The organism is Candidatus Krumholzibacteriia bacterium (assembly GCA_035649275.1).
Taxonomy (GTDB): domain Bacteria; phylum Krumholzibacteriota; class Krumholzibacteriia.
The window spans coordinates 1-48,790 of record DASRJW010000083.1 but is presented as its reverse complement, the minus strand read 5'-3'; the positions used below and the strand labels follow the sequence as shown (position 1 = coordinate 48,790).

Annotated in this window: 27 protein-coding genes; 11 read left to right on the top strand and 16 right to left on the bottom strand. The window is 67.3% G+C overall.

Annotation, left to right across the window (positions count from 1 at the left end; translation table 11 throughout):
- A partial coding sequence (locus VFE28_08300) for an ABC transporter permease (GenBank protein ID HZM15987.1) occupies positions 1–636 on the top strand: 636 nt, incomplete at its 5' end.
- 7 nt (positions 637–643) lie between these two features.
- A complete protein-coding gene (locus VFE28_08295; protein ID HZM15986.1) occupies positions 644–1,714 on the top strand; it encodes an ABC transporter ATP-binding protein in 1,071 nt (356 codons plus the stop codon).
- Between the two features lie 61 nt (positions 1,715–1,775).
- Here VFE28_08295 and VFE28_08290 read toward each other — a convergent pair whose 3' ends face one another.
- The 8 genes from VFE28_08290 to VFE28_08255 form a co-directional block, all read right to left on the bottom strand.
- Positions 1,776–2,576: a hypothetical protein gene (locus VFE28_08290; GenBank protein ID HZM15985.1), complete on the bottom strand. Its 801-nt coding sequence runs from the start codon at positions 2,574–2,576 to the stop codon at positions 1,776–1,778.
- Positions 2,577–2,958: 382 nt separating this feature from the next.
- Positions 2,959–5,304 carry a T9SS type A sorting domain-containing protein gene (locus VFE28_08285; GenBank protein HZM15984.1) on the bottom strand — a complete coding sequence of 782 codons (2,346 nt, stop codon included), beginning with the start codon at positions 5,302–5,304 and terminating at the stop codon, positions 2,959–2,961.
- Between the two features lie 188 nt (positions 5,305–5,492).
- Entirely contained in the window at positions 5,493–7,070 is a 1,578-nt protein-coding gene (locus VFE28_08280; protein ID HZM15983.1) for a glucoamylase family protein, read from the bottom strand.
- Between the two features lie 18 nt (positions 7,071–7,088).
- Complete coding sequence (locus tag VFE28_08275; GenBank protein ID HZM15982.1) at positions 7,089–8,087, bottom strand: PorV/PorQ family protein; 999 nt, start codon at positions 8,085–8,087, stop codon at positions 7,089–7,091.
- Between the two features lie 68 nt (positions 8,088–8,155).
- On the bottom strand, positions 8,156–11,332 hold the full coding sequence (locus VFE28_08270; GenBank protein ID HZM15981.1) for a hypothetical protein: 3,177 nt from the start codon (positions 11,330–11,332) through the stop codon (positions 8,156–8,158).
- Between the two features lie 152 nt (positions 11,333–11,484).
- Positions 11,485–14,199 (bottom strand): TonB-dependent receptor, encoded by a 2,715-nt coding sequence (locus tag VFE28_08265; protein ID HZM15980.1) that lies wholly within the window; start codon positions 14,197–14,199, stop codon positions 11,485–11,487.
- A 48-nt stretch (positions 14,200–14,247) separates the two neighbouring features.
- Positions 14,248–16,149, bottom strand: coding sequence for a hypothetical protein (locus VFE28_08260; GenBank protein ID HZM15979.1), 1,902 nt, complete (start codon positions 16,147–16,149; stop codon positions 14,248–14,250).
- A 70-nt stretch (positions 16,150–16,219) separates the two neighbouring features.
- Positions 16,220–17,380, bottom strand: a complete 1,161-nt coding sequence (locus tag VFE28_08255) for a LacI family DNA-binding transcriptional regulator (GenBank protein HZM15978.1) — start codon at positions 17,378–17,380, stop codon at positions 16,220–16,222.
- A 363-nt stretch (positions 17,381–17,743) separates the two neighbouring features.
- Here VFE28_08255 and VFE28_08250 point away from each other — a divergent pair, with 363 nt between their 5' ends.
- The 3 genes from VFE28_08250 to VFE28_08240 all read left to right on the top strand — a co-directional run bounded on the left by VFE28_08250 (position 17,744) and on the right by VFE28_08240 (position 24,742).
- The gene (locus tag VFE28_08250; GenBank protein ID HZM15977.1) at positions 17,744–21,607 is read left to right on the top strand and encodes a glycosyl transferase; all 3,864 of its coding nucleotides are present in this window, start codon (positions 17,744–17,746) and stop codon (positions 21,605–21,607) included.
- The gene (locus VFE28_08245; protein HZM15976.1) at positions 21,604–22,968 is read left to right on the top strand and encodes a GH1 family beta-glucosidase; all 1,365 of its coding nucleotides are present in this window, start codon (positions 21,604–21,606) and stop codon (positions 22,966–22,968) included. The genes VFE28_08250 and VFE28_08245 overlap by 4 nt, the downstream gene beginning before the upstream one ends.
- A 541-nt stretch (positions 22,969–23,509) precedes the next feature.
- A complete protein-coding gene (locus VFE28_08240; protein HZM15975.1) occupies positions 23,510–24,742 on the top strand; it encodes a carboxypeptidase-like regulatory domain-containing protein in 1,233 nt (410 codons plus the stop codon).
- Positions 24,743–24,806: 64 nt separating this feature from the next.
- Here VFE28_08240 and VFE28_08235 read toward each other — a convergent pair whose 3' ends face one another.
- The 5 genes from VFE28_08235 to VFE28_08215 all read right to left on the bottom strand — a co-directional run bounded on the left by VFE28_08235 (position 24,807) and on the right by VFE28_08215 (position 32,571).
- Entirely contained in the window at positions 24,807–28,019 is a 3,213-nt protein-coding gene (locus tag VFE28_08235) for a discoidin domain-containing protein (GenBank protein HZM15974.1), read from the bottom strand.
- Between the two features lie 64 nt (positions 28,020–28,083).
- Positions 28,084–28,908, bottom strand: coding sequence for a carbohydrate ABC transporter permease (locus VFE28_08230; GenBank protein ID HZM15973.1), 825 nt, complete (start codon positions 28,906–28,908; stop codon positions 28,084–28,086).
- Complete coding sequence (locus tag VFE28_08225; protein HZM15972.1) at positions 28,905–29,783, bottom strand: sugar ABC transporter permease; 879 nt, start codon at positions 29,781–29,783, stop codon at positions 28,905–28,907. Before VFE28_08225 ends, VFE28_08230 begins: the two co-directional genes overlap by 4 nt.
- 8 nt (positions 29,784–29,791) lie before the next feature.
- Positions 29,792–31,105, bottom strand: a complete 1,314-nt coding sequence (locus tag VFE28_08220; protein ID HZM15971.1) for a sugar ABC transporter substrate-binding protein — start codon at positions 31,103–31,105, stop codon at positions 29,792–29,794.
- Positions 31,102–32,571 carry a glucoamylase family protein gene (locus tag VFE28_08215; GenBank protein ID HZM15970.1) on the bottom strand — a complete coding sequence of 490 codons (1,470 nt, stop codon included), beginning with the start codon at positions 32,569–32,571 and terminating at the stop codon, positions 31,102–31,104. The genes VFE28_08220 and VFE28_08215 overlap by 4 nt, the downstream gene beginning before the upstream one ends.
- A 244-nt stretch (positions 32,572–32,815) precedes the next feature.
- On the opposite strand from VFE28_08215, the gene VFE28_08210 reads away from it, so the two are divergent.
- The 4 genes from VFE28_08210 (at position 32,816) to ettA (ending at position 38,926) form a co-directional block, all read left to right on the top strand.
- Positions 32,816–33,928: an ABC transporter ATP-binding protein gene (locus VFE28_08210; protein HZM15969.1), complete on the top strand. Its 1,113-nt coding sequence runs from the start codon at positions 32,816–32,818 to the stop codon at positions 33,926–33,928.
- A 63-nt stretch (positions 33,929–33,991) separates the two neighbouring features.
- Positions 33,992–34,570 carry a Fe-Mn family superoxide dismutase gene (locus VFE28_08205; GenBank protein HZM15968.1) on the top strand — a complete coding sequence of 193 codons (579 nt, stop codon included), beginning with the start codon at positions 33,992–33,994 and terminating at the stop codon, positions 34,568–34,570.
- Positions 34,571–34,653: 83 nt separating this feature from the next.
- A complete protein-coding gene (locus tag VFE28_08200; protein ID HZM15967.1) occupies positions 34,654–37,125 on the top strand; it encodes a mechanosensitive ion channel domain-containing protein in 2,472 nt (823 codons plus the stop codon).
- A 121-nt stretch (positions 37,126–37,246) separates the two neighbouring features.
- On the top strand, positions 37,247–38,926 hold the full coding sequence (gene ettA, locus VFE28_08195; GenBank protein HZM15966.1) for an energy-dependent translational throttle protein EttA: 1,680 nt from the start codon (positions 37,247–37,249) through the stop codon (positions 38,924–38,926).
- A gap of 31 nt (positions 38,927–38,957) precedes the next feature.
- On the opposite strand, the gene VFE28_08190 is transcribed toward ettA, so the two are convergent.
- Positions 38,958–39,692, bottom strand: a complete 735-nt coding sequence (locus tag VFE28_08190; GenBank protein ID HZM15965.1) for an endonuclease V — start codon at positions 39,690–39,692, stop codon at positions 38,958–38,960.
- 489 nt (positions 39,693–40,181) lie between these two features.
- Between VFE28_08190 and VFE28_08185 the strand changes: the two genes are divergently transcribed.
- Entirely contained in the window at positions 40,182–43,895 is a 3,714-nt protein-coding gene (locus tag VFE28_08185) for an Ig-like domain-containing protein (protein HZM15964.1), read from the top strand.
- Positions 43,896–44,058: 163 nt separating this feature from the next.
- Complete coding sequence (locus VFE28_08180; GenBank protein ID HZM15963.1) at positions 44,059–45,723, top strand: GWxTD domain-containing protein; 1,665 nt, start codon at positions 44,059–44,061, stop codon at positions 45,721–45,723.
- Positions 45,724–45,802: 79 nt separating this feature from the next.
- On the opposite strand, the gene VFE28_08175 is transcribed toward VFE28_08180, so the two are convergent.
- Positions 45,803–46,828: a patatin-like phospholipase family protein gene (locus tag VFE28_08175; GenBank protein ID HZM15962.1), complete on the bottom strand. Its 1,026-nt coding sequence runs from the start codon at positions 46,826–46,828 to the stop codon at positions 45,803–45,805.
- 404 nt (positions 46,829–47,232) lie between these two features.
- Positions 47,233–48,396 (bottom strand): OmpA family protein, encoded by a 1,164-nt coding sequence (locus tag VFE28_08170; GenBank protein ID HZM15961.1) that lies wholly within the window; start codon positions 48,394–48,396, stop codon positions 47,233–47,235.
- Positions 48,397–48,790: the final 394 nt, after the last annotated feature.

Below are 48,790 nucleotides of genomic sequence, written 5' to 3'. Positions count from 1 at the left end.
CTCACGCTCCAGACCACGCTCATCGCCACGGCCTTCACCGTTCTCACCGGTACTCCCTTGGCCCTTCTCCTGGCCCGCCACCGCTTCCGGGGCCGCGAGGTCCTCGACACTCTCGTGGATCTGCCGATCACGGTGCCACCTGTCGTGGGGGGCGTGGCCCTCCTCTTCGCCTTCGGCCGTCGCGGGCTGCTCGGGCGCAGCCTCGAGGTGTTCGGCTTGCAACTTCCCTTCAGCACCGCCGCAGTCATCATGGCGCAGGTCTTCATCGCCAGCCCCTTCTTCGTCAAGGCGGCGCGCGCGGGCTTCGAGGGCGTTCCGGTGCGTCTCGAAGCCGCCGCCCGCACCCTCGGGGCCAGCCCCTGGCATGTCTTCTGGACCGTGACGCTGCCGCTGGCTCGACCCGCCCTGGTCGCCGGCACCGTTCTCTGCTGGGCGCGGGCGCTCTCGGAGTTCGGGGCCACCATGATGTTCGCTGGCAACTTCCCGGGACGCACGCAGACGCTGGCGCTCGCGGTCATGTCGGCGATGGAAAGTGATCTCGAAACCGCTCTGGCGGTCTCGACGCTGGCGATCTTCCTCGGCCTCGGGGCTCTCATCCTCGCCAAGAACTGGGCACGGCGTGCGCTTCGCAACTGAAGATTCCATGGTAGTGCAGGGTCTCAGAGCTCGGCTCGCCGCCCGTCTCGGCTCCTTTTCGCTCGATGTCGAACTCGAGGTCGGAGGGAACGAGACCCTCGTTCTCCTGGGGCCGAACGGTTCCGGCAAGTCCACCTGCCTCGATCTCATCGCCGGACTGCGGAGTCCGGAGCGCGGCCGCATCGTGCTCCACGAGACGGTCCTCTTCGACACGGACACTGGCGTGAACCTCCCGCCAGAGGATCGTCGTGTCGGACTGGTGTTCCAAGACTATGCGTTGTTCTCGCACCAATCCGTGCGTCGCAACGTGGAGTATGGGCCGCGGGCCCGGCAGCTCCCGCGGGCAGAACGGGAGCAAGTCATCGCCTCTTGCCTCGCCCGTCTCGACCTCACCGCGATCGCGGACCAACCGGTGCTCGAGCTCTCGGGCGGCCAGCGGCAACGCGTCGCGCTCGCCCGCGCCTTGGCGTCGGAGGCCCGACTCCTGTTGCTGGATGAACCCTTTGCGTCCCTCGACGCGACGACCCGGGCCACTGTCCGCGCCGAGCTGCGCCGGTTCTTGCGGGACGCGGCGCTGCCGGCGCTCGTCGTCACCCACGATCCGCTCGATGCTTTCGTGGTCGGCGACCGGCTCGCGGTCATCGAAGGCGGCCGTCTCGTCCAAGTGGGGACGGGCGAGGAGCTCCTGGCGCATCCGCGCACGCCTTTCGTCGCCGATCTCGTCGGTCTCAACGTCTACGAGGCGGAGCTCGCTCCCGGTGCGGGCCTCAAGGAAGCGCGGGCAGGAACCGTGGCCTTCCATGTGCTCGCCGATGCGCTGTCCGGCGCCGTCCATCTCGCCTTCGCGCCGTCCGACGTCGCCCTCGCCAGCGTACCTCCGGTGGGCTCGTTCCAGAACGCCTTCGCGGTGCGGGTCCAGGAGAGCGCGAGTCTCCCCGATCGCCTGCGCGTGACCCTCGACGCCGGCGTACCGATGGTGGCGGACATCACTCGCGAAGCGGCCAGCGGATTGCAACTGGCTCCGGGGGCGTCGCTTTGGGCGATGGTCAAGGCCACCTCGATTCGCGTCTATCCATGACAACGGCCTCCCCCCGCGCGAGCGGAGGAAGGCCGTTGCGGCGTGGAGCGTGTCCGCACGCTCAATCGCGATAGAGGTTCTTCAGCGTGCTCCAGGTTTGCGATTGCACGCCCACGGTCAGCGACTCGTACTCGAAGCTGCACCACTGGGCCTCGACCTGACCGCTGGCACCGGAGGCACCGACGAAGAACTGGAAGTGACCGCCGACACGCGCCTCGTTCAGGATCCCCCAGAGGCCATAGGGCGGGTCCTCGTTCGGGTTCCCCATGTCGAACGACTTGACGCCGCTCGAGTACTGCACGTTGTCGTAGGTCACCTTGTACTCGATCGTGCCCGGATCCTGCTCGCTCAGCCCGTGGGCCCGGTAGACGATCTCCAGGTGGATGGGCGTCCCCTTGGTGTAGTGGAGGCCGTGGGACGCGGTGAAGGAATAGAAGGGCAGCCGGCCCCCGAAGCAAGCGATCTCGCCGTCCGTGGTGCGGACGTTGAATCTGCCGTCAGCCTGACCCCACCAGGGCGCGATCTGCAACCCAGCCTCGGCATCCCCCGTACCGTTGAGGCTGAGATCGGCGGCGAAACGGAAGGAGTCCCCGTTGTGGAACACCAAGGGATCCGCCCCATTGTCGGAAAAACGCCAGGCGTGCAGGTTGGCGAAGCCGATGCAGCCGGCGTTGCGGTCCTCGATGGTGATGCAGGTCGGGTAGTCGTTGGTGATGGTGAGGGTCGAGCCCGGGCAATCGTTGAAGATGCGGGACACGACCACGGCGCTGTTCGGGTCCGGCGCTGCGGCCGCCAGACTCGCGAGGCTCGCGAGCAGCAGCAGCGCGAGGCCGATGAGTTCGATTCTCGTGGACCGCCTCATGGCGTGGTCCTCCTCGGGAAATCCGTCGAAATGAGTGACCCAGGACCAGGGGCTGCAATCCTGGTGCGAAGATGGACTGGCGCCGCGGCGCGGCGCGCCTCGATAACGAGGTTCGACTCCCTACCTCCTCTGCTGCCCGACGCAAGGGGCGGGCGCGGTCGAGCCGGCACCGTGTCGGCGTCACAGCAAAGCCAGCTCCTGGGGGGCGTGCTGACATTGTACCCAATGCTCACCTGGCGAGGGGGCTCCGGTGCTTCGCGGTCGCCGTGACACTGGCGGCGAGGGGCAATTGCGCGCCAGTTCCCAATGCACGAAAGAAATCCGGGGTCCGGCGCACCGGACCCCGGAGTTTGGGCCGCGATCGCTGCGACGCGAGACGCGGCTACTGCAAGACGGTCGCCTGCGCCGTCTCGGTGCGCTCGCCCTGGGTGAGCCGCACGAGGTAGACGCCGGCCGGCAACTTCCTCTCCTGACCGAACGTCATGCTGTGCAGACCGGGACCGAGCTGGCCCACTTGTGCGGCAGCCACCTGCCGGCCCCTCACGTCGTAGACCTCGAGCTTCGCCGCAGCGGAGCTCGGCAAGCTGAAGTTGACCGAGAAGCCGAGCCGCGCCGGGTTGGGGGCGATGCCGCGGAGCGCAAAGCCGTAGCCCCGCGTCCCGCTATCCGTCGTCCCCGCGATGCTGAAGAGATTGGTGCTGCCGAGCTCAGCCTCCAGCGTCGGCCCGGAAGCGTCCTCCACCCCCAACGAGACCACCGCGAGCAGCGCCTGTTCCGTCGCCACCGACGGCACGGTCCAGAGCAAACTGCCCGGGTTGTCCAGGTTTTCCGCCTCGACGCTCCAGGTCGCGCCGCCATCGAAGGAAGCGAGCAGGTCCACGATGTGGAAACGGCGCTCCACTTCCCAGACCACCTCCACCTGGGTGCCGGGGGTTAGGACGCTCCCGGCCGCCGGCGAAGGCAAGTGACCGGTCTTGACCTTGATCATGTCGGTGGCCTCGAAGCACTCTCCACCCACCAAGCCACTGACGGTGATCGGAACGGAGTTGCCCACTTCCAGGAGAGCGGTGACCTCGGCGCGATCGAACTTCACCATGAGGTCGGGGATCCCGTCCGCATCGAAGTCGCCGACCGAAGTCGGGGCCCCCGCCGCCACCGGCACCGTGCCGTTGAGCAGGATCGAGCCCAGATCGTAGTCGCCCGCGGGCTCGAGGTAGCCGGTGACCCAGCGACCCCCGGAGCTCTTGTTCAGCACCTGCGGATTGAAGGTGAGCTCGACCGCCGCAGTGCAAGTGGAGTAGGTCACATTGCCCCACGTGGCGGTGAGCAGGGCCCCGGTGTTCGCCCGCGGCTGGAAGTAACCTCCCACACGCCCGTCGTTGAGCATCCCCCAAATGCCATTCGGGGTGCACTCATCGGGGTTCTGCTCGCCGAAGGGCAGCACCGGGCTGTCGTAGGTGTTGCCGTCGTAGATCGCCCGGTACTGGATCGTGGCCGGGTCGGTCGACACCAGCTCGTTGGCGCGGTAGGTCACCTCGAAGCGGATCGTCGTGCCTTTGACATAGGTGATCCCATGGTTGACGGTGAAGCTGTAGAAGGGAAGCGCCCCGCCGAAGCAGGCGATCTCCCCCGTGGTGGCGTTGGCCATGATGCGCCCGTCCACGAACTTCCCGTACCACGGTGAGACGCGCAGGCCGCCCTCGCCTTCACCGGGCCCGCTGATGGTGAAGTCCGCCCCGTAGGCGAAGTTCGAGTTGTTGTTGAACACGGCAGCCGTCGTGCCGCCGTCGTCCGAGAAGCTCCAGCTGTGGAGGTTGGCGAAGCCCAGGCACGCCGGATGCATGGTGTCGCTGATCTCGATCAGGGACGGGAAGCTGTTGGTCGTGGCCAAGGTCGAGAGCGCGCAGTCGTTGAAGGTGCGGGTCTCGATCGTGGCAGCGTTCGCCACCGGTGTGCCGACCGGGGTCAGCTCCTGGAAGGTGATGTTTCCCCAGGTGCCGGTGAGCAAGGCACCGGTGTTCGCCCGGGCCTGGAAGTAGCCGCCGACCCGCCCATCGTTCAGCATCCCCCACAGGCCGTTCGGGTTGCACTCGTCGGGGTTCTGTTCGCCGAAGGGCAGCTCCGGGCTGTCGTAGGTGTTGCCGTTGTAGACCGCCCGGTACTGGATGGAGGCAGGATCGGTCGAGAACAAGTCACGAGCGCGGTAGGTCACCTCGAAACGGATCGTCGTGCCCTTGATATAGCTGATGCCGTGGTTGACGGTGAAGCTGTAGAAGGGAAGGGCGCCACCGAAGCAAGCGATCTCGCCGGTGGTGGCGTTGGCCATGATGCGCCCGTCCACGAACTTCCCGTACCAGGGCGAGATGCGCAAACCGCCCTCGCCCTCGCCAGGGCCGCTGATGGTGAAGTCGGCGCCGAAGGTGTAGTCCGAGTTGTTGTTGAAAACGGCAGCCGTGGAGCCGCCATCGTCCGAGAAACTCCAGCTGTGCAGGTTGGCGAAACCGAGACACGCCGGGTCCATGGTGTCGCTGATCTCGACGAGGGCCGGGTAGTTGTTGGTGGTGGCCACCGTCGAGAGAGCACAATCGTTGAAAGTGCGGGTCTCGATGGTCGCCCCGTTGGGTACGGGTGTGGCCTGAGCCACGCCGCCGAGAACTGCCGCCCCCCATGCCAGACCGATCGCCGCCCGAAGGGCGACCTTCCCGGCACGCCAGTTAAAGCGTCTCATAGATGTTCCTCCTCGTACGAAGTACGTGCAGACGCTTGCGGCTCCTTGCACGCACAAGGCGCCGGCGAAACCCAGTTGCAGCAAACTAACGGACAGAATATCCACAGACTACGAGCCGAAGCACCACCTTTCTCTGGGAAACATCCGTTCACCTCTCTCGAATCGATCCGTCCTCCCGGTTGGGTCAATCAGCGCAGCACCAGGCAGGCCTTCGCCTGTCGCTGGCCGTCCACCTCCAGCCGGAGGTAATAGACACCGTTCGGCAGGCCCGCCGCGTCCAGGGGTACACCATGCTCGCCTGCCGGCCAGGCGCCTTCCAGGAGCTGCCGCACCCGCCGGCCCGCCACGTCGTACAGCGCCAGGGAGACCCGCCCCGGCACCTCGAGCCGGAAGGGTACGGTGGCCACCGTCCGCATCGGGTTGGGCTCGTTCTGCAAGAGGGCGAACCTCCGGCCAGTGGCGGGGCCGATCTGCGCCACGTCGGTGGCGGTGAGGAAACCGGCGCGCTGCAGGCCGCGCTGGATGTCCGGGTTGGTCCAGAAGCGGCGCCAGACGTTCCCGGTGCGGTAGTTCTCGATCATGATGATGATCGGCCCCTGGTCGATGCCGACGTAGTCCGTGCCCCACCAGTTCGCCGTCAGGTTGAAGGCGTCCTTGAACCCGTAGGTGGAAAAGAGCTGGGCGCCGTAGGTGTCGTACAGATGGTGCAGGGTGGGGATGACGATCTCCGGCGCGAACGGCAGCGACCCGGCCACCGCGGTGGGAGTGATGGTGCCATTGTCGTTCTGCGGCGGCGGCGCCCCGTGGGCGGCGTAACCGCCGGGTTCGTCGCTCGCGGTGATCCCCCACACATACTGGCCGTACCCGACGCGGCCGAGCGGATTGGCGATGCAATAGGCCTGCTGCGCCAGCGTCGCCCGGCGGGAGTTCTCGAAGTAAGTGATGCCGCGATTCGTCATGTAGGCATCTTGGATGGTACGGAAGTCGATCCAGCAGTGGCTGTACTGGTGCCCGAAGAGCGGCGGGAAGATCACGTAGTCCTGCCCGTACTGCGTGCTCCAGTTGTAACCGCCGGTCCAGGAGGTCCAGGTGCTGGCGGGCACCGGATGGGTCGGGGAGCCGAGGGCGAGGATGAAGAGGATCATGGCCTCGTTGTAGCCGATCCACTGGCCGAAGCCGCCGAAGCCGGTGCCGGGTTTCCAGCCCATGTAGATGGACGGAGCGAAGTTGCGCATGAACTCCCAGTTGGCGCGGTAGTAGATGTTGTCCGCCAGGTCGCGCACCTGCACATCCCCAGGGTCGGCCGTATCGAAGTACTGCTTGACGTCGATGATGCCGGCGAAGAGGAGCGCCGTGTCGATGGTGGAGAGCTCGCTGCTCCAGGTGCGGAGCGCCGTGTTCATGTCGAGGAAGTGGTAGTAGAGCCCCTGGTAACCGATGGTGCCGCTGGCGGCGCTGCTCTGCGGCTGCGTCCACAGGGTCTGCAAAGCGGTGAGGATGCGGGTGCGGCCGGCGTCACGCGTCACCCAGCCGTGGTCGATGCCGATGCAGATGGCGGAGAGGCCGAAGCCCAGCGAAGCGATGCTGCACGGCGAGGTGAGGGTGCTCCGGTCCTTGATGAGCCCGTTCGTCGCGTTCGCCTCGTTCCAGAAGTAGTTGAATGCGGTGTGTTGCAAGGTGTCGAGCAACGCTTCGGTGGTCAGCGCCCGAGCGCCGGACCAAGGCAGGGCGAGGATGGCGAGCCCAATCGAGATGGAACGGATCACGGTACTCCCTCCCTGTCCTCACATGCCGAGGACGAAGGTGAAACGATGCACTTCCGGCAGGACCGTGTGCGAGGCCCAGCCATAATCGAATTCGAAACGACGCGAGGCGATGACACCGCTCAGGCCGATCCCGGCGGTGGGGCCGAGCTCGGTGTCTTGCTGCCCCAGGGTCTGGTAGCCGGCGCGCAGCGCCAGAGTTTCCTTCCACGACCACTCCCAGCCCAGGCTCACGCCCTCGGTGTTGTCGTTGGGATGGAAGGCGTCCATGCTGAGCAACAGCTTGCTCGTGGGGCTGAGTCGCCGGGGATAGCTGAGACCGATGCGGAACTGCGCCGGCACGGGGAACTCGTCGGTGGCCTGCGCCGCCGGCAGGGCGCTGTTGTCGCCGTAGCGCGTCGGATCGGCGTCGTACTGGATCACCAGGTCGCGGCCGTCGAAACCGCTCTTGGTGCCGAAGTGGAGGACGCTCGCACCCAAAGTGAGGCCGGAGCCGGTGATGCGGTACACGGTGCCGAAGCTGAAGCTGAAAGCATCCAGGGTGCTGTTCCAGATCGTCTCGCTCATGTAGTTGAACTGCGCCCCGGCGGCGAAGCGGGGCGTCACCTGCCGCCCGTAGCCGACGCTCAGCGCCACGTCCCGCACACTGTAGAGCTCTCCGGTGCCGAGTGGTTGCGTCACGGTGCGCACCTCGATGTCCCCGGAGTTGAGCGACGTGACGCTGACGAAGGTGTTGCCCCAGTCGCCGAGGGCGATGGCGGCGGCGGCATACTCGTGACGGATGTCGGCGAACCAGATGCCGTGGCTGAATTGAAAGGTCGTGCGTTCCAGGGAACCCAGCGCCGCCGGGTTGTAGTAGACGGCCTGGATGCCCTCGGCGACGGCGGCGCCGGCGTTGCCCATGGCGGCGATGCGGGCGCTGGGCTCGATGGCGACGAACTGCGCGATGGTCGTCCCCACCTTCGTCTGCGCCGCCGCCTGGGCCGAGAACAGCGCCATCACCAGGCATGCGGCTGTCATCTCGCGCCTCATCGCCTGCTCCTTGCGCTCATGCTCGCGTCGCCTTCCACGTCTTCGTCCCCTCACCCTCATTTGATGACCGCGAACTTGCCGATACTCGATTCCACCGCTCCCGCCTCCACATGGAATATGTAGAGACCGGGAGCCACGTCCAAGTTGTCCTTGGTCCTCAGGTTCCAGGCCACCACCCCCGCCGTGGAGCCGTCGTGCGCCAGCGTCTGCACCAGCTCGCCACGCAGGTTGAAGATCCGGATGGTGCAGTATTGCGGCAGGTTGCGGAACTCGAGCCGCCGCTCGCCGCGGCCGGCGATGTTGAAGCGCTCCGGCTCGAAGCTGGCCGAAGCCACGTAGGGATTCGGCACCACGTAGGGCCGGTCCGGCGCCGCGCTCGCCGCCACCGCATCGACGGACTCTGCCTTGCCGGTAAAGGTGAAGCGGTCCTCGTAACCAAAGGGTTTGGTGAGCCGCAGGTCGAACACATCCCCCTGCCGCGGCGGCCGGAGCGGGGCCCCGTCGCTCGTCTGCGTGCCCGCCAGCTGGAACCTCCAGGTCACCTGGGGTGTCGTGGGTGCCGAGCGAGTGTAGGTGACGACGTCCAAGAATTCGTCGGTGCGGCTCAAGGTGCCATCGGCGTCGAGATCGCGAAAACGGAAATCCATGCGCTGGTCGCCCGCCGCGGTGTGCGCCACGATCTCGAACTTGGCCGGCCGGGCCGGAATGGGGAACACCGCCAAGCCGGTGTCGAGCACGACGTCGGCGAAGGTGATCGTCAGGTCGTCGGGGAACCCAGGCCGCCGCAGGTTGATCGGCTGCACGGTCTGGTACTCGACGAGGAGCAGAGCGTTGGTGGGGCTGCCGTCGGCGAAGCCGGTGCGGGGTTCGTCCACCTCCACGGTCTCTTGCGTCTCGATCACCGGGAGCAGGCCGGCCGCGGCGGGACCATTGCCTGTGCCCTCCAGATCCCGGCCGTGCTCGAAGAGCACCTGGTCGGCGTTCTTGTCGACGAGGGCGTAGGAATCGGCGCGGACGCTGTCCTCGCCGCTGGCGAAGGCGATCTCGAAGAGGTGACCCTCGCGCACCAGGCTGGAGTTGAGCACCTCGACCTGCACCATCCCGGCGCCGCCGCCGCTCGCGTGGACCAGTCCTTGGATGGATGCAGCCACGTAGCCGCGCACGCGGGGCTCGGGGCGCACCTCTACCACGTTGGACGGCAAGATCGTGCCGCCGCGGGGCGTCTCCGAGACGGTGATGGCGTTCTCCGAGGGATAGAAGTTGAACTTCTCCGAGCCGTGGTCGTAGGCGGTGAGGGCGTAGAAGTAGCGTTGGCCGTTGACGACGGTGGAGTCCTTCCAGGTGTGGGTGAGCCCAGTGTCGTTGCCCAGGTAGTAAGCCACGCCCTCCACGGTCAGCTCCGAGAAGCCGTGGATGCCGTTGACCAGATCGAACTGCGCGCTCGGGCGGCCGTTGCCGATGGGGCCGGAGCCTGTCCCGGTGGTGATCACCTTGACGTCGCGGAAGGCCGGGTCGGTGGATCGATAGACGCGGTAGCCCTCGAAGTCGAACTCCCCGGTCACCGGGTCGGCGCCGCGTTCGGCCACGTCGTCCCAAGCGAGGCGGACATAGCCATCGCCGGCCTCGGCGGTGAGGGTCGGGAGCTTCGGCGGCACGGCGAACTGGTAGTTGGCATCGTAGATCTGCTGCACCGTGTTGACCGTGCGCCGCAGCTCGTTGAGATCGCCGCCGTAGGCGAGAGCGAGGCTGAAGCGCTCGGTCTTGCCGGCCCGGAGCTGGAAGGGCCCCGAAGCGAAGAGGAAGCCGATGTTGTAGTTGGCAGCCAGGGGCGGATCGAAACGCACCGCTGGATCCGGGCTGGTGAACTTCTCGTACAAACGCTGCGGCCAGTTGTTGGGGTCGGTGTAGAAGACGATGCCGTCCACTTCCTGGTTGGGATTCCCCTGGCCGGCCTTGATGCGGTTGATCTTGAAGCCGGTGAGACCGATCTGATCGGATTCGTTGAGGTCCGTGCGGTCGAAGCTCGGCTCCCCGAGGGTGGGCTGGCCGTCGCCCTCGCCCTCGTCGCCGGTCTCGGGCAGGCCGTCGGCGCCGACATCGTGCAGCTCCACGTTCCAGTCCATGTCCTCGTCGCCGGTCCACCAGCTGCCGCTGCGGTAACCGGCGCGATCGGCCAGCGGGCCGTACTTGTTTTCGAAGCGGGCCCGATCGTAGTGGGTGTCCACATAGGCGGCTATCGCGTCCTGGCCCACGATGAGCTCGCCGACGCCACCATCGCGCCGCTCGTCGGTGATGCCGTCCTCGTCGTTGTCGATGCCATCGAAGGAGTTGCCCGGCGTCTCCAGGTAGGCGTAGCCCAGGTAGCCGGTGCGCCCGCACGGCCCCGCCTGATCGCGACCGTGGCCGAAGCGATCCCAGGTGTAGACCAGGTTGATGACTTCCTCGTCGAAGGTGCGATCGAAGTAGGCGTTGTCGTCGTCGGACTCGTAGATGCCGTCGCAGGAGAGCGCCGAGCCGCCGACGCCGGAGTCCATGTACAGGCCGAAGATGACGTTGTCGTTGTAATCCGTGGTGCTCTCGTTGGTGATGTCGTAGTGCCAGAAGATGACGTTGCCGGCCTGGGGGTTGGCCCATTGGAAGCCGCGTACCTCGATGCGCAACCCCAGACCCCGGCGGGTCTGGTCACGGTCGTCGGGGTAGTAGTCCCAGGCATCGTAGAACTGGTCGTCCATGACCATGAAGCTCTCCTGGTCCGCCGCCGGGCGCTTGCCGAAGTAGCCGTTCCAGCTGCCGGACCAGTCCGGAGGCTTGTCGGGCCACGCATCGGGCCAGGTGCGGCGATCGCTGCTGATGGCCGGCGAGCGCGCCGGGTTGCGCAAGGGGTCGGCCTGGAAGTATCCCGGCCGCGGCTCGAAGCGCATCACCCGGTTGAAGTAAGGGCTGGTCCCCTGCCGTTCACGGAAGCCGGTCTCCATGATGTAGGCGTCCAAGCCGTTGCGCTGCCGGACCTTGGCGAGGACGAAGGGCGTGATGCCATCGCTGTAGTTCATGCCCGTGCCTTTGGGCACCTCGGCGGAGTGGAAAACGCTCAAGTCCACGTTCACCGGGTCGCTGGGATAGTCCCCCACCATGCCGTAGTTCCAGAAGACGGTGCGGATGTTGGCGGCATCGTGGAAGCCAGAACGCTCGGCGTCGAGCGTGCCGCGCTGGTCCGCCGGCACTGGCGTGGTCACCTGGGCCGCCGCGGGCAGCGGAGCGGCCGCCGCCAGCAGGAGAAGCGCGAGGAACGCAAGAAGCGCGAGAAGCGCGCGTCGAGGCGGCGCGAGCCGAGGCCGCGCTCGCTGCCGGCGCCGGTTCGTCCTGCCTTGCCTTCCACCCATCTCCGTCACCGTCCCTGCCCCAGCCCGAGGCTGAAGCCGAGTTCGATCCGGCGCGGGGCATAGAAGCGCGTCGGGCTCGCCAGCTCCACCTGATCGGAGAAGCGCGAGTAGAACGGGCTTCCGGTGCTGGCGAAGACATCGCCATTGAAGAAGCGCGTGTCGAACAGGTTGAAGACTCGGCCGAACAAGCTCCAACGCTGTCCCAACCAGCCGCGGAGGAACTCGCCACGCAGGTCGACGACGATCCCCGAGGGCCGGCGCCCGGAGTTCTCCGCCAGGCCGAAGCCGAAGCCACCCTGGGAGATCTCGGGCGTGTACGGCTGGCCGCTCACGGCGCGCACCACGGTGCTCGCCGAGTACACCTCGGGCTTGGCGATGGCCAGCGTCACGTTCAGGGTGTGGCGCTGGTCCCAGTCGAATGGGATCACCCGCGGTCTCGGATCGTCCCCGGCTTGGGCACGGGCGGCGGTCTCTTTCGGATCGCTGGAGTTCCCCTGGGCCCGCTGCCAGGTGTAGTCCAAGGAGGCGCTCACCGGACCCAGCCGGTGGTGGTCGAGCGCCACGATGACGCCGCTCACGCTGCCGAAGTCCACGTTGGTCAGGCGCGCGTAGGTGGCGTCGTTGTAGGTGTCGATGAACTCCGTGCCGAGCAGGTTGCGGATGTCCTTGTAGTAGAGGCTCACTTCGAACCCGAAGTTCTGCGTCAGCGCCTGCTTGTAGCCGAACTCGTACTGCACGGATTCCTCCGGTTCGACGTCGGGGTTCCCCATCACCCGCGCGAAGGACGAGGTCGTGGCCTGCAGGCGCGCCAGGAAAGAGTAGTCCGCGTTGGTGAAGATGTCGCGGATGGTGGGGAACTGCACGAAGTGACCGTAGGCGAAGTGGATCCCGGCGCTTTCCGTGATCGGGTAGGCGACGCCGAGCCTGGGGGAGAAGAAAGCCTTGGCGTTGGTGGGCACGGGCACCGAGAGCGGCGCCCCGGCGATGGCGTTGGCCGGGTTCGACAGATCACTCGGCAAGTAAGAGTTGGCATCGAAGTAGTCGAGCCGGGCGCCGAGGCGGAGCGCCAGATCTTTCCACTCCAGCTGGTCGTGCACGTACAGGCCGCCGATGATCGGCCAGTAGGTCTGCACTCCCGGATAGTCGGGCGGCGCATCCAGGTAGCGCTGCAAGGTCTGCCCGGTCGGGCCCTCGGTGAAGACCAGGGTCCCCTGGTTGCCGAACTGCACCTTCGGCCATTGCATCTCCAGCCCGGCCTTGAACAGCTGCACCGGCGTGAGCTGGGTGACGAGGCTGGTCTTGAAGAGGAAGGTGTTCGTCTTCTGCTGGTAGCGCGTCACGTCCACGCCCCAAACCTTGACGCCGGGAAGGCCGGCGAGCTCGTGCGCCGGCTGCGCCGCGTCGTAGCGCCGGTCGAAGATGTCCGCGTACTTACGGTCGATGTAGTCGAAATAGTTCTGTCGCAAGCTCAGGTCCAGGTAGCTGGCCTTGCCGAAGGTGCGGGTGAGGTCGAGACCGTGGGCCACGGAGAACGTCGTCTGCGTCGCCATGCCGTCCGGGTTGGCGCGATAGGAATAGTCGGTGCGCCGGGCCTCGAGATCGTTCACCAGAGCCTGGTAGCTCAGCTTGAGCCGCTCGAAGGAGCTGTTGCTGACCTTCACCGCGCCGGACCACTCGTCGGTGAAGCCGAGGGGGCTCGTTGCGCTATCGCCGAGGGTGGGTACGAGGAAGCGCGTCACCGAGTCGGGTAAGATGACGAGGGTCGGGACCGGGACGACGATGCGCTCGGCGCGAACGTAATCGTTGAAGCTGTAGCGCCGGGCGTTGACGAGGAAGAGCGTCTGCGGCAGGCCCACGGGACCGCTCAAGGTGAGGGTGAAGCTACCGACGGCGGTGGGCTGGACCGTGTCCAGGCCGAGGGTGACCGGCGGCCAGTCTTTCTTGGCGATGCCGAGCCGCTCCTCTTCCCGGCCGGGGAAGAAGAAGCCGCCGCCGTAGAGCTCGGTGAGGGCTTGAAACTTCGGCGTGCCGTCCTTGAGGACGGCGTTGACGACGCCGCTCATGGCCTGGCCGTACTCCGCATCGAACGTGCCGCTGATGACCTGCACCTCCTGGAGGAGCGAGCGGTCCACTTTCAGGCTGGCGGAGTTGTCGAAGGCGTTGTTCATCGTCACGCCGTCGACCTGGTACTGCACCTCCCCTTGGCGGCCGCCGCGGAAGTGCCCGCCGACCACACCTGCCTGCAGATTCACCACGTCCTGCAGCTCCTGCACCGGCAGCTTGTCGATCTCTTCGCTCTGCAGCGTCGCCAGGCTGCTGGTCAGATGGATGTCCACCGGCGGCCGCGTCGCCCGGACCACCACGGTTTCCGTGGAGATGGCGGCCTCTTCGAGAGTGGCATCCAGGTGGGCCGTCTGATCCGCCGAAACCACGACATCGTGGACGACCACGGCCTTGAAGCCGATGCGACTGATCTGCACTTCGTAGGTCCCCGCCGGGACGTTGAGGATGTTGTACTGCCCCTTCTCGTTGGTGAAGGCCCCGAAGGGCGTGCCCGTCACCACCACCGTCGCCGCGATCACCGGGCGCTTCTCTGCATCCAGCAGCTCGCCGGAGATCTTCCCCGTCGTCCCCGCGCGTCCGGGCTGCACCGAACCAGCGAGCACCGCCAGCGCCCCAGCCCATGCGGTCCGCCGGCGGATCGTGCTCAGCAGCTGCACGAACGCGTCGCCTCCTGCGCTGTCGTGGCTCGGGTTGCGTCCCGAGCCTCACTTCACGACCACGAGCCGGCCCGAAAGCGACTTGCGCTCCGCACCGGTGACGGGATCGTGGACGTGGAGCCGGTAGACATACACCCCGGCGGCCTGATCCTTGCCGCCGAAAGTGGCGCTACCCAGCCCCGCCTCTTGCAGCCCGAGCGGCCGGCGCTCCACCAGCCTGCCGGCGACGTCGAAGATTTCCAGCACGACGTCGCTCGGGCGCGCCAGAGAGTAGCGGATCGCGGGACGCCGCCCCGGGTTCGGCACGCTGCCTAGGAGGAAGGAGGCGTCGATCGCCGGCAGGTCCACGGGCGCATCGGTGGGCGGGGTCGGCGCCATGTAGGCCCACACAGGGCAGCACATGTTCTCGTACTCACGGAACCACCAGGTGCGCGTGCCATAGCTGTCGGTGATGGGCAGGAACGAATCGCCGTCCAGGTTGTTGACGCCGAGCCAGAGCGTGCCGTCGCCGAGGCCCACCGGATAGCCGAGAGCAGTCAGGTCGACCCACATCTCCGCGGTGTATCCGGTATCCGCCGACGTTCCCAGGCTGTCGACGGTGGTCCCGGGCTTGAGGGCGAGGGAGATCGCGGCATCTCCAGCGAGGACCAGCGAAGACAAGTAGTCCTGCGGCAACGCCGTGCCGTTCGCTGCCACCTGGAACGACAGCCTGCGCCCCAAGAGATTGTTGTCCGGACCGCGCATGACCTTCTCGTTGAGCGACACCAGGAAGCCGTCCCAGCGATCGAAGTTGGGGTGGTACTGCACCACTTGATCGCGCACATCGAATCCCAAGTACAAGAGATCGCCGCGGAAGAAAACCTTCACCGTGGCGTCCGCGGGGTCGAGGATCGCGGCCAGGCCGCCGTTCACCGGCGGCTGGTACTGACCGGCGCGATGCGGGCCCACGCCCGGGTAGGTCTGGCGCAGGGCGTCGTCGCCGTAGCGGATATTGAAGGTGTAGGCGAGATTGCTCCACACCGGTTCGGTGAGCGTGCCGTTGATGGTGGGAGCAGCGAAGGCGGCGCCGTTCGGGAGGTTGAGCTCGGGACGGATCTTCGGCAACGGGTTGGGGGATTCCACCGTGACGTCGGGCCGGGCGTAAATGTGCACCTGATCGTACCAGCTGACGTTCCCCCACGGCCCCTGCCACCATACACGGTTGTAGGAGAGCTGGTTCACGTTGAGCGGCCACAACCAGTCGCAATCGTAGATGGAAACGTTCCATTCGATGATGTCGCCCTCGGGCTGGGTGACGTCATAGCCCATGGGCGTGAGATTGAATCGCATTTCCACGACGTAGCGCGTGTCCTGGGTGGCGTCGTTGTTCGACTGCCCCTGCACCACCGTCACGGCGTCCCAGTTGGCGATCTGCTCCGCGGTGCGCGGCGTCCCCGGCGGGAAGGTGGACCAGCGGCCGATGAAGCCTGGCTGGTAACCCGGCGGCTGCGGGTTGGGGATCCCGGACTCGACGGGGTACCACCAGGAGTAGAAGTACTCCGCTACCGGTTTGGGTGCTCCCGTGCTGGAGTGATCCATGAGCCCCATCAGCAAACCGTCGAAGCGGTTGAAGTCGATCGAGCCGCCGATGGAATGGTCGCGGATGATGGCGCCCAGGTAGAGCTGGTTACCGACGACGAGGAACTTGAGCGTGGCGTTGGTCGGATCGATGGGCAGGATACCGCCTTCGTACTTCCAGCCGCTCCCGGGGATGCCGGCATCCATGGCCATCTGGACCGTCACCGATTCGGCCAGGGCCCAGGCGGGCTCGCTGAGAATGCCGTTCAAAACGATGGCGGCTTGCGACCGCTTGGCCCAGATGACGTCCTTGCGCGGCGCCTGGGCGAGAGCGGTGGTCGCGACGAGGAGCGTCGCGACGAGAAACAACGAACATGCTCTTGCGACGGTCATGGCTGGCGCCTCCTCACAGAATAGGGTGAATCCAAGAAACTCCGTGCAGGCGCGGTGACCGCGCCCACGATCAACCTCCTCGCGCACCGCGTCGCGGCGCGGTCGCGATGTCCGCAAGCATCCTGCTTTCGCCGCGCCCGCGTCCGCCGCCTTCGCGCCCCGTTCCCCCCCGGTCGGTGCCCTCGGGCAGGCGCCGGCGCCGGGCCGGGCCCGCCGCAGCGGCGCCCGAAGTCTCGGCGCCGCAGGAAGCGCGCACCGAGAGCGCCGTGGGGAGGACGAAATGGGTACAGCGGGACGGGCGCGGCGCGCGCATGAAATGCACCAGGGAGCGCGTGGCTCGCTCCCCCAAGGCGTAGGCGTCCACATGCACCGTGGTGAGTGGCGGATCCAGGTACAAGGCGAAGGCGATGTCGTCGAAGCCGACGACGGAGATCTCTCGCGGCACCTCGACGCCCGCGTCGCGGAGCGCCCGCAGCAGGCCGATGGCCATGTAATCGTTGGCGGCGAAGACCGCGGTGGGTCGGGGGCGCAGTCGCAGCAGTTCCCGGCCGCACTCGTAGCCCGAACGCTCGGTGAAGTCGCCTTGCAGTTCAAGCCGTGCCTCCGGAGCGATGCTCGCGGCGCGCAGGGCGTCCCGGTAACCGCGCAGCCGCTGTTCGGCGTCCACGTTGCCGCGCGGGCCCCGGATGGTGGCAATCCGCAGCCGGCCGAGGGCGAGCAGATGCCGCACCACGGCGCGGGCACCACCGAGATTGGCGATGGAGACGGTGCTGCAGCCGGGAATCCGGGAACGCGGGTTGAGCAACACCAAGGGAAAGCGGCGCACGATCTGCTGCAGCTCGTTGCCCGAGCCGTTGTCGGGAACCATGGCGATGAGGCCGTCGATGCGCCCGCGCATGGCGCGTGCCGCCGCCACCAGTTCTTCCGTATCGGCGTGCGAGCTGGAGACGAGGATCTGCAGCTTCTCGGCCCGGGCGGCATGATCGATGCCGCGGATGACCTCGGAGAAAAACTCGCCGAAGAGGTCGGGCAGGAGGACGCCGAGGGCGTGGGTGCGGTTGGTGGTGAGGCTGCGGGCGCCGCTGTTCGGCCAGTAGTCGAGCCGGGTGGCTGCGGCCCGGACGCGCCGGGCGCTTTCCTGACTCACCCGCGGGCTGCCATTGAACACCCGCGACACGGTGGCGATGGACACCCCGGCGAGACGCGCGACATCCCGGATCGTCGCCAACATCGACTCCGTGGTTGGCCGCTGACGCCACCCTCGGGACGAGGGCCGTCGCGGGGGCGGCAAACGCTGGCGAGCGTGTAAACGGTTACACGATTCGGGCCGCGGCGTCAAGTGCGAAACGCTTCCGCTCCGCGTCTGGCCCCATTACAGTGCATGCGAGTCTGCGGCGCCACCGTTCCACCCATCCGGTTTTTCCCGAGCGCGGGCCTCGGGGCCGGCCCGGAGGTGGAGCGCGGCAGTGTCTTGGCGCGCGTTTGGTGTTAGCGTCAGCAGACCTCCTGCATCGGCTGACTGGGACGGGCTACGGTCGTGCGCGCTGCGAGCCGGCCGATCGCCGCTCGCGGAAGGAAGAGAAGGATGGGTGTCGTGGTGCGAGCACCGGCGCTCGATCCGCATGCAGGCCCTGCCCCGGCCACGCGTTTCCTCTCCAATGGCGTCTACCATGTGGCCATCACCGCCGCCGGCAGCGGCGGCTCCTGGTACGGCGAACACGCCCTCAGCCACTGGGCCGGCGATCCCGTCGAGGACGCGGACGGATTCTTCCTCTACCTGCGGAGTCCGGAGAGCGGCGAGTTCCGCTCCCTGGGACATCAACCCGTCCGCTGGCCCGCCGAGCGTTACGAGGCGAGCTGGGTGCCGGGCCGCTTTCGCCTGGACCGCGAGGACAACGGTCTGCTCGCCCGCCTCGACGTCGCTGTCGCCGCCGACGCGGCACTCGAGGTGCGGCGGCTCGAGCTCACCAACCGCGGGCGCGAGTCCTGCCGCGTCGAGCTCACCAGCTATGTCGAGGTCGTCCTCGCCACCGCGCGGGCACATGCAGCCCACCCGGCGTTCTCCAAGCTCTTCGTGCAAACGGAGTACGTCGCAGAGCACGGTGCCTTGCTGGCTCGGCGCCGGCCGCGTGCCCGCGGCGAAAACCACCCGTGGCTCGTGCACAGCTTGTGCGGCGCTGTGGCGACAGAGTACGAGACCGATCGCACCCGCTTCCTCGGTCGCGGCGGCTCCGTGGCATGCCCCGCCGTGCTCCGCGACGGGCTGGCGCTCTCGCTCACCACCGGCAACGTCCTCGATCCGATCGCGAGCTTACGCTGCACCGTGAGTCTTGCTCCCGGTGAGAGCCGGGGCCTCGCCTTCGTTCTGGGCGTCGGCGAGGACCGGGAAGCAGCCCTGTCGCTCGGCGCGAGGCACGAAAACCTCGCAGCCGTCGACAAACTCTTGAGCGGCGCGGAGAGCGCCGCGCGCGCGAGCCTGGCCCGACACGGGCTCGACGCCTCTTCCGGCGCTTACGCCCATGCCCTCGCCGGTGCTGTCCTCTATGGAGGGCTTCGGGCCGCTGACGAAGTGCGGCGGCGGGCTCGCGGCAGCCGCGACGGGCTGGCCCGTCTCGGGCTGCTCCACAAACGTCCCACCGTGGTGGTGCACGGGAAGGACGAGGCTCTGCGGCGCGCTTGCACCAACATGCACGGCGTCTGGCGCGACCTGGGGCTCGACATCGACATGGTGATTCTCGGCGGCGAAGCCGTCGAGCGTCGTGGTGCTGATCCACCCGGGGTCCCTCGTCCTTGGGTCGGTGAGCTCCGGCACATCGCCACCGGCGATCTTTCCGCCGACGAGATGCATCTTCTCGAGGCACGGGCCCGTCTCGTCGTCCGCGAGATGTTGCCTGAGCTCGACGCCCAAGGGCAGCGACCCGAGCCCACCGCCTTTGCCGCGCCCCACCCACGACCCTCGGTCCGCGTCAGCCCGCATCCCGAGGCGGTGTCGAGGCGCGAAGCCCTGGAATGTGCCAACGGCTGCGGCGGCTTCGCCCGCGGCGGTGGCGAGTACGTCCTGCACCTGCGTGGTGAAGCCGGACTGCTCCATGGTCTGCCGCCGCAACCGTGGATCAACATCATCGCCAACGAACGCTTCGGCTGCCTCGTGAGCGAGAGCGGCGCGCGACACACCTGGAGCGAAAACAGCCGCGAGCACCGGCTCACGCCTTGGGGAAACGATCCCCTCCTGGATCCGCACGGCGAGGCCCTCTACCTCCGCGACGAGGACACGGGTGAGTTCTGGTCCGTGCTTCCCGGCCCCGCGCCCGGGGAGGGCGACTACGAAGTGCGCCATGGCTTCGGCTACAGCGTTTTCCGGCACGAGAGCCACGCGCTGCGCCAGGAAACCGAGATCTGCGTGCCGCGCCACGATCCGGTGCAAATCGTGGTCGTCCAGCTGGCAAATGCGAGCGCCCGCGAGCGCCACTTGTCGCTCACCGTCTTCCAGCGCTTGCTCCTGGGCGAGTTCGCCGATGACGCGACCATCGTCACCGAGGTCGACGCAGAGAGCGGAGCTCTGTTCGCCTGCAATGTGGCGGCGGCGGATTTCGCCGGCGCCATCGCCTTCGCGAGCACGGCCGGTGCGAGCACGCAGGTGACCACCGACCGCGCCGCCTTCCTGGGGCGGAACGGAACGATGTCCCGGCCCGCAGCGCTCTGCAGCCCCGCTCCCTTCGATGGCCGCACCAGCAGCGGGGTCGAGCGTTGTTTCGTGCAACGAGCCCACGTGGTCTTGCCCGCCGCGGCAAACCTCTCGCTCGTTTTTCTCTTCGGCGCCGGGCGCGATCGCGACGAGGCTCGCAGCCTGGTGGCCAAGTACGGCAGCCTCGAGGCGGCGAGGGCAGCGCGGCGCGAGGTGGAAGCGTTCTGGCGTGAGGGAACGGGCCGGCTGCAGATCTCGACGCCTTCACGCGCCCTCGATCTGCTGGTGAACGGCTGGCTCCCGTACCAGACTTTGGCCTGCCGGATCTGGGCACGGACGGCGCTCTACCAGTCGGGGGGCGCCTTCGGCTACCGCGATCAGCTGCAGGATGCAGCGTCCCTCGCCCTCCTCTGGCCCGAGCTCACGCGGCGCCAGATCCTGTTGCATGGAGCGCACCAGTTCGTCGAAGGCGATGTCCTGCACTGGTGGCACCCGCCGAGCGACCGCGGCCTCCGCACCCGCTTCGCGGACGACCTCCTCTGGCTCCCCTATCTCACCGCGCACTACGTGGAGGTCACTGGGGACCGGAAGATTCTGGACGAGCTGCTGCCCTATCTCGAGGCGCGGCCCCTCGCCGAGGGTGAGGACGAAGCCTATCTCGAGCCGCGCCGCGCCAGCTCGTCGGGCACGCTCTACGAACATTGCTGTCGCGCCATCGATCGCTCCCTCGGGCGCGGGGCGCACGGGCTGCCGCTTTTCGGCACTGGGGACTGGAACGACGGCATGAACCGCGTCGGGCGCGAAGGCCGCGGCGAAAGTGTGTGGATGGGTTTCTTCCTCCATGCCGTCTTGGCGGCTTTCGAACCTCTCTGTGCCGCCCGCGGCGACGGCGAGCGCGAACAGCGCTACCGGCGGCAGCGGGAAGAGTTGCGCCCGGCACTGGAAACTGCAGGTTGGGACGGCGACTGGTACCGGCGCGGCTACTACGACGACGGCACGCCGCTCGGCTCGAAGGAGAGCGACGAGTGCCGCATCGACGCGCTCGTGCAGGCTTGGGCCGTGCTCTCCCGGGCGGCGCCGCGGGAACGCGCGGCGCGCGCTCTGCAAGCGGTGGAAGCGGAGCTCGTCTCCGAGCGCGAGGGGCTCATCCGCTTGTTGTCCCCGCCCTTCGAGCACACCACCCACGATCCGGGCTATATCAAAGGATATGTGCGCGGCGTGCGCGAGAACGGCGGGCAGTACACCCACGCGGCGCTCTGGGTGGTGCGGGCGCTTGCCGAGCTGGGGCGCAACGATCGCGTCGCCCGGCTGCTGGAGATGCTGAGCCCAATGCATCACGCCCGCGACGCGGCGAGCGTCGCCGTCTACCGCGTCGAACCTTACGTCGTGGCGGCCGACGTCTACGGCGCCGCGCCATACGTCGGGCGTGGCGGCTGGACCTGGTATACGGGTTCCTCGGGCTGGATGTACCGGGTCATCCTCGAATCGCTCCTCGGCTTCCGGGTGCGGGAAGGAACGCAGCTGGAGCTCGCGCCTTGCGTGCCCGACGACTGGCCGGAATTCACCATTCAGTACCAGTTGCCCGGAGAGACGACGCGCTACACCATCATGGCGCGCAATCCGCATCGACGCGGTCTCGGCGTCGGCTCGGGGCAGTGCGATGGCGCTCCTGCGACCGTCACCGCCGGCATGATGCGGGTGCCTCTCGTGCACGACGGCGGCGAGCATCGCGTCGAGGTCGTGCTCGGGAAGCGCGACGGAGGTGGCGGGTGAGCTCGCCGACCTCTCCCTCTGCTCTCTTCCCCGCCGATTTCCTCTGGGGCGCAGCGACCTCGGCCTACCAGGTGGAGGGCTCACCTCTGGCCGATGGCGCGGGAGTGAGCAACTGGCATCGCTTCGCCCACACTCCCGGTCGCATGCACGGCAGCGCCACGGGCGACGTCGCCTGCGACCACTACCGCCGTTTCCGCGACGACGTGGCGCTCATGCGCGAACTCGGCCTGCGAGCCTATCGCTGCAGCATCGCCTGGACTCGCATCCTTCCCGAAGGGCGCGGGAAGGTGAACCCCGCCGGGCTAGACTTCTACGGCCGTCTCGTGGACGAGCTCCTCGGCCACGGCATCCAACCCTGCGTCACCCTCTACCATTGGGACATGCCCGCGGCGCTCGACGAGCGCGGCGGCTGGCTCAACCCGGACAGCGCTGGCTGGTTCGGTGATTACGCCCACGTCGTCTTTCGCGCCCTCGGCGATCGCGTGCCGCTCTGGACCACGCTCAACGAGCCGTGGGTCGTGCTCGATGCGGGCTACTTGCACGGCGTGCACGCTCCCGGGCGCCGCGAGCGCTATGCCCTGCCGCAGGTGTCGCACAACTTGCTGCGCGCCCACGGCACCGCGGTGCAGGCGTTCCGGAGCGACGGCACGGGTCGCATCGGCCTCGTGGTCAACCTGGAACCGAAGGATCCCGCCACCGACTCGGCCGCAGATTGCGAAGCAGCCACACGTGACGACGCCTACATGAACCGGCAGTTCTTGGACGCGCTCTTCTTCGGCCACTACCCCGAGGAGTACCGGCGTCTCTTCGGGAAAGCCTGGCCGCAGTTCCCGTCCCGGGACTTCGACCTCATCGGCACACCCATCGACTTCCTCGGCATCAATTACTACACGAGAGGTGTCGTGCAGCACGACCCGCAAGGAGGCATGCTGCAAGCGAGCAAGGTGCGCCAGCCGGATGCTCTCTACACCGACCTCGACTGGGAGGTGCACCCGGAGAGTTTGACGCGCACTCTGTGCTGGGTGAAGGAACGCTACGGCGACGTGCCGCTCTACGTCACCGAGAACGGCGCCTGTTTCCCCGACCCGGCGGTGGCAACGGGTGAGCCCGTCGAGGATCCTTTGCGCGTGGAATACCTGCGCACGCACCTGCAAGCGGCACTCGCCGCCCGACAGCGCGGCGTCGACTTACGCGGCTACTTCGTCTGGTCCCTCCTCGACAACCTGGAATGGACCTGGGGCTTCACCAAGCGCTTCGGCATCGTCCATGTCGACTTCACGACGCAGAAACGCACACCCAAGGCGAGCGCCCACTTCTACCGGGACGTCATCCGCTCCCGCGGCGCGATCCTCGGCGCCTGAGGATACGTGCTCGCCTTCGCCGGAAAACGCCAAGAGCTCTGGCACGACCTTGCGTCGTTCCCGCGATGGAGAACACTGAGAGGTGTGCCCGGCGGACCTCGACTCTGCCAGCGGAAAACGCCGAGAGTTCTGGCACGGCCTAGCGTTGTTCCCACCGATGGAGAACGATGAGAGGTGCGACAGGCGGACCTCGACTCTGTCAGCGGAAAACGCCGAGGGTTCTGGCACGGCCTCGCGCCGTTCCAGCCGATGGAGAACAGTGAGAGGTGGCTGGGAGGCTTGAGGCCGGTGGCGCATGCACTGGCACAGTGCACTGCTTCGGGATAGTGCACTCGTTTCGTGCACCGAGCCTCGTTGGACCCACAAATGAGCCGCATGTTCGACTTCTACAGGAAGAATCGTGCCTATCGGAGCCAATCCACTCATCAAAGGGCCAGCAACGACATGTCATGGAAGAGACGTCGCCCAGCTATTGAACGGTCCGCCAGGCGAGTGATACGCTCGTCGGCAGCTTGCCCGACGGGATCCCAGCAGGTCCGACATGAAAAGCCTCCTCGCCTGTTTCGTTTGTGGCTGCATCGCGCCCCTCGGCGGCTGCGGGGATGACCCGATCACGCCACCTCCACTGACGCCCATCCAGGGCAGGATCGAAGACACCGATGGTCAACCGGTCCCTGGCGTCATCGTTCTCGTCGGCGACAATTCCACGGTGACCAGCGATGCGGAAGGGTCGTTCCGTGTCGAGAAGGTCGCTTCCACCTACGATGTGGCTCTGCTCTTCGACTCCACCGAGGCCCGCTTCTACGCCGGGATCACACGTCGAGACCCATTCTTCCGGGTCCCATTCAGGATCAGTCCTTGGAGCTCGGCCACGATCAGAGGAACCGTGCCTCCAGCACCGGGCAAGACGACGCGCCTTTATTTCGCACCGAGCCTCACTCCTGCGGCCACGGCGAATCCCGACGACGGCTCATTCCAGCAGACAATTGGCTGGTATGCTCCCGGCCCGACTGTCTCGGGCACGTTGTACGTGTTCCGCTGGCCGGTGGGAGCCGATGGGCTACCGGCAGAGTACGATGGTTTCGCCAGCCGAGATTTGGTCCTCACCGCGGGCTCGTCCATTGTCCAGGAATTCGCCATAGCGGAGTTCACCGATCCTCTGCAGGCCCAGTGCAGCGGTACCGTGACGATTCCCAGCGGCTACGAGCTCCAATCGATCGGTCTCCGCATGCGCCTCGGCGTCGAGTCATTCTGGCTCTTTTCCCAGTCTCGGCGCGCGGTTCCCGGATCGTCCTTCGAGTACATCCTACCCGTCGTCCAGGATGCCGTTTTCGAAATTGAGGCATTCGCCTCCCTGGGAGGACACCACACCATCCTGCACCGGAATGCCATCACACCCCCTGCGGCCGGAATCGTTCTCGAGCTTCCCGCTGCACCGCAGATCGTCGAACCACCGCAGGGGGCGTCGAATGTCGATGACTCGACAGTCTTTCGCTGGACGGAGGGAGGAGGAACGGGTCCTTACCTCGTGGCCATCAACATTTACGGCAAGAGTGATTTCGTGCTCTTCCTCCACGGTACGAGTATTCGGATGGCTGATCTGAGTGTATACGGTCTCGGTCTGCCGGCTGGGTCTGCGTGCGCCTGGAATGTTTACCAGCTGTTCCCGCTCTCATCTCTGGATGACATGTTGACACCAATCCATCGCACTGCCCTCGAATCAGAGTATGGAGATGCCCACTCTAATGAATACATGTTCACCACAAAGCCGTGAACGGAGCCGGCTTTGCGACAAGGTGTGAGAATGCCCTGGCCAAGCACCGGCCCGCTTGTCGCGATCAGCGCCGGAAGACGACCGTGGCGGGAAGACGGCGAAGCACGATTTCGCCGTCGGCTTTCGAGCGGACCGGTGCTCCGTCGAGGCTCGCGGCGCGGAGTGGCCACGGAAGCGGGGGGCGCACGACCACACCCCCCGGTGGCACTACTAGTCCGGCTTCGATGCGCATCGTGATGGTTTCGCCGTCCTCGAGGAGCGTGTAGCTGAGCTCCCCGTAGGGTGTCCTCAAGTTGCGCACCATGACCCCCGGGGCGCGGAGCCACTCCACCGGCACACCGGCGGCGACGACGAGCGAAGCATCCGCCTCGCGCTCATAAGCCAGCATATCGAGGACCGAGCGCAAGAAATCGGATGCCACCCAGCCGTGGGGCAGGTCGCCGAGGAAGTGCGGCGCGCGCTCGTCGCGCCACACCACCTCGGGCCACTGCCGCCAGGCCGGCGGGCGCTGCGAGTCCAGGAAGAAGGGCAGCAGGGCGGCGGCACGCTCGCGCCAGCCGAGGCGCACGAAGGCGCCGATGTTGCGCACCTCGTAGGGTGTGAAGGCGTCCCACGGTTCGCCGTTCAGGCGAGCGCGGAAGTTACTTTCGTACTCTTCGAAGGTGCGGCGGAGCGCCGCTTCCGGAACGAGACGCTGCCCTTGCACGGGCGAGAGCAGGATCGTCGTCGAGGTGGCGTCGAAGTCGCCCAGATCGGCGCAGCCCGGGACGAAATCGATGCCGTGGTGCACGAGCGCCGCGCGTACCGAGGCCGCCACGTCGCTCTCGAACTGGTCGCGTCGCGCCGTCAGGCGCTTGGCCTCGGCCGTTCGCCCCAACGTTTTCGCGAGGAAGACGACGTCGCGCCAACCGCGCACCGCCCAGAAGTCATCCCAGTAGGAGTGCATCGGCTTCGCCGAGTAACCTTCGTGGCTGATGGACGGCGGCAGGAGACCGAAAAACTGCCTGTTCTCTGGCGTGCGATAGGCAGCGGTCCGGCGTAGCTGGCGCAGCGAATCGAGGTACGCGGCGCCGGATTGGACGCGGGGCCAGAGACGCTCGGCAAGGGCCCGATCCCCGGTGTAGCGGTAGACCTCGGCCACGAGGAAGAGGAACTCCCCGGTGCTGTCGTGCTCGGGCGTGGGGTCGGCGCCACGCGCGTCCACGACGCAGGGCACCTTGCCGTTGGCGTATTGATGCGTCGCGAACCATTCTAGGAAGTCGCGCGCCGCGTCGGCGTGGCCGAGCCGGAGGAGCGCCGACGAGGTGAGGGCGCCGTCACGGATCCAAGAGCGGGCATAGGCCCGTGTGCCCGGCTGCAGGGCCGGGCCGGCGCGATTCACCAGGATCCAGCCGAGCTGCGCGCGGAGCGATTGGTTCACCGCCGGATCGGGAACCTCGATCACCGTGCGGCCGAGAAGCTCGCGCCATGCGGCGCGATTCCTTTCGTACTGCTCCGCGACCCATGCCGCCGACGCTACTCGGTCCGCGGCGAGGCGCGACACATCCTCGGCGTCGAGGAGTGGCGCCGCATCGGGGTACAACGGCACGAGAAGGCTCGTCTCCCGTTCTTCTCCAGGAGCGAGATCGAGGAGGAAAGCGAAGGCGCCGGAGGCGGCTTCGAAGTCGTCCACCACTGTGGGCGAAGCGGGCAGCCGTCCGGCGTGCAGGTAATCGGCGACGATGTCGCCGCCGTCGAAGTGCACCGCCCCGGAACCCGAGGGACGCGTGAGGGCGAACACCTGGCGCTCCTCGTTCACCGTGACACGCTCGCCGGCGAAGGCGAGGGAACGGATGGGTGCCACGCCACCCGCGAGGTTGAGAAGCTGCGAGGGCGGATTCACCTGGAACGGACGCAGTGCCAGGAAGAGCGTCACCCGGGAGGGCTTGCCGCCGAGGTTGCGCACGCGGTAGCGCACGACGACGGCGCTCTCTCCCGGCTCACCCGTGCCGAAGGCTTTCACTTCCAGAGCGAGATCCCCGGCGCGCCAGCGCACCGAGGGCATGGGCAAGGCGTCCTCTTCCAGGGCGGTCTCGATCGCCGCGTCCGCCCAGGTGACGAGCCGCCCCCCGTGCCAGAGGAAAGGTTCGATGGAGAAAGCCCCACGCCCGGTCTCGAGGGCGCCATCTTCGCCGAGGAGGGCCTCGCGCTCATCGCGGTCGATGCCGACGACGGACCAGTAGACCTGCTCCCCGCTCATGCCGCGCGGAAAGGTCCCGCGCCGCGCCGAGCGCGCCAGGAGCGAGAAGAAGTCCGCCCGCGTCGCCGCCCACTCCAGAGGTTGCAAGGCGATCTCGCGCAGCGCCGTGCGCTTTTGCGCGCCGCGCCGGATCTGCAAGCGCAGGTACCGCGACTCCGACTCGGGAAGGTAGAGAAGGTCGCGGCCGCCGTTGCCGCCGCGCACGGAACGCAGCGTGCGCCAGGTCGCTCCATCCTGGGAGTCCTCGAGGTCGTAATCGACAGCATGTCGCCCTGCTTGCCAATCGAGGACGAGACCGCCGTATTCGCGGCTCGTTTGCAGATCGAGCCTGAGCCACGGGCTCTTGTCCCGTGACGCAGCTTCCCAATCCGTGCCGAGATCGCCATCGATGGCGTGCTCGGCCTCATGGCCACGCAACTGCGACGACGCGCTGGCGACAGGCGTCGGCGGCGTCGCCCCGGGCGGCGGCAGCTCGCGGAGCTCGAGCTCGTCGATCCAAACCGTGCCCCGCCCGCCACTCCCAGCAGTGATGGCGAACTCGAGAGCCGCCACGTGACGGATCTCACCACCCCCGAGGGGCCCCCAGGCGAAGCCGATGTGCCGCTTCTTGATGGTGAATGTCTCCCACTCGGCCGGGAAACGGACGTCACGCCGCACGCACCACCAGACATTGTCGCCGCTCGCATCGACGAGCTTGAACTCCAGGTGGTTGGAGGGCGCGGCACCGCGCAAGCGGAAGGTGAAGGCGTAGTTCTCGGGCAGATCGAGTTCGAGTTGCCGCCGCGCGACGGCGTAGCCGCCGCCGCCGTGGAAATCGAAGTCGAGACGCAGACAGCGTCCGCGCTCGCCGGCGTCGGAGCCGAGCGCGAGATCGACGCCATCGGCTGGGTGGGCCGACCAGGCCCCGGCGGACTCGAATCCATCCAGGAGGACCGATGCGGGCCCCGGAGTTCCGACTGCCTCTCGCGGTGTTTCGATGTCCGGGCCGGCGAGCGCCCTGGGTGGCTCCAGTGGCTCGGCAGCCGCAAGCGCCGTCACGCCAACACTTAGGGCGAGCCACGAAGCTGAAGCCCGCCTGCGACGGAGCATCATGACCTTCGCCTCAACCTTTGACGCTCCCCGCCAGGATGCCGCGCACGTAAGCGCGCTGGAAGAGCAGGAACACCACCATCGCCGGAAGGATGGTCAGCACCGAACCGGCCATCATCAGCTCCGTGTCCTGGACGTGCTCGCCTACCAGGTTCGCCAGCGCCACGGGCAGCGTGTAGTTGCGTGCGTCGCTCAACACGATGAGGGGCCACATGAAATCGTTCCAGGCGGAGAGGAAGGTGAAGGCCGCCAGCGTCACCAGAATGGGCTGGATGACGGGGACGACGATACGAGTGAAGAGCTGAAACTCCCCGGCGCCGTCCACGCGAGCCGCGTGCAGGAGATCGTCGGGCACGCCGACGACATACTGCCGGACCATGAAGATGCCGAAGACGCTGGCCAGATACGGCACGACGACGCCGGCGTAGGTGTTGACGACGCCCATCTCGCGCAGCAGCAGGAAGAGCGGCAGCATCCCCACCTGCGCCGGGATGACGAGGGCCAGAGTCAGGCCGCGGAAGAGACGTTCGCGCCCAGGGAACACCAGCTTGGCGAAGGCATAACCGGCGAGCCCATTGAAAACGACGGAGAGCAGCGTTCCCGTCACCGTGACGATCGCGCTGTTGAGGAAATTCCACGCCAGATCGAGCCGGGTGAGGATGGTCACGTAGTGCTCGAAGGTCACCCGCCGGGGCAGGAAGGGCGGCGGGAAGCTGTTGGCGTCCCCCGCCGGCATGAGCGAGGCGGAGACCATCCACACGAGCGGCGTCGCTGCGACGGCGGCTCCCAGGAGAATCGCCGTGTGCAGCGCCAGTGATTGCACGGTGCGGCGTTTCATCCCTTGCTCCGTTGCAGGCGCAACTGCACCAACGTCCACGCCAGGGTCACGAGGAAGAGGAGGAAGGCGATGGCCGCGGCTGCGCCCATGCGCCACCAGCGGAAACCCTCTTCGTACATGAGGAGGACGAGACTCGTGGTGCTCCGCAGCGGTCCGCCCTGAGTCATGACGTAGGGCTCGGTGAAGATCTGGAAGGCATTGATCATCGCGGTGACGCCGACGAAGAGGGAGATCGGCGCCAGACCGGGCACGGTCACGTGCCAGAAGCGCTGCCATGCCCCGGCGCCGTCGATGGCTGCCGCCTCGTAGCGCTCTTCCGGGATGTTCTGCAACCCGGCGATGAAGATCAGCATGCTGTAGCCGAAGTTCTTCCACACCGACAGAAAGATGATCCCCGGCATGGACCAGTGCGGATCGCCGAGCCAGTCCACCGGGCCGAGGCCGAACCAGCCGAGGACCAGGTTCAGGAGGCCGTAACGCGGGTGGTAGAGGTAGCGCCAGACGATGGCGACGGCGACGAGCGTGGTCACGACAGGGGCGAAATAGACGGTGCGGAAAAAGGTGCGACCGCGGACGAGCTTCGCGTGCAACAGCAGCGCTGCCCCGAGCGACACCAGCACCAGCAGGGGCCCGCCGGCGAAGGCGAAGTACAAGGTGTTGCGCAGCGCGTTCCAGAAGGCCTGGCCTGCCAAGGTGGCGCCATAGTTGTGCAGACCGACGAAACGCACCACCTCCGGCGTGCCGAGGGCGTAGAGGTCGAAGTCCGTGAGGCTGAGCAACAGGCCCGCCAGCACGGGGACGAAGAAGAAGACGCCGATGAGGAGCACCGCCGGGCTGACGAAGGCCCAGCCGACGCGCGCTTGCTGCCGTTGCAGTGCCGTGCTCATCGTGAGCCTCCTTGCACGCCCGCAGCCAACCGTCGGCGTTCCAGCAGCCAGCGCCTTTTTTCCAGCAGCCGATCCACGTCGCCGTCGAGGAGCGCGAGGACCGAATCGGCGGGAACGCCGCCGCGCACGGCGAGCTCGGCCCGCTCTTGCAGGCGCGTGGCGATGAGCTCCCACTCCGGGATCTTGGGTGTCGGTACCACGTGGCGGAGCTGGGCGCCGAAGGCCCGCAGCTCGCGATCCGCGGCCAGCGCGGTATCACCCCAAGCATCGACGCGCGCCGGTAGATTGCCGGTCAGCTGGTAGAAGCGCAGCTGCTGCTCGTGACGCGAAAGAAACTCGACGAGTTTCCAAGCGGCGTCGTGTTGTCGCGAGTTGCGGAAGAGCACCAAGCTCGAACCACCGGCGAACGACACCCCCGGCCCCTCCGGCCCCGGGAGCGGCGCCGTCGCCCACGTTCCTTGCGCCGCCGGTGGCAAGCGCCGGCGGAACTCCCCCAGATTCCACGGGCCGGTGATGTACATCGAGAAGTAGCCGCGCTCGAACTCCTGATAGAGGTTGGCGATCTCCACATTGGTCACCGGCGGCGCCAGACCGCTGCGGAAGAGGTCGACGTAGAAGGCGAAAGCGCGGCGGAAGGCGGGTTGCGAGAAGGCGCCGCGCGTGGCGCCTTCGGCGAGGAGCGGCGAACCGCACTGCAGACCGAGCAGCGCCACCGGCAGCCATTCGTTGATCGGCAGGAACACGACGAAGCGGTTCCGGCCCACGACCTGCTTCGTCGCCACCATGGCGGCGCGCCATGCGCTCCAGGTGGAGGGCATCGAGTCGTAACCGGCTTGCGCCAGGATGTCGCGCCGATAGAAGAGGACGCGGGTGTCCACGTACCACGGCACGCCGAAGACCGCGCCGTCGATTCGATTGGTATCCCAGATCCCGGCGAAGAAGGCGGTGGAGTCCAGCGCCGCCGAGCGAGCGAGCAGGCCGTCGAGCGGCTGCAGCGCCTGCAGCGCCACGAACTCGGCGATCCAGGTGTTGCCGAGCTGCGCCAGATCCGGAGTCGAGCGGCCCACGTGGGCGGTGAGGAGCTTCTCGTGCGCTGCGGTCCAGGGGATCTGCTGCACCAGCACCCGGACGCCGGGTTGCTCGGCCTCGAAGCCGCGCACCAGCTCCTGCACCACTTCGCCCTCGCGACCCATGGCCCAGAAGCGCAAGGTCACCGGCGCGGTGCCGCCACCACCGTCGCAACCGCCGAGCGCCGGAAGGAGGATCGCGCCCCACAGGCAGGCCACGGCTCGCGACGCGCCGGGTTTCATCGCCCCTCCGGGAGCGCGTCCAGCCAGCCGCCGCGGAAGCCGGCAGCGCGCAGCCCGCGCACGAGGTGCGCATTGCGGCGCATCGTTTTCCACACCAGCTCGCTCCGATGGTTTTCCAGCATCGCCAGCACCGGGCCCTGGTCGATGCCGAGGTAATCCGTGTCGAACCAACCGAACTCCGGGTCCACCCGACCGTGCTGCACCGGCACCGTGAGCGTGAAGCTCGGGTTGAACGCGTCGAGGAAACCGTAGCGGGTGAAGAGACGCTCGCCGTAGGTGTCGCGCCACCTCTGCAAGGTGGGAATCACGCTCTCCGGGGCGAAGACGATGGAGCCCGCTGCCGCCGCGGGGCACACGGTACCGTCGTCCTGCACCTCGGTGAAGCAAGCGCCACGGGCCCAGTAGGTGTGGAACTCCCGCTTCCGGCCGCTGACAGTGTATTCACCGTTCACCGGGCCGTCGCACGCCGAGAGCCCCCATAGGTCGGCACCATAGCGGGCCCAGCCCTGGGGATTGGCGACGGCGTAGGCACGCTGCGCCAGCACCGCGCGCCGGGAGTTCTCGAAGTAGTCGAGGCCGCGGGCGCGCATGAATGCATCCTGGAGACCGCGCAGGTCCACCCACACCTGGGTGTACTGGTGACCGAAGAGCGGTGCGAAACCCAGATACTCCTGCCCTTGGAAAGAGCCCCAGCGGTACGTCGAGGTCCACTCTTCCCAGGCTTCCGGTTCGACGGCGTGAGCCGGCGAGGCGAGGGCGAGCAGGTAGACGAGCATGGCCTCGTTGTAACCACGCCAGTCGTAGCCGAGAAAGCCCTCTTCCGGCGTCCAGCCGTGGCCGATGGCCGGCGGGCGCACCTGCGCCCAGCGCCAGTCTGCCCGGGTGTAGAGAGATTCGGCGAGCGCCCGGATCCGCGCTTCCTCGGCGTCCGGGCCATCGAAGTAGGACTGACAGAAGAGCGCTCCGGCCAAGAAGAGCGCCGTGTCCACGGTGGAGAGCTCCACATCTTGGAAGCGATGTCCAGTTTCGGGGTCGAGGAAGTGATAGAAGAAGCCACGATACCCAGTGGCACCGGCGCGCGCCGTGTCTTGTGGCGCCGACCAGAACCATTGCAGCGCGTCGAGCACGCGCCCCCGCGCCGCCTCTCGATCGACGTAGCCGCGTTCCGCGCCGATGGGGTACGCCGTGAGCGCGAAGCCCGTGGCGGCGACGCTGGCGAAGGAACGCGTGGGCCAGCGATCGGGGGTGAGCCCGCGCTGAGGATCGCTCTGCTCCCAGAACCAGCGGAAGGTGCGGGCTTCGAGCGTGTCGAGGAATGCCGCCGTCTCGGAAGCAGCGCCGTCTGCCGCCGGCGGCTCCGGCGGTGGATTGCTCCTGCTGCAACCAGAGAGAAGAACCCCACACCACAGGAGAACGCCACAACCGGTGAGGAAAAAGCGGCCTGTCGTGTCGTCTGCATCGGACACGGCGAACTCTCCCGAGCGCGGCCAGGCGCGAGCGGCGCAGCCTGTGGCGCGTGGCGCGGCCAGTGGCGAGTCGCGCCACCGGCGGCGAGTCGCGCCACCAGCGGCACATGGCGCCCAGCGGCGCACGCGGCGAGCCATGGCGAGCGGCGCCATCATCGGGAAAGCCTTGCTGGAACGCAACCCGCTTCGGACCGAGCGGCGCCATGGAGTATCATGCCGCGGCACCGGCGAGAGAGGACGCGCCATGCCCGTGCTGCGGCTCGAGGGCATCGAGAAGGTTTTTCCCGGGAACCAAGTGGCCGTGGCCGGCGTGGATCTCGAGGTCACCGACGGCGAGATGCTCGTCCTCCTCGGACCGTCGGGTTGCGGCAAGAGCACGCTGCTTCGCATCGTGGCCGGTATCGAATCGCCGAGCCGCGGCCGCGTCTTCCTCGACGACCGGGAAGTGACCGAGCTGCCGCCGCAGCGTCGCGACGTCGCCATGGTCTTCCAGAACTACGCGCTCTACCCGCACATGAACGTACGCGACAACCTGGGTTTCGGCCTCAAGATGCGCGGCACGGCCAAGGACGCCGTGGCCCGGCGCGTGGGGGCGGTGGCCGACAGCCTCGGCATCGCCGCGCTCCTCGACCGCAAGCCGGCGCAGCTCTCCGGCGGGCAGCGCCAGCGCGTTGCTCTGGGCCGGGCCATCGCCCGGGACGCCAAGGTTTTCCTCCTGGACGAACCTCTCTCCAACCTGGACGTGCAGCTGCGAGTGCACACGCGGACGGAAATCGCCCGGCTGCATCGCGAGATGCACGTTCCCATGCTCTACGTCACCCACGATCAAGAGGAGGCGATGACCCTCGGCGACCGCATCGCGGTCATGAACGCCGGGCGCATCTTGCAGCTCGGCACGCCGCTCGACATCTACCGCCGGCCGGCGACGCAGTTCGTCGCTCGCTTCGTCGGCTCGCCGCGCATGAATCTCCTGCCCGGAACGCTGGTGTGGCCGCAGAGCGGAGCGGCGCGGCTCGAACTGCACGGCGCCATGGTCGAACTGCAGGCGGCGCCGTCGCCGCTGGCGCCGCCGACCCGGCAGGACGTGATCGTGGGCATTCGTCCCGAGGACATGGAGGTCCGCGACACTTCCGGCGCCGACCTCCGCGCCCGCGTCGATGTCATCGAACCCCTCGGACGCGAGACGCTGCTCCACCTCGTTCTCGACACCCCTACCGACGAACCGCTACGGGTCCTGGCGCCGGGCCAGGTCGCTTGGGTCCCCGGCGCGGCGGTAGGTGTACGCTTCCAGCGCCAGCGTTTCCACTTCTTCGACCCCGAGACCCAGATGCAGCTGCCCCCCGGAAGTCCCGCCTGACGTCGTTGGCCTATACTGCGCTGCGGGCGCCGCTCTACGCGCTCAGCCGCAGGAGGTGCCACAGTGACCTACACTGCCAAGAACTTCGAGTCTCTGCTCGGGTCGCCCGGCTTTAGCGAGCCCTTGCTCCGCAACCACTTCGCCCTTTACCAGGGCTATGTCGCCAACACCAACACGCTGGCCGAGATGCTCGGCGCCCTGATCGAGGCCGGCCGCACGGCGACGCCGGAATACGCCGAGCTGAAGCGGCGCTTCGGTTGGGAATGGAACGGCATGCGCCTCCACGAGCTCTACTTCGGGAACTTGACCCGGCGCCCCGAGCCCTTGCGCGAGGAGACGCCGCTGGCCCGCAAGCTGAGTCAGGAATTCGGCTCCCTCGCACGCTGGGAGCAGGATTTCCGCTCCACCGGCTCGATGCGCGGCGTCGGCTGGGTGCTCTTGGTCCACGAGCGCAGCGGCGGTCGTCTCTTCAACACCTGGATCGACGAGCACGATGCCGGCCACCTGGCCGGAGCCGAACCTCTCCTGGTCATGGATGTGTTCGAGCACGCCTTCATGCTGGACTACGGCTTGAAGCGCGCGGACTATATCGAGTCGTTCTTCCGGGCCATCCATTGGGCCGAGGTGGCCGCGAGGTTCTGAGTCGCTCCGGAGTGGATGGCTCGAGCGAGTGGATGGGTGCGGAAGAGCAGGCCCGCTGAAGAAGCACTGGGGGCACAACGCGCATGCGCCGCTTGACAGTGGTCGTCAGCATCTGGCTGCTCGCCTCCACCGAGGTCGCCCAGGCACCGGTCGCCTGGGCGCAGCTGCTCCCGGCACCGCAAGATACGGCGGAGCCGCCAGCCGCCGCAGCGCTGGCGCCCCGCCCGATCCCACCGGGTCTCATTTCCGCCAAGTCCGATGAAACGGCTGCTGTGCTCCGCTCCATGGCGGAACGCCACGGCCCCGACCCGGCTCTCGAACAGATCCGCAGCGCCTTGCCCGGCATTCTCGGTCGGGCGGAAAAGCTGCTCGGCGATACGGAAAACCGTCTCGGGCAGCAAGCTCCGCCCCGAGCCATGGAGGAATTGGAGCGGCGGCTCCTCGATCTGCGAGCGCCCCTTTTTCTCTGGCGCGCCAAGCTGCAACGCCAAGCTCATGGTCTCGATCGGGATCTGCAGACCTTGACCGACCTGCGCGGACCGTGGGAGGCCACCCTTCAGCTGGCGGATTCGACCCTGGCGGCGACCACGGTCGCCCAGGAGGCAGTGACCTCCATCCGCGCGATGGAGACGCAGTTCGACGAGCGCCGGGCGGAGCTCTTCACCGTGGAGGAACAGGTCCGCCACGCCCTCGGCATCATCCAAGAGGGTCTGGAGCAGATCGAAACGGCGCGCGAGCGCGCCCGCATGCAGATCACGGCTTTGGACGTGCCACCACTCTGGTCCGCCCTGCTGCATCCCCTCGGGAGCGAGCGTCAGGTGGCGCAGCTGCGCGCCGCATGGCAAGACGGAAAAGGGCAGGCGCGGGAGTTCGTCCGCGCCTCACGCAACGCGCTCGTCGCCAGCGGTGTTTTCTTCCTCGTCGCGCTCGTAGGTTCGGTGCGTCTCGGACGGGGACTGCGCCGGCGCACCACCCCGGAGCCGGAGCTCGAGGCTGCAGCCCGCATCCTGACGCGCCCGGTCTCGGCCGCGGTGATCGCCTCGGTGCTCCTGGTGACGATCATGATCCCGCGGGTGCCCGCCATCGTTTCCGACTTCGCCAGCATCCTACTCTTCGTCCCGCTCTTCCGTGTGCTGCCCCACAACCTGACGCAACGGCGCCGCCTCCTCGCCGCACTCGTCGCCGCCCACGTGCTCGGCGTCGCCTCCGAGAACGTGGTCTACCTGTCACCCCTGCAACAGTTGATGCTCCTCGTGCAGGGCCTCGTGGCGTTCTGGGCCTTCTTGTTCCTGGTGCGGCAGCGACCGGCCACCCGCCCCACCGCGACCTTCGCCCGCCTCCAGCGCGGCCTGCAGTGGCTCGCCCTGATCCTGGCCGGCGGAGCGGCGGTGGCGGACATCGTGGGCAACGTCTCTCTCGCCGCCGTGGTCTTGCGCGCGGTCACGCTCTCCGCCTACCTCGGCCTGGCCTTCTACATCACCTATCACGTGCTCCAGGGCGTGGTGTGGGCCATGCTGCGCCACTCTTTCCTGCGTCACTCGCTCCTGGTACGCCAGCACGAGGGGCTCCTGCGCCGGCGCACGCTCCTGCTGCTGCGTCTCGCCCTCGTCTACATCTGGTGCAAGACTGCCCTGCAGATCCTGCTGCTCTGGAACGTCGTGGCGACGGGGACGCGCCGGATCCTGGCCGCCCAGGCGCACTTCGGCGAGGTCGCCTTCTCCCTCGGCGACGCTCTCAGCTTGATCGTGACCATCTGGGCTTCCTTCCTGCTTTCCCGCCTCCTGCGCTTTTTCCTCGAAGGCGAGATCTACACGCGGCTCTCCCTGCCCCGGGGCTTGCCCAACGCTTTTTCCACCGGCCTGCACTACCTCATCTTGCTGTGCGGCTTCTTCCTCGCCGTGGCAGCCACGGGCGTCGAGCTCAGCAAGTTCACCATCATCGTCAGCGCCTTCAGCGTAGGGATAGGCTTCGGCCTGCAGAATGTGATCAACAACTTCGTCTCCGGTTTGATCCTCATGATCGAGCGGCCCATCATGCCCGGAGACTCGGTGCAGATCGGCCAGACCCTGGGCGAGGTGAAGCGCATCGGCATGCGTTCGAGTACGGTGCGCACCCCGGACGGAGCCGAGGTGATCGTGCCCAACGCCCATCTGATCGCCACGGAGGTGATCAACTGGACCCTCTCGGACCGCCTGCGTCGGATCGACCTGTCCGTGGGAGTGGAATACGGCAGCGATCCCCAAGAGGTTCTGGACCTGCTGGTGGCCACCGGCGCGCGGCATCCGGAGGTGCTGGCGCAGCCGGAGCCTTCGGCGCTCTTCCTCGCCTTTGGCGAGAGTTCCCTCGATGTTCAGTTGCGTGTGTGGACGGCGAACATCGACCAGTGGATGCGCATCAAGAGCGAGATCGCCCTGGCAGTGTACGGTGCGCTGCAAGAGGCAGGCATCGGCATCCCCTTCCCGCAGCGCGAGGTGCTCTTGAAGTCGGCGCCCGATGGAACGGCCGAAGGGCCGGCGCCGCGGGAAGCGCGGGAGCGGGCGCCTCGGGAGACCTAGTGACTCCCGGCCCTCCCGTGGCTTGCCGTAGCCCAGCCCGCGCTTGGCCCCGGCGCCGCTTGCCTCGACACCCTGCTTTCCGCTAGCTTCCTGGCCCGTTTCCCCTGACGAGCGAGGCACGATGGCCGGCGAATACATCTTCACCATGAAGGACCTCCGCAAGGTGGTCCCACCGAAGGTCGAGATCCTCAAGGGGATCTGGCTCTCCTTCTTCTGGGGCGCCAAGATCGGCGTCCTCGGCCCGAACGGAGCGGGCAAGAGCACGCTGCTCCGTATCATGGCCGGCCTGGACGAGCAGTTCACCGGCGAGGCCTTCCCGGCCAAGACCGCCAAGGTCGGCTTCCTGCCGCAGGAACCGCAGCTCGATCCCGCGAAGAGCGTGCGCGGCAACATCGAAGAAGCAGTGGCGGAGACGCGTGCACTCCTCGACCGCTTCGAGCAGATCAGCTCCCGCTTCTCCGAGCCCCTCGAAGCCGACGAGATGGAGAAGCTCCTGGAGGAACAGGGTCGGGTGCAGGACCGCATCGAGGCAGTGAATGCCTGGGAACTGGACCATCACGTGGAGATCGCCATGGAGGCGCTGCGCTGCCCGCCCGCCGACGCCGACGTACGCACCCTCTCCGGCGGCGAACGCCGCCGCGTCGCCCTCTGCCGGCTGCTCCTGCAGCGCCCCGATCTGCTGCTCCTCGACGAACCGACGAACCACCTGGACGCCGAATCCGTCGCCTGGCTCGAGCGCTTCTTGCGCGAGTACCCCGGCACGGTGGTCGCCGTCACCCACGACCGCTACTTCCTCGACAAGGTCGCGGGCTGGATCCTGGAGCTCGACCGTGGTGAAGGCATTCCCTGGGAAGGCAACTACTCCTCGTGGCTCGACCAGAAGCTGCGCGTGCTCACGCAGAAGGACAAGCCTTCGGCAGGCAGGGCGCGAACGCTGCAGCACGAGCTCGAGTGGATGCAAATGACACCGCACCTGCGCAAGAACCACAGCCGCCAGCGCATCGCCTCTTACGAGCGCCTGCTCGCCGCCGACGCCGAGTCTCGCCGCGAGACCGACGAGATCTACATTCCAGCCGGCCCGCGCCTGGGCGACGTGGTCATCCAAGCGCAAGGGCTACGCAAGGCGTACGGCGACAATCTCCTCTTCGACGGCCTCGATTTCAGCCTGCCCCCGGGGGGCATCGTCGGCATCATCGGTCCCAACGGCGCCGGCAAGACCACGCTCTTTCGACTGATCACGGGTCAGGAGGAGCCCGACGCGGGCACGCTGCGCGTCGGCGAAACGGTCACCCTGGCGCACGTGGACCAGGTGCGCGACGGCCTGAACGGCCAGAAGACGGTGTTCGAGGAAATCTCCGGCGGGCTCGATCAGCTCCAGGTGGGAAAGCGCAGCATGCCGTCGCGTGCCTACGTCGGCCAGTTCAACTTCAAGGGGACGGAACAACAGAAGCGGGTGGCGACGCTCTCCGGGGGCGAACGCAACCGGCTGCACCTGGCGAAGATGCTGATGACGGGAGCGAACGTGCTGCTCCTCGACGAACCCACCAACGACCTCGACGTGGACACGCTGCGGGCGCTGGAGTCGGCGCTCCTCGACTTCGCCGGCTGCGCCGTCGTCATCAGCCACGACCGTTGGTTCCTCGACCGGATCGCCACCCACATCCTGGCCTTCGAGGGCGACAGCAAGGTCGTCTGGTTCGAAGGCAACTACCAGGACTACGAGGCTGCTCGCCGCGCCCGCCTGGGTCACGACGCCGAGCAGCCCCACCGGATCCGCTACCGCAAGCTGACGCGGAACTGAAAAGCCCGCCGGCGCTCCCTCTCGCGCACCACTAAGTTCGCCGTTCGGCCCGGGTCCGAGCTTCCCGCGCCAGGCGGCGCGCTGTGCGCAGCGGTTCCGGCGTGCGCTCCCGGCCGAGGCAAGCGCGGACCACAGCGAGCGCCGTCTCCGGGTCGGTGCGCCAGGCTGCGTGCACGGCGAGCGGGCGGACGCCACGACGGACGCGCAGCCACCAGCCGACCACTACTTCCTCGAGGAGAAAGGGTGTCACGGCGCCGGCCTCATCCGGAGGCGGTGGGCCAGCCGCCACGAGTAGGCGGTTCGTGACCCCGACGCTCGGGATGCCGAGTCGCGCGCCCAGGTGGAGCGCGAGTCCGGCACGGCGTGGGTGGTCGCGCCCGGTGGCGTCCACGAGGAGCAGTCCCGGAAGTTGCGGCAATGCAAAGAGCGCCGCCTCGTGCAGCGTTCCTTCGCGGAGCGCCAGATGTCCCGGCGCGTAGGCCGCAGGAGCGCGCCCCTGCGCCACCGCCGACGCCACGAACTCCCTGGCCGCGAAGAGGGCGGCCGCGGCCCAGCCGGCATCGCCTGCCGCACCGGGTCCCGAACCGCCGCGGCCGAAGCAGACGAAGGAAGCGCCGATGGGCGGCAGCGGTCCGCCGGTACGACCGCCCCGACCGAGGTTCTCGGGGCGCCAGAGCGGCGCCGCGGTCGCAGCCAGTCGGCGCTGCTCCTCTTCGAGCGCGGCGAGAGTGCGGGGCCAGGGCTCGAGGTCTTGTGTCTCGTTCACCCCGCACCTCTTTCCCTGGATCACTCTTTCGAAGCAACTCGATTCTCGCACAAAACCATCGGGCCAAATCACCCAAGCCAAAGCCGTGCGCCCGGTGGAGTTCATTGCAATGCAGGACATCGTGTCGCGAACACTCCGGGTGTTGTGAACCTTCATCGGGAACATTTAAACTTCTTCCATTGACTCGATCCTCGAAGGCCGGGACCCGCCGCTCGGAGTCGTCCCATTCGCCTCTGCACCCGTTACCGGAGGGCCGCTAGGTCGCCAGGTTCCAACCATGAGACCGCGGCATCGAACAACATGCTGACACCATTTGCTGGATCCCGAGCCCTACGGGAGACGCCACGGGCCTGGCAGCTCGCGGGGCGCATTGCGTTCGCCTTCTTGGCTCTCGTCTGCCTTACCACTTCGCCTCTCTGGTCGACCGTCCCCTCCGGCACTGATTGGGTCGAGGCCAATGAACCGATCATCTTTTCGGTGGTCGGCGACGTGCCCTACGGCACCAACGAGATCCCCGAGTTCCAACAGCAGATCGACCAGCACGATCTCTACAGCCCCTCCGAGTTCCTCACCCACGTGGGCGACATCAAGTCGGGGAGCGAGGCGTGCACGGCGGATCGTTACAGCGTCGTCGCCGACATCCTGAAGTCTTCGCAAGTGCCATGCTACATCGTTCCCGGGGACAACGAGACGACGGACTGCAGCAACCCGAGCACGGGAATGTCCTTGTGGAACCAGTACTTCCTGCGTATCGACCAGAACTGGCCGTGCTCTCCCACCACCGAGCGCCAGAGCGGTCGCCAGGAGAACTTCGCCTTCGTGCGCAAGGGAATGTTGTTCGTCGGTATCAACCTGGTGGGTGGCTCGAACAGCACGAGCATCATGGAAGACGATGCCGACTGGGTGGTGCTGCAGCTGCAATCGAAGGCCTCGCAGGTGCGCGGTGCGGTCATCTTCTCTCAGGCCGGCCCGGGAAGCAATCACAGCACCTTCTTCAACCCCTTCGTCACCGCGGCACAGAGCTTCGGCAAGCCGATCCTCTTCATCCACGGCGACGGGCACAGCTGGATCCAGGATCACCCCTTCTCCGCCTCGAACATCCTCCGGGTGCAGGTGGAGAACGGCGCCAGCGAGCAGCCGTTGCAGGTGACAGCGACGCTGGACAACCAGAACCTGTTCCAGCTCAAGCGCAATCCGTGGGCGAACAACCCGACGCCGGTGACACGGCCACCTTGCGGCACGGCGACGCCGACCCTCACCATCGCCGACAGCAGCGTCCTCGAAGGCAGCTCGGGGACGACGACCATGCTCTTCAACGTGACTCTGGCGAATCCCAACGGCAGTACCGTCACGGTGCAATACGCCACCGCCAACGGCACCGCCACTGCAGGTTCGGACTACACGGCCACCTCCGGTTCACTCAGCTTCAGCGGCTCGACGACCTCCCGCACCATTTCGGTGTCGGTGACCGGCGACCTGACCGCCGAGCCCGACGAGACCTTCTTCGTCGACCTCTCGAATCCTTCGAACGCGACCCTGGGGGATTCCCGCGCCCAGGGCACGATCCGCACCGATGACGGCAACCGGGTGCCCACGGCGCGAAGCGACGATTACGCCACCAACGAGGATGTCGTCCTCAACGTGTCTGCGCCCGGCGTCCTCGGCAACGATAGCGATCCCGATGGGGACCCGCTCACGGCGTCGATCCAGTCGACCACGTCGTTCGGCACCTTGAATCTGTCCGCGAATGGCAGCTTCACCTACACGCCGAGCGCTAACTTCTCCGGCAGCGACGAGTTCACCTATGTGGCGAGCGATGGACGTGGCGGGACGGCCACTGCCGCCGTGACCCTCAGCATCAACCCGGTGAACGACGCGCCGGTGGCGAGCGGGGAAACCTACACCACACCGGTGGGCACCCCTCTGGTGGTCGCGGCTCCCGGCCTGCTCGGCAACGACGCCGACGTGGACGGGGACGAGCTCACGATCCAGCTGATCAGCTGGCCGCAGTTCGGCAGCCTGGTGCTCGGCGCCAACGGTTCCTTCACCTACACGCCGGTGGCGGCCTTCGACGGCGTCGACAGCTTCACCTATCGCGTGCGCGACGCTGCGACGTCGAGCAACACGGTGACCACGAGCATCGGTGTGGGTGGGCCGGTCTCCACGACCTTCAACCCCCTCGCCGACACCTACGTGAGTTCCTTCAAGCCGTCGAACAACTACGGCACCGCGAGCGAGCTGCGCGTCCGGGCCGGGAGCCGCAACGAACGGCCCTATCTGCGCTTCCAGGTGACGGGCTTCCGTGCCGTCCGCGCCGCGCACCTGCGTCTGTGGGTCACCGATAGCAGCCCACAGGGCGGCGGCGTCTACTCGGTGGCCAACACCTACAACGGCACCACCACGACGTGGACCGAAACCGGACTCTTCTGGAACAATGCCCCCGCCCTCCCCGCCTCGCCCCGCGCCTCCTTCGGCGCGGTGAACTCCGGGACCTGGGTGGAGCTCGACCTGACCTCCGCCATCCCTGGCGACGGCACCTACTGCTTTGCGATCGCCAGTACCTCCACCGACGTGGCGCGCTACACCTCCCGGGAGGGCACGAACAAGCCGCAGCTCGTCATCGAACGCGGCAACGTGACCGGTGTCCCGGGGAATCAGCAACCGACGGCGAACACCGACAGCTACAACGCCACGGAAGACGTGGCGCTCGTCATCGCGGCCCCCGGCGTACTGGGGAACGATAGCGATCCGGATGGCGACGCGCTCGTCGTCACCGAGGCGGGAAGCGCCGCTCACGGCAGCGTCTCCGTGCAGACCGATGGCGGTTTCACCTACACGCCGGCAGCGAACTACAGCGGTTCCGACAGCTTCACCTACACCGTGAGCGACAACCGAGGCGGCGGCGCCGTCGGCAACGTCACCCTCGCGGTGGCAGCAGTGAACGATGCTCCGGTGGCCACGGCCGACACCTACAACGTGACCAGCGGTGGGGTGCTCAGCATTGCCGCCCCCGGCGTGCTCGCCAACGACAGCGATGTGGAGGGCAGCGCGCTCTCGGCCGTGCAAGTCACAGGTCCCGGACATGGCACGCTCACGCTCAACGCCAACGGCTCCTTCACCTACACACCCGCCGGCAACTACTCCGGCCCCGACAGCTTCACCTACCGAGCCAGCGACGGGAGCGCCACGAGCACCGTCACCACGGTGAGCATCACGGTGGGATCGCCCGCCGGCCCGGTGACCTTCGTCGAGGCCCAGAGCGGCGGCGCCGCGGCCAGCGCGACGGTCAGCACCGCAGCAGGCCTGGGTGGAGCTCCCGGCGATCTCTATCTCGCGGGCGTGGCTGCGAAGGGGCTCCGCACGGTGACGAACGTGAGCGGCCTCGGCCTCACCTGGACGCGCGTGCGGGCCCAGTGCGGCGGGCGGAGCCAGACCATGGTCGAGCTCTGGATGGCCCGTGGCACTCCGAGCCCCGGTATCGTCACCGCGACGCTGTCCTCGGCGCCGGACAACGCGGTCATCACCGTGGCGCGCTATGCGAACAGCCACGCTACGAACCCCCTGGGCAACGTGGTCTCCGGGAACACCAATGGGGTCTCGGGGACGTGCGCCAACGGCATTGACGGCTCGAGCTTCAGCTTCCCCCTCACGACGCAAGGCGGCGTGGTCTTCGGCTGCACGGCGCAACGTAGCCACTCGCTCGTCCCGGGTAGTGGCTGGACGCAACGCGCCGACAGTCGTTCGGGAACGAGCGGCACGGCAGCCTCGCTGACCTGCGTCGAGAAGGCTTCGACAGCGGGGACGACGACCTTCGACGGCACCTTCACGGGCGTCACCGACTGGGCGGCTGCCGCGGTGGAGATCCGCCCGAACGGTGCTTCGACCAAGGCGATCGCCGCAGGCCCCAGCGAGCCGGAAACCGAGGTCGCGATCACCCTGGACCGCGTCTTCCCCAACCCGGCGCGGCACTCGGCGACGATCGCCTACGAGCTGCCCTCGCCGGCGCTGGTGGAAGTTCTGATCTTCAACGCCCGCGGCCAGCGCGTGCGCCAGCTCCAGAACGGCCTGCAGACTGCCGGGCGGTACATGCTGCACTGGGACACCCGCGACAACGCCGGCGTCCCCGTACCGGCGGGGATCTACTTCGTGCGTGCGGACTTCGGCTACCGGATGCTGAAGCAGAAGCTCGTCGTTCAACGCTGAGCCACGGATCTCACCTGGGTGGGCGCTGCGAGACCATCGCAGTGCCGCCCAGGGGGCCGTTCGCGCCGCGCTGGTTCTTGTCGTTCACCCTTCGAACGGTTCTTGCCCGCAAGCGCGGCACCTCGTATCTTGTCGCAACGTCGATGACGCGAGGGGGGTGGCCATGGCGCTGGTGCGAGCCGTTCTCGGTGTGACTCTCCTCGCCCTGGCGACGACGGCCCACGCTCTTTCCCCCGCCGAAAAGCTGCGCCGGAACCTCGCCAAGCAGCAGCTGCTACAGAGCTCCGAGTCGGTCGAGCGCTGGTTGGGGCGCGTCGTCGAGGCTGACCCGCGCTACGACCGGGAAGGCGGTACGGAGCCCGGAACGCAGCTCCGGCTCGCTTACCACGGCCTGCAGTATCTCTTGACCGACGCCTTGCGCGAGCAGTTCCTCGGTCTCTCCAGCGATTCGTTGCGTGAGGAGTGGGTGCGCCGCTACTGGGTGCTGCGCGACCCGACGCCGACGACGCCGGAAAACGAGCGCCGCGAGGAACACGAGCAGCGGGTCCTCTTCGCCCGGGAGCACTTCGCCACGGCGTCACCGCCTTACTGGGACGACCGCGGCGCCTTCCTCATCCTCTACGGGCCGCCGGACGGTATGAGCCAGATGCCGGCGGACGTCAGCTACGCTCTCGGCTTGCAGTTCGAGACCTTGTACTGGTTCTACGGCAAGAGCGACCTGGTCGTGCAGTTCGAGCAACGCCCTCCCGGCGGACCTTGGGTCTTCGGGCGCTCGAGCGCCTCCTTCACTTCCCGACCCGAGGTGCAGGCCGCAGCCAGACGAGGCGCGAGCGACTTCTTCAGGGGTTTTGGCCTGTCGTCCACGCACTACAATGAAGATATCCCTACTTTCGCCGATGCCGATCCATTCAACGCGGCAGCAGTGGCAGTCAACCTGGCCGGGGCCCGCGATGTCCTCGAGAATCACCACGAGCGGTTCTTCTTTCCCGGCATGCCGGTGCAATTCCTCTGGTTCGTCTTCGACGCCGACACTTTCCTGCCCGAGAGCGGCAACTCGGCCCTCACGGACGCGGCGACACCGGGAGCCCCATTGCGGCTCGAGGCCCACGTGCAGTTCGTGCTGCGGGATCTGACCTACCAGTGGCAGGACTCGTTGTACGCGGCCCGCTATCGTTTGGAAGGCACGCTCTTCGATGCCGAGCTGCGAGAAGCGGCGCGCGATGCCTACGAGACCGATCTCACCGCCTGGAGATTCGACACGACGGAGCGCTCGAGCCTCTATCCGGGACAATTGAACTTCGGCGCGCCGCCAGGCCGATACCTCCTGGCGCTCCGCCTGCTGGATCTGCGTTCCGGCGACCAGGGCAGCTACACCACCGAGGTGGTGATCCCCGACTTGCGCCGCACCCGGCTGGCGCTTTCCGACATCGAGCTCGCCACGAGCATCGCCCCCGCGGGCGCCTATCGGCTCTCTCGTTTCGCCAAGCGGGACCGCCTGGTGCTGCCGAACCCGATCGGCGCCTACGGGCTCGACAAGCAGGTCACGGCCTATTTCGAGATCTACGGCTTGCAGCTGGACGAGCAGCGCCGTGGACGCTATCGGATCTCCTACCGCATCCTACCTGTGAGTTCGTCCCGCAACGAGCCGCGGCCCGTCGTCACTTCTTCCTTCTTGTCGGAAAGCCAGACGACAGATTGCGCCGAGGAGCTGCGCATCGACGTCGGCGAGCTCGGAGAAGCCGCCTACGAGCTCGTGATCGAAATCCAGGATCTGGTCGGCGGCGCCCACGCCGAGACGCGGACGCCCTTCTCCGCCCTGCGGTTCTGACGAGCGAAGCGCCGACGGCAGGCCCTTTGCAGGATGCTCAGCGCTCCGCAATTGCAGTGCGTCGGCATGGGGCGCAAGGTCACTGGACTGACGCCGTCTGTGCCACAGTCTGCGGTTCGGGCTTCGATTGGGGCGTCGCGGCAACGAGCTGTCGGCAGAGTGAACCCAGGTCCTCGTCTCTCTCACGGATGAGATTCTCCCCGAGCAGACGCAGCGCGTGCAGGTGGGCGCGGTCGGTCTGGTCCATGTCGTCGATGCCTGGCTCGAGACGTGTTTGCAGGCGGTAATAGCGCCGTCGCCCATCCGGACCCCTAGGCAAGAGCTGCTGTAACTGGTAGTCGATGGTGTCGTTGATGCCGTCGAAGACCACGCTCAGGATCGGGTGCGCCCAGCGCACTACACCCCATCCCTTGACCTCTTCGTACGGCAGGCTGCGCGTGAGTTCGCCGGTACCGAGCGACACGACCAGGAAGTCGTCCGCGTCCGGATAGGTGCAGCGAGCCTCGACGTAGCCACACAAAGCAGGGTTGTTCGCGAAAACCCCACCGTCGATGAGAGCGTAGTAATTGTCGCCGTCCGGCGATGCGATCCTCATGGGCTCGAAGTAGGTCGGCGCCGCCGAGGTCGCGCGCGCCACGTGCTTCATGGGGAAATCGTAGTCGGGACGCAGGCGGGCCTTGCGGCTGCGAAAGAACCAGGCAGTGCGGCGCTCGATTTCGTAGCTCGTGATCACCACCTCGGTCAGGGCCTCCTTGAGCCGCGTCGCGCCGAAGTACTGCCCCAGCACGGCCTCGATGCCCCGCGCGGGATATTTTTCCTCCACCAGGTTCCCCAGGGAACGCAGGCGATGCCAGCGGGAGCGCGAGAAAATCTTGCTGCCTTCGGTTACATAGAGCTCGATCAAGGCTTCGGCCGTGTAAGAAGGTGCGGCGCCCGGACCCGGGCGGGTGAGGCCGAGCGCCAGAATCCCGCCCGTCGAAGTTCCCGCGATGATATCGAAAAGCTCGGCGATGCGACGTCCCGTGCGGCGCTCGATCTCCGCCAGCACCATGGCCGGAATGATGCCGCGGATTCCTCCACCGTCGATGGACAGAACCCGAATCAAGTGGGACCCCCGAGAGCGGGCCGGCGTGCGGTTTTCCGCTGCGACATCGATGTCAGGACTTGAAACGAGTGCATGCAACAGGCGTGCCCCAGCAGCGGGGAGCGGCCGGAGTCGCCCTCACGGCTGATGTCGATGCGGCGAGCCCCGAAAGGCCGGCCTACTCGAGGGGCGCTGGAAGCCTCCACTACGCTTTGGGAGCTTCCGATGGCACAAGCGAGGACGCTAGAGGCCGCCGGATCCGAGTGCTCGAGGAGGGCGGGCGCGATTCACCGGCCGGTTCGCGGTTCGCTCGCTCTGTCTTCCTGCGGTGAGATCCTCGTCGTGCAGCGGCGAGTCAGAGAACGAGGACATCAATGCAAGCGGGGGGCGCTGTCGCCCCCCGCTTCGTGTGAACAGGATCGCGGTCAACGAGAAGTGACGGCCGGCTCGCCGATCACCCGGAACTGGGTGCGGCGATTCCGCGCGCGGTTTTCCTTGCTGCTGTTGATGACGAGTGGCTGCGATTCGCCGTAGGCCGCCACGCTCAGCTGCGACGGCGGCACGCCGCGGGAAACCAAGTAGTCCCGCGTGCTCTGGGCCCGACGCTCCGAGAGTACCTGGTTGTAGGCCTCGTCTCCCTGGTCGTCGGCATGCCCCTCGACGACGAGGCGCATCTCGGGGTTGTGCTTCAGATAGGTGGCGATCTCGTCGAGAGCCCGGCGATACTCGCCGTCGATCGAGCTGCTGTCGAAGGCGAAGCGCACCGGCAGGCGCCACACTTCGCCGCTCACCTCGAGGCCGCGCACGGGACAGCCTTCCTTCGTCACCGGCGTCCCCTTCGGCGTGTCGAGACAGCGGTCCTTGTCATCCGAAACGCCGTCCCGGTCCCCGTCGCCGGAGAGCAAGGCGTGGACCACGAGAGCGCGCATCTGCCGCGGATCGGTGAGATCCCAAGCCTGCACCACCTCGCCGCAGCCGCCGGCGTTGACGAGACGCTGCAGCATCGCACTGCCGTCACGGGAAACACCCACCTGCACAGCGTAGATGCAGGCATTCGCCCGCTCGTGCAGGCGCCGCGCCGCGGCGACCGCTTCGTCTCCCATGTCCAGGCCGTCGCTCACGACGAAGACGGCGGTCTCGCCGCTAGCGCTGGCCAGATCACGGCCCGCGGCGTCGAGTGCCGTCGCCAGCGGCGAGTCGCCGTAGGCGCAGCGCACCTCGCCGATCGCTTCCCTCGCCCGGGAGGGCGAGTAGCGCTGGACACCATAGAGGAGGCTCGTCTCGCCCGCGGGATACTGCCGTTCCTGGCCGAAAGCCCGCACGCCGCCGCGATAGTCCAGGGGCGGTATGGCTTGAGCCAGACTCTGCGCCACCGCTCGGGCCACATCGATCTTCGGGAGCTCATGTGTCGACGCGCGCATGGAGTAGGAGCCGTCGACGATGAACTGGAATGCCTCCACCCGTGCCACGTACCCCTCCGTGGAGATGCTCGCAGCCGGAAAGGCCCGTTCCGCGTCGCGAGGAGCGCCCGCGGCGGGCTGGATCATGAGGAGCACGAGGAGCGTCGTGCTCACGAGCACTCGAAGCATGGAGATCCACCCTTCGTAATTCGCTCGCACCCCGACCGAGGGGGGGCGAGCTTCCCAGCACATTCTAGGCAAGGAAGTTGACAGACGAAAGTAGAGGAATGCTCTGCAGGATGCAGCGAAGACTTTGCGGCATTCCAGGCGCTTCGTCGTCTGGAGGTGTTGACGACCTCGCGTCGTACGACTAGCCTTTGCCTGGAATCCACACGGCGTTGGTTGCGACGGAGAATGCGACTCCGCCCGCTCCGGAGAGCGATTTGCCGCCGCGGGCACCGTCAGTGCAATCGATTTGCAATCGAGGAGAGAGGCAATGCCCGTGAAGCCGATTCCCGATGGGTACAGCACCGTCACGCCTTATCTGGTCATGCAGGGGGCGTCGCGTGCACTCGAGTTCTAT

Bases quoted from the DNA above. Each gene is read 5' to 3' on its own strand.
- VFE28_08220 (HZM15971.1), bottom strand. From the start codon at position 31,105: ATGAAACCCGGCGCGTCGCGAGCCGTGGCCTGCCTGTGGGGCGCGATC.
- VFE28_08285 (HZM15984.1), bottom strand. From the start codon at position 5,304: ATGAGACGCTTTAACTGGCGTGCCGGGAAGGTCGCCCTTCGGGCGGCG.
- VFE28_08200 (HZM15967.1), top strand. From the start codon at position 34,654: ATGCGCCGCTTGACAGTGGTCGTCAGCATCTGGCTGCTCGCCTCCACC.
- VFE28_08260 (HZM15979.1), bottom strand. From the start codon at position 16,149: ATGACCGTCGCAAGAGCATGTTCGTTGTTTCTCGTCGCGACGCTCCTC.
- VFE28_08230 (HZM15973.1), bottom strand. From the start codon at position 28,908: ATGAAACGCCGCACCGTGCAATCACTGGCGCTGCACACGGCGATTCTC.
- VFE28_08170 (HZM15961.1), bottom strand. From the start codon at position 48,396: ATGCTTCGAGTGCTCGTGAGCACGACGCTCCTCGTGCTCCTCATGATC.
- VFE28_08180 (HZM15963.1), top strand. From the start codon at position 44,059: ATGGCGCTGGTGCGAGCCGTTCTCGGTGTGACTCTCCTCGCCCTGGCG.
- ettA (HZM15966.1), top strand. From the start codon at position 37,247: ATGGCCGGCGAATACATCTTCACCATGAAGGACCTCCGCAAGGTGGTC.
- VFE28_08240 (HZM15975.1), top strand. From the start codon at position 23,510: ATGAAAAGCCTCCTCGCCTGTTTCGTTTGTGGCTGCATCGCGCCCCTC.
- VFE28_08210 (HZM15969.1), top strand. From the start codon at position 32,816: ATGCCCGTGCTGCGGCTCGAGGGCATCGAGAAGGTTTTTCCCGGGAAC.
- VFE28_08275 (HZM15982.1), bottom strand. From the start codon at position 8,087: ATGACAGCCGCATGCCTGGTGATGGCGCTGTTCTCGGCCCAGGCGGCG.
- VFE28_08295 (HZM15986.1), top strand. From the start codon at position 644: ATGGTAGTGCAGGGTCTCAGAGCTCGGCTCGCCGCCCGTCTCGGCTCC.
- VFE28_08255 (HZM15978.1), bottom strand. From the start codon at position 17,380: ATGTTGGCGACGATCCGGGATGTCGCGCGTCTCGCCGGGGTGTCCATC.
- VFE28_08290 (HZM15985.1), bottom strand. From the start codon at position 2,576: ATGAGGCGGTCCACGAGAATCGAACTCATCGGCCTCGCGCTGCTGCTG.